The organism is Brucella tritici (assembly GCF_008932295.1).
Lineage (GTDB): Bacteria > Pseudomonadota > Alphaproteobacteria > Rhizobiales > Rhizobiaceae > Brucella > Brucella tritici.
This window is the reverse complement of sequence record NZ_WBWA01000027.1, coordinates 1-57,671: the sequence shown is the minus strand read 5'-3', so window position 1 is coordinate 57,671 and position 57,671 is coordinate 1. Positions and strand designations below refer to the sequence as shown.

The window sequence follows — 57,671 nt, the reverse complement described above, 5'->3', positions numbered from 1 at the left end:
TTCGCTGCTTGAGCCTGAGAGTGAGCTCTATAACACCGGGATCATCGACGTATCTCACCGCTACCCAAAAATGTATGTTGTTCGACCGCAATTCTTCATCCCAATCATTACGCTATTGCGCAATGCGGCAATGAGTTCGCTCAAGTACAAGACGGAACTGGCACTGGTGCGGGCGCAAAACATCGACATTACAAACTTTGAATCCCAGCTCGACGACTTCAAAGCTGCATTCGGGCGTAACTGGCGACTGGCTTCAGAAGGCTTCGAGGAAGCAGTCAGACGTATTGATGAGGCCATCAAGGATCTGGAAAAAACGAAAGATGCGCTTCACAAGTCGGCCAACAATCTGAGGCTGGCAAACGACAAGGCTGAGGACCTGACGGTCAAGCGACTTACGCGTGGGAATCCGACGATGGCTGCAAAATTCTCCGAAATCAGGCAGGAGATGTCTGATCCTGAATGAAACAGGTATCGTAAACGTCGTTTGTGAGAACCTGGCGTGCGGTAGCGGCGAACTGTTCATCGCAGATGTATCCCAAGCGGGAAGGCGGTTAACGCATGATATGCAGACGGTTTTGGGCTCGTTTGGCGATAACCGCGGGAGTTTTCGCAATCGTACACGCGCCGACGATGGCGCAACAACCGGATAATTTGGTTGCAAGTCTCCAGAAGACGGTTGATTCCTGTCTCATCTCTCCGCCAGGCGCAACGGGGAGAGTTGTCGTTTCAGCGACTTTCGGGCCGGATGGCTTACTTAAGGATAAGCCCAAGATTGTGCGGAAAGGCGAGGGGCCGCTTGAGGACACGTAGGCGAATACGGGGGGGCAGGGCGATCCCGAAATGCGCGCCGCAACTCGTCGGTTTTGGTCGTCAGGGAGAAGTCATCTTCAATTTTGATCCTTCCGGTCTGCTGCCAGCCCCGCGAGATAGCGCCTCTGTCGTTGATCTCAATAGCGAACAGCTGACATCAGAGGTCAACGGAAAACGGATAATCTCGGCAGCTACAAGTCGGCAACCATCCGACAATTGATCAAAGCAGCCGGTGCGCGGCTCTGGTTCCTGCCACCCTATTCGCCGGACCTTAATCCGATCGAACAGGCCTTCTCCAAGATTAAACACTGGATGAGAAATGCACAAAAGTGCACCATCGACGACATATGGCGTCATATCGGCAGGTTGGTCGAAGCCATTCAGCTCGCCGAATGCCAAAACTATCTCGAAAATGCCGGATATGGTTCCGTCAAAAGATGAAACACCTAGAACATGATTCCGAAAAGTGGGAACCGCCTTTCGGATAAAATCGTGCTCAAACAAAAACTTAGAGCGAGACGACGATAAAACTTATAAACATCCCGCTCTTGGAGCATATGGCTCGTGAGGTGACGAGATAATTACGCTGTTCGAATTTCCTGCAATTCCAGTTCTTCGATCATGACCTGCCGCATGACGAATTTCTGGATTTTGCCGGTTACGGTCATCGGAAACTGATCCACGAAGCGGATATGGGCCGGAACCTTGTAATGCGCGATGCGCTGCCGGCAATATTCAATCAGTTCTTCTTCGGAAAGCTCGCCATCCTTGTGCAGCTTGACCCAGGCACAGATGATTTCGCCGAACTTGCGGTCGGGAATACCGAATATCTGGACATCGCTGATCGCTGGATGGGTGAAGAGGAACTCTTCTATCTCGCGGGGATAGATGTTCTCGCCGCCGCGAATGATAAGATCCTTGATGCGCCCGACAATATTGCAATAGCCTTCGTCGTCGATCGTGGCGAGGTCTCCCGTGTGCATCCAGCCCGCATCGTCTATGGCGCCAGCGGAACTTTCCGCGTCGTTCCAGTAACCGCGCATGACGCTGTAGCCCCGCGTCAGCAATTCGCCCTTTTCGCCACGCGGCAAAAGCTTGCCATCCGCATCGACGATCTTCACCTCCAGATGCGGATGGATGCGCCCGACGGTGGAAACGCGTCGTTCCAGTGGATCGTTCGTCGAACTCTGAAAGCTGACCGGGCTGGTTTCCGTCATGCCATAGGCGATGGTGATTTCGCTCTGGTGCATCTCGCTCACCACACGCCGCATCACTTCGATGGGGCAGGGCGATCCGGCCATGATGCCGGTACGCAGGCTTGAGCGGTTGAAACGGCTGAATTCCGGGTGATCCAGCATCGCAATGAACATTGTCGGCACGCCATGGAGGCCGGTGCATTGCTCCTCCTCAACGGTCTGGAGCGTCAGGAGCGGATCGAAACTCTCGTTCGGGATCACCATGCAGGAACCATGGGTCACGCAGGCAAGATTGCCGAGCACCATGCCGAAGCAATGATAAAACGGCACCGGGATGCAGAGTCGGTCCTGTTCAGAAAGCTGCATCGCCTCGCCGACGAAAAACCCGTTATTGAGGATATTGTGATGCGAGAGCGTCGCACCCTTCGGGCTGCCGGTCGTGCCGCTGGTGAACTGGATATTGATGGGATCGTCAAATTGCAGTTCTTCGGCAAGCTGCGCCAGTTCTTGCCCGGTGACTTCATCGCCGGATTGGGTGACATCGTCGAAATTCAGCATGCCCGGCGTCTGTTCCGCACCGAGCCGGATTACGCACCTTAAATTGGGAAGCCGCTCGGACATCACATGGCCGGGGCGGGCTTCATCCAGTTCAGGCACGATGCTGCGCAGAATATCGATATAGTTGCTGGTTTTCAGTGACGGTGCGAGGATGAGTGCTGCGCATTCGACTTTCCCCAGCACATATTCCAGTTCATGCGCCCGATAGGCCGGGTTGATGTTGACGAGGATCAGACCCGCCTTTGCGCTCGCAAACTGGGTGAGAATCCATTCGTGATTGTTCGGCGACCATATGCCGAGACGTTCGCCGGGGCGAAGCCCGATGGCGAGGAAGCCTTCGGCAAGCTGGTCGGTCAGTTGTCTCAGTTCGGAATAGGTCAGCCGGATATTCTGGTGCCGGACGATGACGGCAGGACGGTCGGGATATTTTTCCGCGATCTGGTCGAGATGCCGACCGATGGTATTGCCTATGAGAAGCTTGTCGCTCGCTCCATGTACATAACTGGCCTGCTGCATTTCCGATCCTCCCAAACCGAAGATGACGCCCGAAGGCGATGCATCAAGTGTTGGGAGGATGCCATTCGTGAGGCTTCGTGAAAACCGCAGTTTTTATGTTCAGCTTCAGCGCTTGGTGCAACGCACCAGAGTAGCGGCGCCAGCATTGGTATATTTGCTCTGCATCGTATAGAGCCAGCCCTTGCATTCAGACATGCTGCTGAAGCACCGGACACGGTCGATCGAAACCAGTCCGTCGCCGCCTGTGATGAAGGGCGAGTCGTCCACGCCGCTGAACTGGCCGACGATGATGCCGCTGCCTCTTCTCGGCACGCTGCAACGCTGGCCCGCATATTCGCTGACATCCTTGCGTACCTGCGCTTCAGCCGACATCGGCAGCGCGACAAGGCCGGAAACCGCAAGCGATGCGGAAGTGAGGCAAACAGCAATGACCTGACGCAACATCGGTCTCTCCCTAAAAAGAATATCTATTGAACAATACTATAAGATCATAAGCGAAATAGCGCGTTTTTCCAGAGCATGTCTCCGGAAAGTGGGAACCGGTTTCGGGATCAAGAAATGCGAAAAATGAAGGAAGCATCGCATCCTAAAAACCGGACGCGATGCTTGTTTTCGAGGCTCAGAGCGTGTCGCCCGCCTTGCCTGTCACCTTGAGGGCGAAGGCATAGGTATAGGCGACTTCCTCCAGTCGCGAGAAGCGACCCGACGCCCCGGCATGGCCCGCATCCATATTGATACGGAACAGGACGGGATGGTTGTCGGTCTTGAGCTCACGCAGTCTGGCCACCCACTTCGCAGGCTCCCAATACGTGACGCGCGGATCGGTAAGACCTGCCACGGCCAGAACGGCCGGATAGGACTGACGGCTGACATTGTCGTAGGGCGAATAGCCGGCAATGATCCGGTAATCTGTTTGCGATGTGATCGGATTGCCCCATTCGGGCCATTCAGGCGGGGTCAGCGGAAGGGTGTCGTCCAGCATCGTGTTCAGCACATCAACGAATGGCACTTCAGCAATGATGCCGCCGAATGCGTCGGGGGCCATATTGGCAATCGCGCCCATCAGCATGCCGCCTGCCGAACCGCCATGCGCAACGATGCGGTCATGACTGGTGAAGCCTTCGGCAACGAGGTGCCTTGCGGCAGCGATGAAATCGGTGAACGTGTTCACCTTCTTGTTGCGCTTGCCGTTTTCATACCAGGCAAAACCCTTGTCCTTACCGCCGCGGATATGCGCGATGGCGTAGACGAAGCCCCGATCCACGAGCGAGAGCCGCGACGTGCTGAAGCTTGCCGGAATGGTGATGCCATAGGAGCCGTAGCCATAAAGCAGGCAGGGCGCGGAGCCGTCGAGCTTTGTATCCTTGTGATAGAGCAGGGACACCGGCACCAGTTCACCGTCCGACGCCTTGGCGAACACCCGGCGCGTGACATAGTCATGCGCATTGTGACCGGAAGGAACTTCCTGCGTCTTCAAAAGCTTCCGCTCGCGCGTCCGCATATTGTAGTCGAAGAGCTGTTCCGGCGTCGTCATGGACGAGTAGGAGAAGCGGATCACATCCGTATCATATTCGGCGCTGCCGTGAAGGCCGAGCGAATAGGCCTCCTCGTCGAAGGCGATGGCATGTTCCTCGCCGGTTTCGCGATCACGGATCACGATGCGCGGCAGGCCGTTATCGCGTTCCATCCAGACAAGATGATGCTTGTAGGCGGAGTGCGACAGGATCAGCCGCCCTGGCTTTTCTGCCACGACCTCGACCCAGTTTTCCGGCTGCGGTGTGGCAGCAGGCGCCTGGCATATCTTGAAATCCTTGGCGCCATCCGCATTGGTCAGGATGTAGAACACATCGCCACCCGGTGCGATGTCATATTCCGTACCGGTCTTGCGCTCCATGACGAGCTGCGGCTTTGCCGCCGGATCGCTGGCGGGAAGGAGCCAGCATTCCGATGTTTCATGGTCATGAATGTCGATAAAGATATAGTCGTCCAGCGCGGAGCCGCCGACACCGAGGAAGAAGCCTGGATCTTTCTCTTCATAGATCAGGTGGTCCTCAGACTGGTCCGTGCCCACCTTGTGATAGAAAACCTTGGACGGTCGGTGGTTCTCTTCGAGGCGCGTATAGAAAAAGCCCTTGCTCTCCGCATCCCACGCACCGCCGCCATTCGTGTCGGTGACGATGTCTTCAAGGTCTTTCATGGACGACAGGTCACGGACTTTCAGCTTGTAGAATTCCGAACCCTTGTCATCGTAACCCCAGATCAAAAGCTTGTGATCCGGCGCATGATCGGCTGATGCAAGGCGGAAATAAGCCTTGTCCTTGCCTTCGACGTCACCGTCGAGAAGGATGGTTTCCGCGCCACCATCGCGTGGCGTGCGAATGAAATAGGGCTGCTCGCCGCCGGTACGATAGGACACGCCATAGGCGAAAGGCCCATCCTTGGCGGGAACGGAAGAGTCGTCTTCCTTGATGCGCCCGCGCATTTCTGCGAACAGGCTTTTCTGTAGCGCTTCCGTGTCCTTCATCAGCGCTGCCTGATATGCATTCTCTGCTTCCAGATGCGTGCGAATTTCAGGGGACAGAACCGACGGGTCCTTGAATACTTCCTGCCAATTGTCTGCACGCAACCAAGCATAGTCGTCGGTACGTGTGATCCCGTGGCGGGTGTCATTGACCGGATGTTTGGCTGCATGCGGTGGTTGAAGTTGGGGGGAACTTTGAGACATCCACAATTCCGATGAAAACTGTTTCGATTTGCTGCGAGGCCGGTAAGGCGTGCCTTCTGGCGGGTGATACTGGTGGTTATATAGTTGGCCGAAAAGGCGAAAGCGAGTTGATTCCGTTGAAATATATTTGAGCAATGCCTTTTTGAGGCCCGATTCTGCGGCCAAAAGCTACGTAACGGAAACATGTTAGTCTTGCACGACGTACAAGAAAACTTGAGGGAGAAAACTATTGCTAACGCTGGCCGGGCAAATTAAAGGAAGCACGGCAGTGAACTACGGCTTCATCCATATCCTTCAATAAATGACAGGAGCGGCGACGCGAACACATCGCGATTCAAAGTTTCCCAATCTTAGTAAGGTTGAGTTCGAGTTTTTCTATTTGCCGATTCAAGAAGAAAGACTTGTCGGTAATGTAATGTGGTTTGACAATTCTATTGCAAATGACATTATCAACTGATATTCGCAATCGCGAACGGATGGGGCAGAGTTTTGGAATACGTAACGACGGTGGCAGGCGGGGATCTCCAGTTGTCGATTACGCAACAATAAAAAGTAAGAAGGAAATCTACCTTATGGAAAATCTGGACACGCACGACGAGAGCGCAGAACTGCTTCTAAGCCTTACTGCAGATGTCGTAGCCGCATATGTCGGCAATAATTCGATTCGCGCTGGCGAACTGCCGCTGCTGATCGCTGAAGTACATGCCGCTTTCAAGCGTCACGTCGAACGCGAAGAAGCGCCTGTCGTCGTTGAGAAGCCGAAGCCTGCCGTCAACCCGAAGAAGTCGGTTCATGACGACTACATCATCTGCCTCGAAGACGGCAAGAAGTTCAAGTCGCTGAAGCGTCACCTGATGACCCATTACAACATGACCCCGGAACAGTACCGCGAAAAGTGGGATCTCGATCCGAATTATCCGATGGTTGCTCCGAACTACGCTGCTGCTCGTTCGCGTCTGGCGAAGAAGATGGGCCTGGGCCGCAAGCCTAAGGACGCTTAATCGCTCCGATATTTCGAGCGAGCTGCGCTTTACCGCATCTGTTCTGAAAACTTTATAGAAATGGCCGTTATCGTTGAGCTTATGCTTTTCGATAGCGGCCATTTTGTTTTGGGCTAAGCATTTTCGGAAGCAAATGGTCTATTCATCCGATCCGGTCGAAAGCCTGTTTCAACGCAATGTGCCGGTTCAGGTCATAACTCCAGTGACCACACATGCCTTTCAAACGTTCCCTTTCCATAAGGCGCGTCAGCCGCCGTTTGGTGCGCTCTTTTTCTTCCTGCGGTACCGTGAGAACCTCATCAAGATCGATACCGGCGATGATCTGCAAGGCAATGCGCTGCATCGCGGTCAGTTGATTCTGTTTTTGCCGGGCAAAAAATAGTGTGCGGGCGTGTTTCAGATCCGCTTCCATGGCAATTATCCTCATTTCGTGATGCGAAAGAGCATGAGCCATGCAGAATTGTGTTGGATAATATTCCTAGATTTTGCCGGATTCTTCTGTAAAATAGTTATGGATCGCAATCGATCGAAGCAGTTTATGCCGCGATGACAAGGCCTTAGCTTATGTTAGAAGCGTCGAAACCAGCCAAAGACGGCAAATTATTCCACGAAACTTATCCACACTTGCATTTTCCTCCGTATAAGAAGGTATTCCTATTCTGGCGAGGAAAGATGAATGTCTTTGGAACTATCGGATGTCATTCATACGCGGGCGGAAGCTTTCGAAGCATTGAAGGTGCTTGCTGCGCGGCATGGGCGAAGCCTTAGCCTCGAAAAGGTGGAGGGTATCGCCGACCGTTCGCGGGAGCAGCAGAATGTTGTGCTCTGTGATGCCCTTATCGATTTGCTTGTGGCTATGTTCGGTGTTTCCGGCGCTGAATTGCGGTCGCCGCTGCGGTGCAGGCGTGAGGTGGCCCGTGTTCGGCAGATCGGCATGTATGTTGCGCATACGGCTTTCGGGCTGGCCATGCGCGAAGTGGCCGCCGGATTTGCGCGGGACCGGACAACAGTCATGCATGCCTGTCATCTGGTGGAAGACATGCGGGACGATACGGATTTCGATGCAATTGTCTCGACATTTGAACGGATTGCGCAAAGTGCCTTCACGGCCTGGAGGATGGCGGCGTGACCACTCAATTGTCGGCATCCGAAACGAGAATCATGCGGTTTTTGAAGAATGGCGACTGCGAGGTTCAGGATTCCGTTCGCGCTTCGCATGTTTTGCTTGCGACGGAACAGGGGACCATTGCCGCCTCACGCACCGAGCTGGAGGCCATGCAAAAAAGGGGATTACTGCATTGGGAGGAGGAGCGGCTTGTTCTATCGCAGCCCGCCAACCGGCCGTTGAAAGATGGCGGCAAGTCATTGCCCCGCCCGGCAAGAACCCTGCAGACTATCGACTACGAGCAGGGCGAAAGGGTTGAGATCAATCTTGAGGAATCGCCGCTTGCCATGCTCTACAGGCGCAAGAATGCGCATGGTTCGTCCTTCATTTCGGAAAGCGAGTTTCTGGCCGGTGAAAGACTGCGTGCTGACTATACACGCGGATCGCTGATGCCATCCGTCACCATGCGCTGGGACACCCGCGTCGGAGATGGGCGCAGCGGGCCGGGCGGCATGGCAGAGCTGACGGATATCGCGCTGGCCAGCCGCATCCGTGTCGAGCGGGCACTGGAGGCGGTCGGACCGGAGCTGAACGGTGTTCTTGTCGATGTCTGCTGCTTTCTGAAAGGGCTCGAAACCGTGGAACGAGAGCGGCAATGGCCGGTTCGTTCGGCCAAGATGCTGCTCAAGGTCGGTCTGGCCGCACTGCACCGGCACTATAATCCTCACCTCGAAAAGGAACGGGGAAGAGCGGTTGTCCTGCATTGGGGAACCGACGACTACCGGCCACAGATGCGACCGCAGACTATATGAGCTGACGAGGCGGCACCCTCATTGACAGCTATCGGAGGCAGGTCTATCGCCTCTTTCTCAAAGGGACTCTGTGCCCGTTGGGGAAGTGGGGAGAAATCACATGAATTCGGTACGGGATCGGCTGGAAAGCATCCTGACGCGACTGGAAGCGCGGGCAGCAAGCGAACACGTTTTCAGCAAGGTCTATGCACAACAGGCGCGGGCTGAGGCGGATGCCTCCGATGCGCGCCTTCGCGATAGGCGCCCCGTCAGCCCGCTCGATGGGCGTATTGTTTCGATCAAGGATCTCTTCGATGTTGCCGGAGAGCCGACACTTGCCGGCTCGGTTATTCGACGCGATGTGGCTCCGGCAACGCAGGATGCCACGATCGTCCGGCGTCTGCGCGATGCGGGTGCAGTCATTGTCGGCAAGACCCACATGACGGAGTTCGCTTTCACGCCGGTCGGTCTCAATCCGCATTACGGCGAGCCGGGCAATGCGATTGATCCGACGCGTGTTCCGGGCGGATCGTCGTCGGGTGCGGCCGTTTCGGTAGCGGAAGGCACCAGCGAAATCGCTATCGGTTCGGATACCGGCGGATCGGTGCGCATTCCGGCAGCGCTGAACGGCATTGTCGGCTTCAAGCCGACTGCGCTGCGCATTCCGCTGGACGGTGCATTTCCGCTGGCGCCGTCGCTCGATTCCGTTGGTCCGCTGACCAGGACAGTGGCCGATGCCATTATAACCGACGCGATTATGGCGGGCGAAGCGCCCGTCTTGCCGGACGGCCTGCCGCTCAAGGGGCTGCGCATCGCACTGCCGAAGGGCTATCTTCTGGCCGATATGGAGCCGGACGTCGCAAGACACTTCGAGGCAACCGTTGCGCTTCTTGAAAAGGCAGGAGCGATCATTGCCGATCTGGAAGTCGATGATCTGATCCAGCGTCTGCGCGAGGTAACCCGCGTCGGCTCCATCGCCGGGATCGAGGCAAGTCATATCCATGCATCGACCTGGCTTGGCGATCCTGATGCCAATGTCGATATTCGCGTGAAACGCCCGCTGGCCGTCCGCGTCAAGGTTCCGATGGAAACCTATCGCGGGATCATGGAAACGCGCGCTACGCTTGTTCGTGAAATGGACGCGCGTCTGAGCGGCTTCGATATGTTCGTAACGCCCGCCACGCCGATTGTTGCGCCGACGATTGCTTCGGTCAGCAATGATGAGGCTGAATATGACCGTGTGGAAGGGCTGCTGCTGCGTGATACGCAGGTCGGAAACCAGTTCGACCTGTGCAGCATCACTGTGCCGACGCCGGGCATGACGCTGCCGACCGGCTTCATGCTCAGCGCACGTGGCGGCACGGACAAAAGGCTGCTTGCCGCAGCCTTGTCGGTCGAGAAACTTTTAGAGCCTGAATCAAAAAGCGGCATGTGAGTGCGAAAATGTTAATTTTCGAGTACCGGAGCGCAATGTACTTTTAGGTACATGAGCACCGGAACGCAGGTAAATTGCCATTTGCAGCCGCACAGGGCGACGTTTGGAACGGGCTCCTAGGCTGATTCTTTCGCCAGCTCCGCTTCACGACGGATGCGCGCCACCATGGCGCGCAGTCCGTTGGAGCGCTGCGGCGTCAGATGTTCATCTAGGCCGAGCTTTTTCAGGATGGCTTCCGGGTCCGCGGCGAGAATGTCCGAAGCCTTTTGGCCCGAATAAAGCGCCAGCACGATGGCCACCAGACCGCGCACGATATGCGCATCGGAATCGCCCAGAAATTCGATAACCGGATCGTTGCCGTCTTGCGGCAGCGTCTTCAGCCAGACCTGGCTGACGCAGCCCTGAACCTTGTGCGCAGAATCGCGCGCATCGTCAGGATAAGGCGGCAGTTCCTTGCCGAGATCGATGACATAGCGATAGCGGTCTTCCCAATCGTCGAGAAATTCGAAATCGGACATGATGCTATCGATGGTCGTGGTCATGATACTCGCCTGAAAGAAGTTTCTTGCCGCTTATATAGTCATGAAACACCGCAAGGTCACGGAAAACTCGAGCGCATCCCGAAAAGTGTGAAACGGTTTTCGGACAAGATGTGCGTTTAAAAAACGCTCTAGCGTTGAATGGAACCAGTCGGGCGACGGTCCAGTGCGCGCAGGGCTTCGTCCCGCGAGGTCGGGATGGGAATGCCGATTGCGGTCTGCATAGGTGCGGTGGCAACCGGTTCCGCACTCGCGGGTGGTTGCGGCTTTGTGCCGAAACGATCACTCAGATATTCCAGGGCAGCGCGGCTTCCTTCCAGAAGGCCGCTTCCGGCGCTGGAAACAAGTGAGGTGCCGTTCTGGCAGAAGGAAGGGTTTTCGATGCACAGCTTGCCCAGTTCCACGGCGGTTTTGCCATTGGCGAGAAGCTGGTCGATTGAATCCGGCTCCCGCTTCGTCTCGGCAATGGCTGGCTTCTCCTGCGGCTTGCTTTGCTCATCCGCAGGAAAGAAGCGCGGCATCACGATGAATGCCAACGACAGCCAGAATACGGATTTGAGTAGAAAACGGATCATTGCCTTCTTGCGGTTGCGTGCTCTCGGTTTGCGTCAATGTCCGATGAATTGGAAAAGATTCCGTAACTGTTCGATTTATTGGAGCGCATCCCGAAAAGTGTGAAACGGTTTTCGGACAGGATGCGCGTCATGGTAAAGCATTTAAACGTCAAAATTGTGCCGTGGCTGTGGTTTCGCCACCTGATCGCTACTCTCTGTTTACCATAGGCAGAAAAGCAGACCCGAGGCGTCACTTATCCGCTTTGGGCGGTCTCGCTTTATCGTTTCTTTAAAGCCTCGGCTGCAATCTGTTGCTGGCTGGGAGAGCGTCGTCACGGCGAACGGTTTTCCGGTTTAGACCATGCAAGAGTATTGAGTGAGTACGGCACGTTGAACGCCATTCTTTTGAAAACAGCCGAGACCGTCCGCACGAATGTGCAGGCGATCAGCCGTTTTTACGAACGTTTCTGCCGCCGCTGGGTATCCAGTCCCGATGCGGCCTCCATACGTGTTATCGGTTCGGTCATCACCGCGCCGGTCCTGCTTTGTGCGGCCGTACTCGCCTCTGGCGTAACGCCGGGCTTTACGGAATTTGCGATTCTTGCAGCAAGTTTTGCAGGCATCGCCATGATCCTTTGCGCGCTGTCGCTGATGGGTGTCGCCGCACCTGTTCTGGTTGGCCTGAACTTCGCTGCCTATGGCGCGGGTCTGGCTGCCATTGGCGCTTTTTCTCATGGCAATGCGGTCCTGTGGTTGATGGTGGCGGGTCTGCCGCTTGAAGTCTGGTTTGCGACCCGCAAGCCTGCTGCCGCAGCAGCGGGCGCCGCATTGGCGGCCATGATTCTCGGCTATTTTGCGACGGCAAGCGGTGGTACCATTTCCGGCGGCAGCTATGTGTCCGTCGCTGTTCTCATGCTTTATGCAGCAAGCCTTGTTGCGCGCGGTTTCGCGAGCGCCGCCAGGCCCGCGCAGATCAGGATCAACGCGCCGCAAGCTGCTGTTGCCGCAGGCGACGTGCAATTCGGTCTTGATTCGGATGGCGTGGTATTCTCGGTCGATACGAATTCGGCAAAGCTTTTGGGCGTACAGCCCAAAATGCTGGAAGGCACGGCGCTTATCGACCGCGTTCATGTGGCTGACCGTGTGCAATATCTTTCGCTCCTGGCCGATCTTCGCGCCGGTTCCGCTTCCAGCAAGATTGATGTGCGTCTGCGTTCCATCGAAAACGGCGATACGATCTTCCGCACTTATCGTCTCGAAGGTGTCGCAAGCGCTCACGCCATCACGTTGATTGGCCGCTCGCTCGAAGGCGAACAGAAGCTTCTGGATGAAATTGCAACGCTGAAAGCCGAGCTGGAATCAGAGCGCATCGGAAAAGGCCGTCTGCTTGCAGCCGTCAGCCACGAGCTGCGCACGCCGCTCAATTCGATCATCGGCTTTTCCGATATGCTGTCGCACGAAATGGGTGGCAAGCTGGCCAATGAGAAGCAGCGCGAATATGCGGGCCTCATTCATCAGTCCGGCCATTATCTGCTGGAACTCGTGAATGCCGTTCTGGACAATTCGCGGCTGGAAACCGGTCATTACAGCATCGACCCGCAGAACTTTGCTTTCCGTGAAGCGGCTGAAATGTGCACCGCCGTCATGCTGCCGCAGGCTGAAAAGAAAGGCGTTGCCTTCTGCCATCGCGTTGGCACAGGCATTGGTGAACTGGTAGCGGATCGTCGCGCCGTCCAGCAAATTCTGCTCAATCTTGCCGGTAATGCGGTGAAGTTCACGCAAAGCGGCGGCTGCGTCACCATTGATGCAACCCGCATTATGGCCGAAGGTCGCCCGATGCTGGAAATCATCGTGTCGGATACGGGCATCGGCATCGAGCCGGAAGATATGCAGCGCATCGGCACGCCGTTCGTGCGCGCCGACAATAACTATACGCGCACGCAGGAGGGGAGTGGCCTCGGACTTTCGGTGGTCAAGGGGCTGGTGGAACTGCATCAGGGGAGCATGCAACTCAAGAGCTGCCCTGGCGAAGGCACGATCGTCACGATCCGCCTTCCAGTGGCAGGCCCGCAGTTTGTCATGGGGGACGATGAATATCAGGAACTTGGCACGGTGATCGACATGCACCGTCACCAGGGGGAAAGGCGTAATGACTGGCAGAACGACGAAGACAACAGCCAAATCCGGGAGCAGAAAGATGCGCAAACCCGCAAAACGGCGTAGTCTCGGCTCGCGACTCCTCCACTTCTTCTTCACATCGGCTTCCGCGCTAGCGATTGCCGCCGGAGATTTCATCGTGCGCAACCCCGTCCTGACCGGCGGGGCAACTGCGTTTCTGGTTGTGTTGAGTTTCGTCTCGGCCAATGCGCTCTGGTATCAGCCGGAAGCGCACAACGCCGTGTTCTTCCGCACCAGACCCGATTTCGTGTTCAAGCCGACGCCACGCGCAGTCCTGCCGGGCACGGCATCAGCAAGTGATAACGCCCCCAAACCGACCGCGACGGCCTCAGCCGAAGCTGCAAGCTCCGCAAACGCTGAGACCGCCCAGCCGCTGGAAGCAGCCAGCCTGTCAGCGGACCGGCTGAACATGAGCGCATCGGTTGACGACATGTTGCCGGCACTTGCGCCCAATGCCGATCTGGAAATCGCACGTTTGCAGCAGCGACTTTCGACACTTGGAATTTACAAGGGACCGGTGGACGGTTTCACCGGGCCGCAGACGCGTGAAGCGGTGGAACGCTGGCGCGCCTTGCAGCAGAAGCTCGGCGTGCAGGAAGCAAACATACCCGCGCAGTTGCAGGCCGATGCCCAAAACAGTACCCCGGCTCAGGACGATGTGGCAAAAGCCATCGAGGTAGCAGTTCCGACGCCGCGTCCCCAGCCCGCAGTCTTGAAGACGGAGGCGGATTCCAAGCCAAAACCCGCTCTCGTATCTTATGAAAAACCGGCACCGAAAAAGCAGATGGCAGCAACGCCCGCCGTGCAATCGGGGAAAGTCAGTTCGCAGGATATTATCCGCGTGCAGGCCGGGTTGAAGGCATTCGGCAACGACACCGTGCCGGTGAACGGACAATCCGGCAAGACGACCCAGGAAGCGGTGCGCGAATTTCAAAAGCTGTTCAGCATGCCGGTAACCGGCGAAATCGATGCAACGCTGATCGCCAAGATGCGCGAGATTGGCCTCATAAGCTGATGGATTCCCGATGCGCCTGACATCCGATTTCTGGGTTTCGGCATTGATCCGCAAGGTGCAGGGCGAGGGCGGCTTTGCCTATCTCGCCCGTCGCGGTTCACCGGAGGCGGGCGCAATTTTCATCAAGGTAAGCTCACGCTTCGGTACATGCGACCTGTATTCGCCTGCGCCACAAACCTCCTATGAAGAGGATAATGACGGAGAACGCATGTTTCTGCGCATTCTTCACGACGCTGATGACATGGCGGCAGGCGACCGTATGGCGCGAGAAACCCGCTTCGATCCCGACCTGTGGCTGGTCGAGCTGGAAGATGTTGCCGATGCATCGGCACTGTTCTCGATTTCGCAGGACGGAGAAGCGAAATAAGTTGGCGAGGATAGGAGCGGTTCCAGTAAAAACGGAATCAGTAGAGCCGCTCTATCCTTTTGTTTTACGCATTATCCTACGCAAAACCGCTTCGCACTTTTGCTGGAAATGCTCTATTTCACTGATCGCTGAAGCGACGGGTGATCAGAATTGGCAGCATCCACGAGCGGCGTGTCGTCTTCGGATTCAGCCATTTCACGCAGTTTTCCGCGCAGCATGGCAGACATGTCGTCCGCCTTCCAGCGCCGCACGAGCGCCATCGCTTTTTCGCGGTCGATGGAGCGATAAATATGCACAAACTCACGCAGGCTATCGCGGTTGGTGTCGATAGGACCCAGAATGGCCGTCATGACGAGATAGCATTCGGCAGGTGACAATCCGAGCGCCTTGAGTGCAATCGGCAGATGCGAATCCGGCCATTGCCCGATGATCGCGTCGGTCCGTTCAAACGACAGGTCGAGCGCATCGGCCAGCGCATTGCGGAAAAACTGGCTGTCGATCAGAAGCGCGGTGTCGATGAGATGCTGCGAGCCGGTGGTCGCGCCAGCCTCGAAGAAAGGCTGTTGCAGCGCGCGCGCCAGTCGTTCGGAGCTGTCTTCTTTCATCAGCGGCGCTCTGGCCGCAGAAAGATCGGGTACATCCGGCCTTTCGAGCGGTTCGGCCTCGATATTGGCGAGATTTTCCTGAAGCGTCAGCGTACGGTCGATGACCGGGTCGGCGAAACTGCGCAGCACGCCTTGCAGAAGGATGTCACCGGACTGGCGCCGTGCAATGGCGCGCGCATGGGCAAGACCGTTCTTGCCGATGATTTCGATGAGGTCGGAAGGGCGTAGAAGGGGAGAGCGCAGCAAAATAGGCGCGGAGATTTCTACGGGTTCGTCGGCCAGCGCCAGAATGAGACGACGCGGCGCGTCCTCCAATTGTGCCAGCGCATTGGCCGCATGGCGCTTGCCGCGGGTGGAAGCGCAATGGAGAAGCGGCATGGCAAGATCTTCAAGCTGCTGCATATCCTGCCGTCCGGGGCGCGTGATACCCGCAAACGCGGAAATCGCGGCCGCCAGCAGGTCGTCCGCCTTGCTGCTCCCCGCTTTTGAATTCGACGGGCTCCGGTGGCCTGAAATATCCTCCAGGGCGCGGAACTGTTCATTTGTCACGCAGAATACTCCGGTAGGCACACAACTCACCCGCCCCAAATTGCAGATCACGCATCCGGCAGCAGCCGGTTGATGCGCAAATGCACCCCGCATGGGTCGGTATTCCGGATAGTAGCGTTGAAGCCTTAGCAACTCATTAACCGTGCCATAAAGAAACAGCATTTGGGTCAGGCTGCTAGAGCCCTTCAAACGGCGTGCACTGCGCCTCCGCAAAGAAGCGCTGCACTTCCGTGTTCCACGTTGCATCAGGCACGAATACGCGAAGCACAGCGGCACCTTCGCCGATATTCTGCTCGATCAGGATCGAACGCGCATCGGCCTGCGAACCATCCGAGCGCAGACTTGCCATGCCGATGGGATCGGCAAGGATCAGGTCGAGCTTACGTTCGTTGGAAACGCTGTCGTTGAGGCTGTAGAGATTGTCCCCGTTGGGCGCATAGATCGAGAGCGACCAATAGGGCACATTCGCCCCGGTCGTAATATGCACAGGCCCGTCGGCAAGATCGAAGCGGCAGGTGGCTTGCTGCACCAGCGGGTCACTGTCGCTGACCGGACCGGTCTTTTCGTCCAGCCTGTGGAAACGATATGGCTCGCTCCCCGCTTCGATCCGCGACCATGCATTCTTGTCGGAATAGAAGGGGACGAGGAAGAGAACCGCGATATGAACAATCGCAGCACCCACGATGCCGAGGAGAACGAGGCGCAAAGTTCTAGCCACGGCACGCCCCCTTGCTTGCACCCGCGATATGGGCGAGGCTTGGCATCACCAGATCGGAGAGACCGGAAGATGATGCCGAAGGCGTGTCGTAAAGCGTCATGACGAGAACAAAATCGCCGCTTCCTTCCACTGGCAACCAATTGCCCGGCGCTGCATCGGGGCCGATGGTGATCGTGACGCTGCCGTCATCGTCGTACAGGACTTCGCGGGAATGCAGCGCTTCCTGCAATCCTTCACGCGGCCTGATCGGTTCCAGATCAGGCGTAGCGGGATAGACGGTCCAGAAGCGGGCAGGCGGTGTCATGCCGCTCAGGCGGTAAGTGCAGCCGCGCCGAAGGGTGCGCCCGCTATTGTCGCTGCGCGCATAGAACGGAAGACCTTCCGCCGTTCCAAGCGCCAGATAGGCTTTGCGGGCAGCGCGGGCCTTGGAATAGGGGTCGGCATCGGGCGTGCCAGCCGCCGGATAGGCGCTCCAGACCCCGACCTTGAGCTCACCGAAACCTTCAAACCGGTCGAGAACCTTGTCGACGCTCCAGATGCCGCCGCCCAGCGCCAGCACAAGCACAATCGCCGTGTTGAATATCCTCTTGAACATCGCCCCTCAGAGTACCGATATTTTCGTGCGCTCGGCGATCTTAGGCAGAGGCGGGGCCGCAAGGAAGCGGTCATGTAGCTCCTTGATAACTTTTGTCGATAGAGGAGACAGTACGCGCGGCGGCGCAGCCATGGTTTCTTCCGGCTTGGCATTCGCGACTTGTGGCTCGTTCTTCTTGGGCGGCGCGGGGAATGGCGGGGTCACACCCGGTATGGGCTTCAGTTCGATGTTCTGATGCGCATAGGCCATCATGCGCTGCCAGGCCATGGCAGGCAGAACGCCGCCGGTCATTTCCTTCATCGGGGTGAAATTGTCGTTGCCGAACCAGACCGCCGCCGTGAAATTTCCGGTAAAGCCGACGAACCACGCATCGCGATAATTCTGCGTTGTGCCGGTTTTGCCGCCCACCCGCGTCATCGGCAATGCCGCGCGGCGTCCAGTGCCGCGTTCAGGCACTTGCACCAGCATGGAATTCATTTCGAGTGCAGCTTTCTCCGACAGTGCCCTGTGCGGCTTCGGGGCATCGCGCCCGAAATCCCACAGCACCTTGCCTTCCGACGAAACGATCTGTGTGAAGGCGTGACGGTTGCCGGCCATGCCCGCATTTGGAAACACGTTGAAGCCGGTGGCCTGATCCATCACCGTCATTTCCGATGTGCCGAGCACCATGGTCTTGTGTGACGAGATCGGCGATTCCACGCCCATCGCCTTGGTCAGGGCAACAATTGGGGCTGTGGTCAGATAATCGCGCGCCAGTCGCACCGGTACGCTGTTCAACGAGCGGACAAGCGCCGTCGTCAGGTCCACGCGACCGGCAAAGCTGCGGCCATAATTGCGCGGTGACCAGTTGCCCCAGCTAATTGGAGCATCTGAAACGATGGTGCTCGGCGTCAGTCCCTTTTCCATCGCCGCTGCATAGACATAGGGCTTGAAGGAAGATCCGGCCTGCCGCAATGCCTTGGTGGCACGGTTGAACTGGCTTTCACCATAGTCCCGCCCGCCGACCAGTGCGCGGACGGATCCGTCATTGGCAATAACGACGGTTGCCGCTTCCGAGACATTATAGTCCTTGCCGAACTGGCGCAGATGATATTCGAGCGATTCCTCTGCCGCCTTTTGCAGGTTACGGTCGAGCGTCGTGCGCACGATCAATGTGTGCTGCGGAATATTGGCGGCGATCTTCTTCACCTCTTCAAAAGCCCAGTCGAGGAAGTAGTCGGGACTTTCGTTCTTGGCGCGGTCGATGACGCTCGCTGGATGACGGCGTGCAACGGCCACCTGTCCTTCGCTCAGGAAGCCGCTTTCTACCATATTGGACAGCACGACATTGGCGCGTGCACGGGCTGCGGGCAAATTGACATGCGGCGCGAACTTGGCGGGCGCCTTGAACAGACCGGCCAGCATCGCGGCTTCCGCCAGCGAGACATCCTTGACGTTCTTACCGAAATAGAATTCCGAAGCAGCCGCAATACCGAAAGTTCCGCCGCCCATATAGGCACGGTCGAGATAAAGCTGCAGGATTTCCTTCTTGCTGAGATTGCTTTCCAGCCAGAGCGCGAGGAAGGCTTCCTTGATCTTGCGTTCGATGGTGCGCTCGTTGGAGAGAAAAAGGTTCTTGGCGAGTTGCTGCGTGATGGTGGAGCCGCCCTGAACGACGCCATTGGCGCGCATGTTCTGGCTGAACGCGCGGGTCAGGCCCCAGAAGTCGATGCCGTAATGGTCGAAAAAGCGTCGGTCCTCGGTGCCGAGCACGGCCTTGATGACGTGATCCGGCAATTCATCAATCGGCACGGCCTGACGGTGGAGAATACCGCGCTGGCCGATTTCATTGCCATAGCGGTCGAGGAAGGTGACGGCATAATCGTCCTGTGCACGCCAGTCCTTCTTGGTTTCCTCGAAAGCCGGCAGGGCCAGGACGAGCATCAGAACTGCGCCGCCCACGCCCAGCGTAAATCCTTCGTCGAGAACCTCGACCACAAAACGCCGGAAACCGCGCACGCGAAAACGCCGTGAGAAAATGGTGATGTTTTCCCACCATTCGCCGAGATTGTAGCGCAGGCTGTAGAGGGTGGAATCGATCCACGCGTCGAGCCCAATCAGGCGCGAAACCCTGAACGGTTTGCGCTTTTCGCTTCCGGAATCTTTTTCTGCCGTTTTACGCATAAACACTAACTTCGGCATGGTTGGTTTCGGAGACAGGCGGAACTTGCCCATCCATCATAGCAGATTAATAAGCAACAGCTCATGTGAAATGGTTAAAACACAAGCAGCTTTTCGGGCATGGGAAAAAAGTCAATAGATAGGAAAATAATCCTTGACTGCGTAACGGTGCTTTGTTAGGCTTTATGTACAGTCGAAAAATTATAACTGTTCACGCGTACCTCCGTTGGAGGCCAGCATACATCACCCAGAAAAGCTCTAGAGGCTTTTCTGGGTGATGTCTTTTGAAGCCAAAAATTGTGGATCAGATTTTACCGCAAAAACGTAAAGAGGCATCGGGCACGTTGTGTGTTCTTCTCGTTGGGTTCGTTGGACAACGAAAAGATGATTTTGCGCCGCATGGTAAGTGCAGCACCATTCCCGATTAAATGCGTCGGGCGGAGTTTACTGTGGCAGTGCACTTGGGGCGTAGTTGTTCATAAACAGAGAAATATGGTGCGGTTGACATTCGATCATATTTGGGTCTGCAACACGAAAGGAAGTCATCATGGCCATCCTTATCCATACAATATTTACTTCGGAGGTTACGTGGATCTGGTTTGCCAAGATTGCCGGTGCGACGGCAGGCTCTTTCATGTCGCTCGCCTACATCCTTCCGCGAGGAAAGCGTGACGCGGCGGTCCGCTTCGCGGTTGGCGTGATCTGTGGCGTGGTTTTCGGTGGTGCGGCAAGCGTTAAGATTTCCGAAGTATTGGCTCTTGGCGGATTGCTTGGCCAGGCGGAATTGATGTTGATAGGTTCCGCGGTTGCAAGCTTGGCGGCGTGGTCAGCGATCGGGGTTTTTCAGCATTTGTCCGAGCGGCTGAAACACGCGCCTATACCCGGGCTACTTCCCGAAGAAAAACGGAGCGATGACAATTCCTGATTATGGATGAATTTTAAAAGGCCCTTATTGGTGTTCGACGGGGAGCCCGACAGCAGCTTCTCGGATATCGCGTGCCTGTCGCCTATGGGGTTTGCAATAAATGCGAACTACCCAAACGTCGATACTTATGAGCAAACGAAAAGACGGAACGATCTCGGCTATGGCTTTTCAATTTAGTTTGTTTGGATTGTTACAAGGAACGGACAGGTAGGCCCGTCGTCGACCGCATTCCGGCAATGACTAACTGAAAATGATTGGGTATTTGTAGAAATACATGATTGCAAGTTGAGCGTATGAACTAATCGATGTCGTTTCGGTTTTCTTTCATCCTGATGTGCTCTCGGTCCTGTAACAGGCTTGATCGATCAGGGTGTATTAACGGATGTTCTGCTGCAACTGGCGACTGCAATTGCCGGAATTGTTACAATAATTGGGCGTATCGGGGCAACTTCACGCATTTCATAATTTCACAAAGCGTGATAGTCAGAGGCGGAATTTTCCTTTGGGCCCGGAAGAAGAATGGTTGTTCATGCATCGTTCAGCTGTGGGGCGCTATATAAGGCGGCATGATGAAACAAAATTCTGCACTCAAAGTTTTCGCGCTTCTCGCGGTTAGTATTGGCTTGCTGCCGGTCGATGCCGGTGCCCTGCCGATAACTGCGCCGCAGAAGTCCAATCTCATCGTCGCTGCCGCCGGAGATTGCGCGGCGGTCGGCGAACAGGTGGCTGCCCAGCAGGGCGGCCAGCTCGCCAAGGCAACCGCTGCGACTCAGAACGGCCGCCCCGTGTGTGTGGTTGTGGTGCTTGTGCCGGGCCGCGATGGCGAGCGTCCGCGCCGCGTTGAAGTGGCCGTTCCCGCTCAATAACAACAGCTTTACCGCTGTTATACATGAATTGAGGGGAGAATGTCCGCTTGCGTATCCTGATAGTTGAAGACGACAAGGACCTGAACCGGCAGCTTTCCGAAGCGATGGCTGCTGCCGGTTATGTGGTCGACCGCGCCTATGACGGCGAAGAAGGGCATTATCTCGGCGATACCGAGCCTTATGATGCCGTGGTGCTCGACATCGGCCTGCCGAGCATGGACGGCATCAGTGTCGTTGAGCGCTGGCGGCGCAGCGGGCGTGCCATGCCCGTTCTCATGCTCACCGCCCGCGATCGCTGGAGCGACAAGGTAGCCGGTATCGACGCCGGTGCCGACGACTATGTGGCCAAACCTTTCCATATCGAGGAAGTGCTGGCGCGGCTACGCGCCCTTATCCGCCGTGCTGCGGGTCACGCTTCGTCGGAACTCGTCTGCGGGCCGCTCTATCTCGATACGAAAACGTCGAAGGCAAGTGTCAACGGCGTTGCCCTCAAGCTCACCTCACACGAATACCGGCTTCTGTCCTATCTGATGCACCATATGGACGAGGTGGTCTCGCGTACCGAACTGGTCGAGCATCTCTACGATCAGGATTTCGACCGCGATTCCAATACGATTGAAGTCTTTGTCGGCCGTCTTCGCAAAAAGATGGGTGTGGACCTGATCGAGACGGTGCGCGGCATGGGCTATCGCATCCGCTCCGGAGGGGAGATTGAGAGCGAAACGAAAGGCAACGACAGCTGAAGCTTCTTCGCGTCTTTCCTCCCTTGCGTTCGCTCGCGGTCCGCGTCGTCACGCTTTCGACGATCTGGGTCATCGTGGCGCTTGTGGTGGTGGCCACTTTCATCGGGTCACTGTATGGCGATGCGGCACGCAGCAATTTTGAACGCCTGTTGACTGCTCACCTGTTCAGTCTGGTCGGTGCGATCAGCACGTCGGGTCAAGGCGTGCTGCAGGGACGTCCGGAACTGGGAGAATTGCGCTATTCCAGCCCGCTCTCCGGCTGGTACTGGTCTGTCGATCCCGTCACGCCGAACCTGACCGGAAAGCTGCAATCGCCGTCGCTCATCGGGCGCATCGTGCCGGAAATGCCGATCACGCAGGCACCGTTCGACAGCTCCTTCATGCGCAGCTACACCTTGCCCGGCCTCAACGGCGAGGAGCTTTTTATCGTTGAGACCGAAGTGGTGCTGGATAATGCCAATCGCATTGCGCGTTTTCGTGTCATGGGCAATCTCAGCGAGGTCCTGAAGGAGATAACCGATTTCAGAACCAGCCTTACGACCTATCTGGCGATCTTCGGCATCGGCAGTATTCTCATCAATGCCGCTGTGATTCTGTTCGGCCTGCGTCCGCTCGACAAGGTGCGTCAGGCGCTGGCTGATATTCGAGAGGGGCGCTCGTCAAAGCTCGACGCGTCGCTGCCCGCCGAAATTGCGCCGCTCGCAACCGAAATGAACGCGCTCATCGAGAATAATCGGCGCATTGTAGAGCGTTCGCGAACACAGGTCGGCAATCTCGCACATTCTCTCAAAACCCCCCTTTCCGTGCTGGTCAATGAAGCACGAAACATGGGTGGCGAACACGGACGCATCGTGCAGGAACAGAGCGAGGCGATGCAGGTGCAGATACAGCACTATCTGCAGCGCGCGCGCATCGCCGCGCAGCGCGACAGTGTTGTGTTTCGCACGCCCGTGACGCCGGTTCTCGAGCGCATGCAGCGCGTGACGGCGAAACTCAATCCGGCTTTCAGCGTTACCTTCAGGAATGATCTGCCAAGCGCCGTTTTTGCCGGAGAGCAGGAAGATCTGGAAGAGATTGTTGGAAACCTGCTGGAGAACGCGGGCAAATGGGGCCGCAAACGCATCAATATTAAGCTTGCCCCTATTTCTGGGGAGCAACGACAATTCGAAGTCCTGATAGAAGATGACGGGCCGGGTCTGGCGCCCGACAAGATCGAAGCGGCGCTGAAGCGCGGCAGCCGCGTCGATGAAACGAAACCGGGAACCGGGCTCGGGCTGGCAATCGTGCAGGATACCGTTCGCGAATATGGCGGCAATCTGCATCTGGGCAAGAGTTCGTTCGGTGGATTGGGTGTCCGGGTCGTGTTGCCGCTGACGGAAGATTGACGGTTGTTTTTGGCCGAAAGCCAACTAGAAGATTAAATTGAAAAAGCCACATGCCGATATAGTGTGCATGCTAATTGTTTATGAAGGCCGGTTGTTATGATGATGGTATCCAGGTTTTCTCACCCAGTTTCAGTTGCTTCGACGATGCTTGCCGTGGCGCTCGCATTGTCAGCCTGCGGCACGACGAGCAAGGGCACAGGTCTCGGCTCGCTGGGCGGTAGTTCTACGGCGCAGAAGCCGGAAACAAGCCTGTTGACGCCGCTTGGCAACGGTCTGCTCGGCAACTCCGCAAATCAGTTGAATGCAGTCGACCGCAAGAAGGCGCTTGAGGCTGAATATCGCGCGCTTGAATATTCGCCGGCAGGCAAGGCCGTATCCTGGAGCGGCAGCGGATCGAACTCCGGCGATGTGACGGCGGCGCAGCCCTATCAGGTCGGCTCTCAGAATTGTCGCCAGTATTCGCATAGCTTCACCATTGGCGGGTCGCAGCAGACTGCGCGCGGAACGGCATGTCGCAATCCGGACGGTAGCTGGACGCCGCTGACCTAAACTCCAGCGTCCCACCTTTGCGGCGAATTGCCCTAGTCAGCAACTTACTGAAGGTAGTAGTTGGTTTTTCCCTTGGCTGCGCTTAAGTCGTAGCCATGGGATTCTGGCTTATTGCAGCACTATTGACATTAGCAGCCACTCTGGCTGTTTTGTTGCCTCTCGCGCGGCGCAAGCAGGCATTCTTGCCCGCTGAAAAGAATGACCTTGAGGTCTATCGGGATCAGTTGCGTGAGGTCGAAGCCGACGCTTCACGCGGCATGATCGACCCGCAGAGCGCCGAACAGGCGCGCATCGAAATTTCGCGTCGCATTTTGAATGCTGAAAAGTCAGGCAAGGAAGCTGCGGAAGCCGCAAGCCAGGCTGCACCAGGCCGATTGCTGGCTTTCATTGCGGTCCTTGCCGTGCCGCTGATCGCCTGGGGCATCTATCCGCTTTTCGGCAAGCCCGACATGCCGTCCATGCCGCTCGCCGAACGGCTTTCGGCCAGTGCGGATCGCAGCTCTGTCGATGAGCTTGTGGCGCGTGCCGAAGCGCATCTGGCGCAAAATCCGGGCGATGTGCGTGGATGGGATGTGCTGGCGCCGATCTATCTGCGGCTTGGTCGTGCCACTGATGCCGTCAATGCATATCGCAGTTCCATTCGTATTGCCGGTGAGAATTTCCCGCGTGTTCTGGGATTGGGTGAAGCACTGGCAACCGCTTCAGGTGGCACCGTGACCGCCGAGGCAGAAGGCTTTTTCAAGAAAGCTGCCGATCTCGAACCAAATGATGTGCGTCCGCAGTTCTATCTTGCACAGGGTGAGATGCAGGATGGCCGGATGGATATGGCCGCCAATCGCCTCCAGGCATTCCTCGACAAGGCACCCGCCGATGCGCCGTGGCGCAGTCAGATCGAACAGGCTATCGCCCGGCTTCGTAACCCTGCTTCCGGTAGCGACCAGCAACCGAAAGGACCGACAGCAGGCGATGTCGATGCCGCTTCGTCGCTCAGCCCGGAGGACCGGCAGGCGATGATCGAAGGCATGGTTCAACGTCTTGATGAAAGTCTTCGCCAGAATAGTGGGGATGTCGAAGGCTGGAAGCGTCTCGTGCGCTCCTATATGATCCTCAACCGTCGCGATGCAGCGCTGGACGCTCTCAATCGCGGCATGACAGCCCTTCAGGGTGAAAGCCGGACGAACTTGCAGAGTTTCGCAGCCGGTCTTGGACTGGAAACAGGGAACGCACAAAAATGAGCGCGACCGCAGACGACAATGCACGAGGTACCAAACCGGCGGGTAATTTTGCCCGGAACGTTAGCCAGAGAAAGCGCAAGCGTCTGTTCCTGATCGGTGGCGCACTGGCGGTTCTGGCCATAGCGGTCGGACTGATGCTGATGGCCTTCAGTCAGGACATTCGCTTCTTCCGTACGCCTGCCGACCTGACGGAACAGGATATGGCCTCCGGCTCGCGGTTCCGCCTTGGTGGTCTCGTTGAGGAAGGTTCCGTCAGCCGCGAGGGCAGCGAACTGCATTTCACGGTGACGGATACGATCAAGACTGTGAAAGTCGTGTTCGAAGGCATTCCGCCTGATCTCTTCCGCGAAGGGCAGGGCGTTGTCGCCGAAGGGCGTTTCGGAGACGATGGTGTTTTCCACGCCGACAATGTGCTGGCGAAGCACGACGAGAATTACATTCCCAAGGACCTTGCCGACAGCCTGAAGGAAAAGGGCGTCTGGGAAGGCAAATAGAAATTATGGCATTTCCAGCAAAAGTGTGAAGCGGTTTTGCGTTTGGAAATGCTTAAAGCGAATAGTTAGGGCATTCCGTATCGGACCCGTGGTCCGGCAGGGTGCTTGATGGAGATTGCAGATGAGTGTCGAAATCGGCCATTTTGCTCTGGTTCTGGCGCTGGCACTGTCGATTGTCCAATCGATCGTGCCGGTGGTCGGCGCGCATCGCCGGGATACGCAACTCATGGCCGTCGCCGTGCCGACGGCAATTGCAGTCTTTGCGCTGATCTGCCTTGCATCGGCCGTGCTTGTCCATGCCTATGTCGTGTCGGATTTCTCGGTTCTGAACGTGGTCGAGAACTCGCATTCCCAAAAGCCTCTCCTTTACAAGATCACCGGCGTCTGGGGCAATCACGAAGGTTCGATGCTGCTGTGGGTGTTCATTCTCACCTTCTTCAGTGCGCTGGTGGCTGCATTTTCCGGCAATCTGCCTGAAACGCTCCGCGCCAACGTTCTTGCCGTACAGGGCTGGATCGGCGTCGCATTTCTGGCGTTCATCATCTTCACCTCGAACCCGTTCACCCGTATTTTCCCGGCTCCAATGGAGGGCGGCGATCTCAATCCCATCCTTCAGGACATTGGCCTCGCGATCCATCCTCCGCTGCTCTATCTCGGCTATGTCGGCTTTTCGGTATGCTTCTCCTTTGCCGTGGCGGCACTGATCGAGGGGCGTCTTGATGCCGCGTGGGCGCGCTGGGTGCGTCCGTGGGCACTCGTGGCCTGGATGTTCCTGACTGGCGGTATCGCGATGGGTTCCTACTGGGCCTATTATGAGCTTGGCTGGGGCGGCTGGTGGTTCTGGGACCCGGTCGAGAACGCATCGTTCATGCCGTGGCTGGTTGGGACAGCCTTGCTCCATTCCGCTCTCGTGATGGAAAAGCGTTCTGCGCTGAAAATCTGGACTGTACTGCTGGCGATCCTTACCTTTTCGCTGTCGCTACTCGGCACATTCCTTGTCCGCTCCGGCGTTCTGACCTCGGTTCACAGCTTCGCCACCGATCCGGGACGCGGTCTTTTCATTCTGGCGATCCTTGCAATCTTCATTGGCGGATCGCTGTCGCTTTTCGCACTTCGTGTACAGAGCCTGACGGCGGGGGGCATCTTCCACCCGATCTCCCGCGAAGGCGCGCTCGTCTTCAACAATCTGTTCCTGACGACCGCTGCCGCGACCGTGCTGATCGGTACGCTTTATCCGCTGCTGCTCGAAGTGATGACCGGCGACAAGATTTCCGTTGGCGCACCGTTCTTCAACATGACGTTCGGCCCGCTGATGATCCCGCTTCTTTTTGCAGTTCCGTTCGGTCCGTTGCTCGCCTGGAAACGCGGTGATCTTTACGGCGTGTCGCAGCGGTTGATGACGGCTTTCGCGCTCTCGCTTCTGGCGGCGGGGATTGTCTTGTGGAGTACATCGGCGAAATCGGTTCTCGCCGCCTGCGGGATCGGACTTGCCGTGTGGCTGATTTTCGGCAGCCTGACGGACCTCGTTCTCAAGGCTGGTATTGGCAAGGTTTCCGCAAGCAAAGCATTTGCGCGCTTCAAGGGTTTGCCGCGCTCGGTCTTTGGTACGGCGCTCGCCCATATTGGGCTTGGCGTGACGCTGCTTGGTATTGTGAGCGTGACCACGTTCGGCACGGAGAATGTGCTGATCATGCGTCCGGGCGATACAGCCAAGGTGCAGGATTATACACTTCGCTTTGAGGGCCTCCGTCCGCTGACCGGCTCGAACTTCACCGAAAATCGAGGCACTTTCACCCTGCTCGATTCCAGCGCACGCACTCTCGGACAGATTGAACCGTCCAAGCGCTTCTTCCCGGCACGCCAGATGCCAACCACGGAATCAGGCATCAGGACGCTGTGGTTCAGCCAGGTCTATGTTGCGCTTGGCGATGAGCCGGGTGACGGATCAGTTGTGGTTCGTATCTGGTGGAAGCCTGACGTAACGCTCATCTGGTATGGCGCCCTTGTCATGATGGTGGGTGCACTGTTTTCCCTGGCAGATCGTCGTCTGCGGGTCGGCGCGCCGTCACGCAGTCGCAAATCCGCGTCGAAAGAAGCGGAGGCCGCAGCATGAGAAAGCGGTCGGCATTCGCCGCACTCCTGCTTGGCGCTGCGCTGGCGATACAAGGAACGGCGGCCCTCGCGGTCAATCCCGATGAAGTCCTGTCCGATCCGGCGCTTGAAAAGCGCGCCCGCACGATTTCCGGCGAATTGCGCTGCATGGTCTGCCAGAACGAATCTATCGACGATTCCAATGCCGAACTTGCCCGTGATCTTCGCATTCTCGTGCGTGACCGCCTGAAGGAAGGCGATAGCGACCAACAGGTGATGGACTTCATCGTTGACCGTTATGGCGAGTTCGTTCTTTTGAAGCCGCGCCTCAATGCGCGTACCGTGCTTCTGTGGGGCTTTCCAGTCGTCGTCCTTTTAATCGGTGCGGTTGCGCTGATTTTAGCCTTTCGCGGGCGCAGGCAGGCGGGCGAGGCGCCCAAACCACTTACCGACAGCGAAAAAGCCGAACTCTCGCGTCTGCTGGACGGCAAATAACTGACATCTGCTTGCGAATCTTATTCGCAACCTTACGAAACTTTCATGTTGTGGAAACGGAGCGGTAAGGTAGCCCTGACTATCTTACGCTCTATAAAGGTTTCACAGGCCTGCGTTTCCTGAAAGATCAGGGCAGCGGCCGGATTACTGCTCGTAAGGAGAAATAAATGTCCAGAGCCAGGATTTCCAACTATCGCAAGGGCGTTGCCGCGATTGCACTATCGGCTGCTCTCGCCGGTGGTTTTCTCGCTACCGGCCCGCTTGGTGCGCTCAATGATGCGCGTGCTGACGCAGTCCAGGTAACGCCACCGCCGCAGGCTGCGGGTTTTGCCGATCTTGTTGAGAAGGTTCGTCCGGCTGTTGTCAGCGTCCGCGTGAAGAAGGACGTGCAGCAAACTGCTGATCGCGGCGACGGCGGCCAGTTCTCGGGCCCTCCCGGATTTGATCAGCTTCCGGACGATCATCCGCTGAAGCGCTTCTTCCGTGATTTCGGCATGGATCCGCGTGGCGACGCTCGTCCCGATGCCCGCCCGGATCGCCGTGGCCCCGGCAAGCGCGGTCCGCGCCCCGGTCATGAACGTCCGGTCGCCCAGGGTTCCGGCTTCTTCATTTCCGAAGACGGCTATGTCGTAACCAACAATCACGTGGTTTCTGATGGCGATGCCTACAGCGTTGTCATGGATGACGGTACGGAACTTGACGCAAAGCTGATCGGAACCGATCCGCGTACCGATCTGGCCGTGCTGAAGGTCAACGATCCGAAGAAGAAGTTCACCTATGTTGCATTCGGCGACGACAACAAGATTCGCGTCGGTGACTGGGTTGTGGCTGTCGGCAATCCGTTCGGTCTCGGCGGTACGGTGACATCCGGTATCGTGTCGGCTCGCGGCCGTGATATCGGCGCCGGTCCTTACGACGACTTCATCCAGATCGACGCGGCTGTGAACAAGGGCAACTCTGGTGGTCCGGCCTTCAACCTGTCCGGTCAGGTCATCGGCATCAACACCGCAATCTTCTCGCCTTCGGGCGGTAGCGTGGGTATTGCCTTTGCAATTCCGGCCTCTACCGCAAAGCAGGTCGTTGACCAGCTCATCAAGAAGGGTTCGGTCGAACGTGGCTGGATCGGTGTCCAGATTCAGCCGGTGACCAAGGATATTGCTGCTTCGCTCGGCCTTGCTGAAGAGAAGGGCGCAATCGTCGCTTCGCCGCAGAAGGACGGCCCTGCTGCCAAGGCTGGCATCCAGTCCGGTGATGTGATCACTGCCGTCAACGGCGAACCCGTTCAGGATCCGCGCGATCTGGCACGCAAGGTTGCTGGCATTGTTCCAGGCGAAAAGGCGGCACTCACCGTCTGGCGCAAGAACAAGGCCGAGGAAATCGACATCACCATCGAGGCGATGCCTGGCGATCTCGGCAAGTCGGCCAGCACTTCGGGTGACAATGGCGGCGGCAGCCAGAGCGAGACGCTCGACTCCTATGGCTTGACCGTGACCCCATCCGAAGATGGCAACGGCGTGGTGGTAACCGACGTTGATCCCGATAGCGATGCCTCTGACCGTGGTGTCCGTTCCGGCGATATCATCATGAGCGTCAACAACCAGACGGTGAAGAGCGCCAAGGACATCAACAACGCCATCAGCGAAGCCGCCAAGTCGGGTCGCAAGGCAGTGCTGCTGCAATTGCAGAGCAACGATCAGAGCCGCTTCGTGGCCCTGCCGATCGATCAGGGATGATGACCGGTAGCCCTTAAGGCTCTGAGCAATTCGATGCCAGGCGGTTCTCCGCCTGGCATCGCCTTATCATCAAACGGTATTATAAGTAGCGCCATGAAGATTCTCGTTATTGAAGATGACCGCGAAGCGGCCCGCTATCTGGAGAAGGCCTTCACCGAGGCCGGACATTCCGCCGATATCGCCGGTGACGGCGAGACCGGCTATACGCTGGCCGAGAATGGAAGCTACGATGTCCTCGTAGTCGACCGCATGCTGCCGAAGCGTGATGGCTTGTCCGTCGTGGCTGGTTTGCGTGCCAAGGGCATGGAAACCCCGGTCCTGATCCTTTCCGCACTCGGCGAAGTGGATGACCGCGTCACAGGACTGCGAGCCGGTGGTGACGACTACCTTACCAAGCCTTATGCATTCTCCGAGCTGCTGGCTCGCGTCGAGGTTTTGCAACGTCGTTCCAGTCCCCGCGAAGCAGATACGATCTACCGCGTCGGCGATCTGGAGCTTGACCGGCTTGCGCATACAGCGCGCCGTCAGGATGTGGAAATTACGCTCCAGCCTCGCGAATTCCGACTTCTCGAATATCTGATGCGTCATGCCGGACAGGTTGTCACGCGCACGATGCTGCTCGAAAACGTATGGGATTATCACTTCGATCCGCAGACCAATGTGATTGACGTGCATATCTCGCGTTTGCGTTCCAAGATCGAGAAGGGCTTCGACGTTCCTCTGCTTCATACGGTGCGTGGCGCCGGCTACATGCTGAAGGCCGGACGTGCAAAACAATCCGCAGTCGCCAAGGTGGATTGATGAGCCGCTTTTCAGCGCTCATGCGCACAACCGCCGTTCGACTATCAACGCTCTATCTGCTGCTGTTCATCGTCGGCGCGGTAGCGCTGGTCTTCTACATGACCAATCTGTCTGCTTCCATGCTGGCCGCGCAGACCCAGCAATCGCTGGGTGAGGAGATCGGCAGCATTGGCAAGAGCTATGCGCGGGGCGGCATACCGCAGCTCGTGCGGACAATCGATTATCGCTCGCGCCAGCCGGGCGCTTATCTCTATCTGGTCGCTGATCCGACAGGCCGCATCCTTGCGGGTAATGTGGAGAGCGTGGAGCCCGGTGTTCTGGATACCGATGGCATTATTGAGCGCGGGTTCAAATATCGGCGCTATGGCGAGCAGGGCACGGAGACGGAGCACCGCGCCATTGCGGTCGTGATCGCATTGCCGAACGGCATGCGGCTTCTGGTCGGTCGCGATCTGGGTGAACCGGAGCGGTTCCGTGATGTTGTTCGCCGGTCGCTGATGCTGGCGTTAGGTATCATGGGCGTTGGAGCGCTCTTGATCTGGCTGTTTGTGGGACGCCGCGCCCTGAAGCGCATCGATGACGTGTCCAAGGCTTCACAGCGCATCATGGATGGGGATTTGACGGGCAGGCTTCCGGTCAACGGCTCGGGTGATGAATTCGACCGCCTGTCGGGCAATCTCAACGTCATGCTTGGCAAAATTCTGGAATTGAACGAGGGGCTGAAGCAGGTCTCCGACAATATCGCGCACGATCTCAAGACGCCGCTGACGCGCCTGCGCAATCGAGCGGAAGAAGCTCTTTCCGGCAAGAAGGCCGGACCTGAATATCGTGAGGCGCTTGAAGATATCATCGGCGAGTCGGATCAATTGATCCGGACCTTCAACGCGATCCTGATGATTTCGCGTCTTGAAGCAGGCTATTCATCGGAGAATCTCGAAAACATGCCGGTAGCGCCGATCCTTCGCGACGTGGCCGAAATGTATGAGCCCGTTGCCGAGGATGCGGGTGTGAACCTGACACTTGGTGATCTCGATGAAGTTGCGCTTCATATCAATCGCGAACTGGTCGGGCAGACGATTTCCAATCTCGTCGACAATGCAATTAAGTATGCGGGCGGCGATGAGCGGATTGCGACAGTGAGCCTTTCTATGGAGCGTGATCCGAACTGGGTCCGCATCATCGTTGCCGATAATGGTCCCGGCATTCCTGAAGAAAAACGCGAACAGGCGACAGAACGGTTTGTTCGCCTTGAGGAAAGCCGCACGCAGCCCGGTTCGGGACTCGGTTTAAGTCTTGCCAAGGCGGTGATGAAATTGCACGGTGGCGCACTTCGTCTTGAAGGCAATGATCCGGGCCTGCGCGCTGTGCTGGAGTTTCCATTGCCATCGGGCAAGGTCGAATAATGGCGTGACATAAGAGGGGATCATGGCGGCAGAAAACGCAACGGCACTATTCTTGGAGAGAGAGATTCGTGCTTTGACGCCGCTTGATCCCGCAAGGGCGGAGACCTTCCTGGCCGACCTTGCGGCGCGTGCCGGAGAAGAGGAACTTACAGACGTCGTAGCCTTGCTGAAAAAGGCAGAAGCCGCGCCGTTCTTCTCGGCCGTTCTCGATCTTTCTCCATTCATTCGCGAAGCACTGACCCGTCATCCGCGTATTCTGGATCGCATCGTCGACAAATCGCCGGAGGCTGCACTAGAGAATATTCTGGCGGATATCTCGGCCAGTGCTGCAAGTGCAGACGTGACGGAAGCCTCCCTCATGACCAGCCTGCGTGTTCTGAAACGTGAGGCGCATGTCCTTATCGCGCTTTGCGATCTCGCTGGCATTTTCAATACGGAAGCAACGACGGGCTGGCTCACTGATCTGGCCGAGGCCTGCACTGGCGCAGCCGTCCGGTTTCTGCTGTTTGATGCGGATAGTGCGGGCAAGATTAAACTTCCTGACCGAAACCAGCCCGACAAGGACAGTGGCTGGATTGTTCTCGGCATGGGCAAGTTCGGTGCGCGTGAACTCAATTATTCGTCCGATATTGATCTCATCGTCTTCATCGATGAAACCAGACCGGCCATCGGCGATCCGTATGAATGCGTCGAAACTTTTTCACGGCTGACACGCCGCCTTGTCCGCATCCTGCAGGACCGCACCGGCGATGGCTATGTCTTCCGCGTCGATCTTCGCCTGCGTCCGGACCCCGGTTCCACGCCGCTGGCCATTCCTGTCGGCGCGGCACTTCATTATTACGAAGGGCGCGGCCAGAACTGGGAACGCGCGGCGATGATCAAGGCGCGGCCCGTTGCAGGGGACCGCGAATCCGGGAAGCAGGTGCTGGCGGAGCTTTCCCCCTATGTCTGGCGCAAATATCTCGACTATGCGGCCATTGCCGACGTGCACTCGATCAAGCGGCAGATCCACGCCCATAAGGGGCACGGCGATATCGCTGTGCGCGGCCACAATGTGAAACTGGGACGTGGCGGCATCCGCGAAATCGAATTCTTCGTTCAGACGCAGCAGCTCATCGCTGGAGGGCGCTTTCCCGAATTGCGTGGCAACCAGACAGTGCCGATGCTGGCAAGACTGGCGGAGCGGGGCTGGATCACCGAGAAGGCTCGCGATGCCTTGGCGAAGGAATATTATTTCCTCCGCGACGTAGAGCACCGCATCCAGATGATCGCCGACGAGCAGACGCATATTCTGCCCGAAGACGATGAAGGCTTTGCGCGTGTTGCCCATATGATGGGTTACGCCGATCCGTCGGCCTTTTCAGATGTTTTTCTCGATGCGCTCAAGGTCGTCGAAAAGCACTATGCGGCCCTGTTCGAGCAGGCTCCCGAACTTGGAAGCTCATCTGGAAATCTGGTCTTCACTGGCGATGTGGATGATCCGGGCACGCTGGAGACGCTAGCGGCCATGGGCTATGAGCGCCCGAGCGATATATGCCGCGTGATCCGCACGTGGCACTTCGGGCGTTATCGCGCCACGCAATCTGCTGAAGCGCGTGAGCGCCTGACCGAACTTACGCCCGCTCTGCTCAAGGCCTTTGCCGAGACCAAGCGTGCGGATGAAGCGCTCTTGCGTTTCGACGGTTTTTTGAAGGGCTTGCCTGCGGGCATCCAGCTTTTCAGCCTATTGCAATCAAATCCCCGTCTCCTGAACCTTCTCGTGATGATTATGAGCGCCGCCCCCCGGCTTGCCGAAATCATCACGCGCAACCCGCATGTTTTTGACGGTCTGCTCGATCCGGCGATTTTCTCGGAGATGCCGACACGCGCCTATCTGGAAGAACGCCTTCGCGTGTTTCTGGGACCTGCGACCGATTATGAGGAAGTGCTTGACCGGTTGCGCATCTTCGCTGCCGAACATCGCTTTCTGATCGGTATTCGCCTGCTCACAAGCGCCATTGATGGCGTGCGCGCTGGTCGCGCATTTTCCGATCTGGCTGAACTGATGATCGGCAAGGCATTCGAAGTCGTGGCCGCTGAACTGGAGCGACGCCACGGCAAGGTTAAGGGTGCGAGAGTGGCGCTTCTGGCCATGGGCAAGCTTGGCAGTCGCGAACTCACCGCCGGTTCGGATGTCGATCTGATCCTGCTTTACGATCACGACAAGGAGACGGATGAATCAGACGGCGAAAAGCCGCTAGCTCCCTCGCAATATTATATCCGCCTTACCCAGCGGCTCATTGCAGCACTTTCTGCGCCAACTGCGGAAGGCGTGCTCTACGAAGTCGATATGCGGCTGCGCCCTTCCGGCAATAAGGGACCGGTTGCCACCCACATCGAATCCTTCGGCAAGTATCAACGCAGCGAAGCATGGACATGGGAACATATGGCCTTGACCCGTGCGCGCCCGATTCATGGCGACGAGGCGTTTATGGATCACATCAGAAGCGAGATCGACAAGGTTCTTGTCTCTCCCCGTGACGTGAAGAAGATCGCCCAGGATGTGCGCGAGATGCGCGACCTCATCTATCAGGAAAAGCCACCTGCCGATGATTGGGATTTCAAGCTGAAGCCCGGCGGCATTGTCGATCTGGAATTCATCGCCCAGTTTGCCGTGCTGGCCAACAAGCTCGACCGGAAGCCGCGTCCCTTGGGTACAGAAGAAATCCTTTCGGCCCTGGACCCGTCTTTTGCTGATCCGGCGCTTGCCGATAGCCTTGTCGGCGCCCATCGCCTCTATACCAATCTGAGCCAGACGATCCGTCTGTGTCTTGGAAGCGATGCCAAACGTGAAGAATTCATACCCGGCATGATCGACCTGCTATGCCGTGCGGCCGACATGCCAGACATAAAGCGCGTCGAGCATCATCTGGCGGAAGTCGCCGTTGACGTGCGGACAAGTTTTGAGAAGCTTTTGACCATCTAATCAGGCCGCGTGGATTTCCGCACCATGTCCAACCTGACCGCGCTTGCGATCAGGGATGCAGACCGAAACCACGGTGCCAACGCCTTCGGTTGAGCGAATGCGAAGCCAGCCGCCGTGAAGCTCGGCCAGTGAACGGGTGATGGCAAGTCCGAGGCCGGAACCGGTATGAGTCTTGGTGAACTGGTTTTCCACCTGTTCGAAGGGCTGGCCGATCTTCTTGATTGCCGATTTTGGAATGCCGACACCGGTATCCTGAATAGTCATGAAGAGGGCTGAGCCGGTCTTTCGCGCCCGTACCGTGATCTGCCCGCCGTAGGATGTGAACTTCACCGCATTGGAGAGAAGGTTGATGAGCACCTGCTTGATCGCGCGCCGGTCGGCATAGAGCTGCATTGCCTCTTCGATGCGCGTATTGACCGCAATATTCTTCTCATCCGCCTGCAGCGAAATCATGCGTACCGTTTCATTGATAAGCGGGCAGAGATCGATCTGCTCACGGTCGAGCGAGAATTGCCCGGCCTCGATCTTCGACATGTCGAGAATGTCATTGATGACATTAAGCAGGAAGTTGCCGCTTGTATGGATGTCGTTGATGTATTCCTCGTAACGGTCGGAGCCGAGCGGGCCGAACGTGCCTGCCTGGATCATTTCCGAGAAGCCGATGATCGCATTGAGCGGCGTGCGCAGCTCGTGAGACATATTGGCGAGGAATTCGGACTTGGCGCGGTTCGCGGCTTCCGCGCGTTCCTTTTCCTGACCGTATTTGCGGGCAAGTTCGGAGAGTTCACGCACGCGATCCCGCTCGCCTTTGCGTGCAATCGACAGGTCGTGAATCGTCGCCATTAGGCGGCGTTCGCTGTCGACCAGACGTTCCTGATGCAGCTTGAGCTGGGTAATGTCTGTGCCAATGGATACAAGGCCGCCGTCCTGCGTGCGACGTTCGTTGACCTGGAGCCAGCGGCCATCGCTGAGCTGGCGTTCAAAGGTCTGACCACCAGCGCGGTTATGTTCATTGGCCATGCGGCGTTCGAAAGTGAACGGGCGTGTATGGGCATCAACTTCGTTGCGCGGCACACCGGGTTTCAGGGTCCAGACCGGAAGGCCAGCATATTCACTGAACTTGGAATTCGCCATGACGAGGCGGTTGTTGGAATCCCACAGGATGAAGGCTTCCGAAATATTCTCGATGGCTTCGCGGATGCGCATGTCGGCTTCCGCCGTCGCTTGCGCAAAGCGGTGCTGTTCGCTGACGTCGAAGGCGATGCCGACCAGATGAAGATCGCCTTCGCTGGCGATTTCCGCGCGAACACGCATCCAGACCCACGAACCATCGGCGTGGCGCATGCGGAAGACGCGGTCGACATGCGAAATATCGCCTGCCGCTGCCTGTTCGGCGATCGAATAAAGATCACCATCTTCCGTATTGATGATTGCAGCCACATCACCGAATGGCAGCACCGCATCCTGCGCTTCGTAGCCCAGCATCTCATACATGGAACGCGACCAATAGATGCGACCGCGTGCCATGTCCCAATCCCACAGGCCGCATCGACCGCGGCCCAGCGCCAGATCAATACGGCGCTGGATTTGGTTGGAGAGATCGTCGGCCTCGCGGGCTCGCGCTGCCTGGCTGAAATAGGCGTAAAGGATGGCGAACATGACGCCCGTCGTACCCGCAAAGAGCGTCACATTGAGCGACACGGCGCGGCGCCATTCTGCGAAGATGGCGCTTTCCGGTTCGACGGCGATAACGGAATAGGGCAGGGTCATAGGCTTCGACAAGGCACCGAAAGCCGGCTCACCCTGAAGTGTGACTTTCAGCACGCCTGCACGTTCTGCAAACAGGAACAGCGGCTGTGCTTCCGAAAGGATCGTATCGACCGACTTGCCGGATAGATCGGACATCGGGCCTGAAATTGCCACCACGGAGGATTGTGGGTCAATGACGGCGAGCGTCATGCCGGACGACGACAGCCCGCGCGAACGAAACTCGGCTATCGTGTCTTGAATGTCCTTCGCGGCGATCTGCGCTCCGACGTCGGTGCCATTGGCAACACGCTCGATCATCTGTGCGAGATTGGCGGTCGCAGCCGACAGAAATGCCTTATGCTGCTGCTCGATATCCTCGCGCCACGCCAGCATCGAGAAGACGCGCGCTACGCCGAGAATAATCAGGAAAATAATGATGAGCGCAGGAACGAGGCGTCGCAGGATAGGCTCGATTGAGACGAACTTGCCATAGGCCGGACCAGCAAGAAGACTGACATGGCCCGAAAGCTTGCCTTTCCTTCTTTTCCGACCGGATTCGCAATGCGTCCCCGCCGGCGCGCCATACGCGTCGGTGCTCGCCATATATTGGTCCCTCGTGAATTCCCTGCGAGTGAAGTGATTCGGAATACGCCACCTCCGAATATGATCAATGAATCAAAAGTGATTCGCGCTGTCCAGCGAATTCGTTAACGAGGTGTAAAAATCAGGGTTTTGTCAGCCAATTTATTCATGAATCTCAAGCTCTTAAGTGGAATCAGCATCGCATTTGATTCGGCTAAAGGCATGAAAAGACTCATGAAAGCTGACTGCCCGCCGCCTTTGCGTTCATCAGCATGAAATGGCTCGTTCCGATTGCTGGTTAAGCAGCCGGAACGAGCGAATCACCATAACGATCAGGATAGGTCGCGAATCAGGCGAGAGTGCGGTCCACGATATCGCGCAGGTCGGTAGATAGTTTGCCTGCGCCTGAAATACGCGCCAGCGCTGCCCTTGCATGCTCGCGGCGGGTATGTTCAAGCGAACGCCAGGAGCGAAGCGCAGTCAGAAGCCGCGCTGCAAGCTGTGGATTTTCTGGATCGATGGACAGGATCGTATCTGCAAAGAACTCGTAGGCCGCACCATCCTTGCGATTGAAGCCGGTCGGATTGGATGCGGAGAATGAGCCGATCACGGAGCGGACGCGGTTCGGATTGTCGAGCGAGAAGAGGGCGTGTTTCGTAAGATCGCGCACAGCCTGCAAGGCTTCGTCGCCGGGACGGCTCGCCTGCACGCTGAACCACTTGTCCATCACAAGACCATCCTTGCCGAACCGGTGCTCGAAACTTGCCAGTGCGTCCTTTGCCTCGTCCGTATCGCCAAAGCGGTGCACCAGCACGGCCAGCGCCGCGAAGCGGTCAGTCATATTATCCGAATTGACGAACTGGCTGGCGGCGCGTTTCTGGCTTTTGTCGTGGCGGCTCAGATAATCGAGCAGCACGTTTCGCAAGGCACGTTTGCCTGCTGCGTCTGCATCCGGCGAGAAAGCGCCATCCTGTTTCAGGCCATCATAGAGCTTTGCGAAGTCGTCGGCATATCGGGTGGCAATAGCGTCCACGAAATGGTTTCGGCTGGCGAGGATCGCATCCGGATCGACATTGCTGCCCATCTCGCGTGCGATGTCGCTTTCGCTCGGCAGCGTGAGGCAAAGCGCACGAAAGGCCGGATCAAGCGTCCCGTCCGAAGCGATATTTCCGGCAAGTTCGATGACCTTATCATCAATCGCCGGTGCATGACCGCCGCGAACACGCTTGGCGCCTTCAAGCAGGGCCTGGTTGAAAATTCCGGTTAATGCCTGCCAGCGGGCAACCGGATCGCTGTCGTTGAGGGCCAGGAATGCGCGATCATCATCCGATAGAGGTGCTGATAGATTTACGGGAGCCGAGAACCCGCGCAACAGCGACGGCACAGGGCGTTCCTTGATGCCGTGGAAGATGATCTTTTCGGAAGAACGATGCAGATGGATTACGTCGCCGCGCACGTCTCCACCTTCAACGGATGTTGGCATCATATCCTTGCCGTCAGAACCGAGAAGGCCGAAGGCAATCGGGATATGCATCGGCTTCTTGACGGTTTGTCCGGGCGTCGCTCCCAGCGACTGCACCAGTTCAATCGTGAAGGTTTCCTTCGCAGCATCGTAGGCGAAAGCGGCTTCCACCTTTGGTGTTCCAGCCTGATCGTACCAGAGCGCGAACTGTGAAAAGTCCTGGCTGGAAACATCGGCGAAAACCTTGACGAAATCTTCGATAGTCGCCGCTTCTCCGTCATGGCGCTCGAAATAGAGGTCCATACCCTTGCGGAAGAGCTCAGACCCGATGATCGTGTGGATCATGCGCACGACTTCCGAACCTTTTTCATAGACGGTGGCCGTGTAGAAATTGTTGATCTCACGATATTCGCGCGGGCGCACAGGATGAGCGAGCGGCCCGGCGTCTTCCGGAAACTGCTGCGCTTTGAGAATCTTCACTTCTGCGATGCGCTTCACCGGGCCCGAGCGCTCATCGGCGGAAAATTCGTGGTCGCGATAGACCGTCAGGCCTTCCTTGAGGCAGAGCTGGAACCAGTCGCGGCAGGTGATGCGGTTGCCGGTCCAGTTATGGAAATATTCGTGTGCGATCACCGCTTCGATGCCCGCATAGTCGACGTCGGTTGCGGTTTCGGGATCGGCCAGCACATATTTGTCGTTGAAGACGTTGAGACCCTTGTTCTCCATCGCGCCCATGTTGAAATCGGAAACGGCAACGATGTTGAAGACGTCGAGATCATATTCGCGCCCGAACTTCTCCTCGTCCCAGCGCATGGATCGCTTCAGTGCATCCATCGCATAGAGTGCCCGGCTTTCCTTGCCATGTTCGACATAGATTGCCAGATCGACAGGCCGTCCGGACTGCGTGGTGAAGTGATCCTTCACGACGCCAAGCGATCCGGCAACGAGTGCAAAGAGATAGGACGGTTTTGGGTGTGGATCGTGCCAGATTGCGAAGTGCCGGTCCGAGTTGCCTTCGACCGATCCGCTGTCAACGGGGTTGCCATTGGACAGGAGAATGGGGGCAGCTTGCTTGTCGGCGTCAACTCGCACCGTATAAACTGACAGCACATCCGGGCGGTCATAATAATAGGTAATGCGGCGGAAGCCTTCTGCCTCGCACTGCGTGCAATAAACGCCACTGGAGCGATAAAGGCCGGATAGCTGGCGGTTGGTGGTCGGGTTGATTTCTGTCACGATTTCAAGCGTGAAGCGCTTGCCTTCCGGCAGATCGCTGATTTCAAGCTGGTCGGGCGTTGCGACATAGCTGTTGTCGGCAAGCGCCTTGCCGTCAATGGCGATGCTGACAAGCTTCAGTTCGTCACCATCGAGAACCAACGGTGTGCCAGCCGGGGTGTCATCCCGGCGTTCAATCGTCAGCGTAGCACGGACGAGCGTTTTTTCCGGTTCCAGTGAGAAGCCCAGTTTCGTCTCGGGTATGGCGTATGGGGTCGGACGATAATCTTCGAGACGGAATGTCTGGCCGGTTTCAGTACGCATAGCGAAACTCTCTCCCTGAACTCACATTGAACTCACAATGCTGGATTCGTACCCGGAATTGCAGCCAAGGGAAACTCAATTCCAGAACAACCAACCGGCCTTTTGTGACCGGAGCATTTCCAGCAAAAGTGCGAAGCGGCTTTGCGTCGGATAATGCGACAAAACAAACGACAGACACTTTGCCAAATAATTTTCAGCGGAACCTTTGTGCTACTGGTGCTGTCTCACAAACAGGAATAAGAAAACAGGCGCTCGAATATTTTGGGCGAACCTGCGCTTTGTGTTTTTAAGGAATTGCGTTGTGAACGCTCATGCGAGCGCGCCTGTCGAGGCTGCCCATCTTGAAACCAACCCGATGCTCGGCATCGGTCTCAAAATCGCTTCCGTTGCCGTTTTTGTCGCCATGTCCACCTTGCTGAAGGCGGCTGAAGGCGTGCCTGTCGGACAGTTGATCTTTTTCCGGTCGTTCTTCGCAATCTTCGCGATACTGGTCTATCTGGGGTGGCGCGGGCAGCTTTCCGGCGTGTTCCGCACCCAGAACGGTTTCAGCCATTTCTGGCGTGGGCTGGTGGGCGTCTGTTCCATGTCGATGAGCTTTTTCGCTCTCACCAAGCTGCCGCTGCCCGAAGCAATCGCGATCAACTACGCTTCACCGCTGATTACCGTCATTCTTGGCGCGGTCATCCTGCATGAAGTCGTGCGATTTTATCGCTGGAGCGCGGTTCTCATCGGGCTTGGTGGTGTGATGGTCATCATCTGGCCGCGGCTGACGGTGTTTTCCGGCGGCAGCATGGGGCATGACGAGGCCATGGGTGCGTTTGCCGCTCTTGGCGCGGCTATTCTGTCTGCGGTGGCCATGATGCTTGTGCGTCGCCTCGTGCAGACGGAGCGCACCTCGACCATTGTGATCTATTTTTCCCTATCCGCGAGCGTCATTTCCCTGGCAAGCCTTCCATTCGGCTGGATCGTACCGAACTGGTCACAGCTTGCCATGCTGGTCGGTGCTGGCTTTGCGGGTGGTGTTGGTCAGATCCTTCTGACCGAGTGTTATCGCCATGCGCCGATGTCGACGATTGCTCCCTTCGAATACACTTCGATGCTGCTGGGACTTGCCATCGGATTTTTGCTGTTCGGCGATATCCCGACTTTCGAAATGCTGGCCGGTAGCGCCATCGTTATGGCGGCGGGCGGTTTCATCATCTACCGCGAGCACAAGCTTTCCATTGCGCCCCACAAGGTGAACGCACCTCAGACACAATGAATTCAGCTTTGACCGGGTGCGCCCTCTGCACGAGGATCAAGCTGCATGGTTTCCGGCGTGGACTGGCCGTCCGGCGTATGGAACTTGTATTCGGTCTTCTGGTCGCTGATGGCCGGGCGTTCGAAGCGACGGATGCGCCAGAAGGCATGCAGGCCGTATAAGCCGTAGGCAATGGCCATGGTTACGAAGAAGCCCGATGCACCGATCAGATCCATCAACGGGCCGGAAAGAGCAGGCCCGATGACGCTGCCCACGCCGTAAATAATCAGCAATCCGCCGGAAACCTTCACGAATTCGCTGGCGTCCGCATAGTCGTTGGCGTGAGCGACGTTGAGGCTGTAGATCGGATAAATAACCGAGCCGAACAGAAACATCATGATGTAGAGCGCATAGGGCGAAGTGGGATGGAACAGCACCATCACCATCGACAACGCAAAGCCGATAATACCGGCGATCACCATGACATAGCGACGATCGACAAAGTCAGATCCCCGTCCGAGCGGATACTGGAAGATCGCGCCGCCGACCATGGCACAGGCAAGCATTGTTGCGATGCCGAAGGTCGAAAGACCGTTCATCTCGCCGTAAATGGCAGCGAGGAAGTTCCAGGTGCCTGCAACTATACCAGCAATCAGCGAGCCGACGGCTGCAGCAGGCGACCGTCGGTAAAGCCCTTTCAGATCGAGCGAAACCTGCGTCAGCGGGTTGGGCGACTGTGCACTTGAGAGGGCGGTTGGAAGCAGTGCGCTTGCATAGATGATGGCGCAAATGATGAAGAGCGTCTGCGTTCCCGCATCGCCGAACGGCAGGATGTATTGTCCGCACAACAGTCCGAGCATGGTGATAATCATATAGATCGAGAAGATGCGGCCGCGCGATTCATTGGTCACACGCTCATTCAGCCAGCTTTCGATAATCATGTAGCTGCCTGCGAGCGAAAAACCTGCAATGCCACGGAAGATCATCCATGCGACGGGATTGACGACCAGTGCATGGAACAATAGCGCCATCGAAAGCAGCGTCGCCAGAGAGGAGAAGACGCGCACATGCCCAACGCGCCGCACCAGATGCGGCACCACGATGCAGCCGATCGTGAAGGCGAGAGAATAGCTCGTACCCATCCAGCCGATGGTCGTGGTCGACCAGCCTTCCATGCCGCCACGCAGGGGCAGAAGAATACCCGCAAGGCCACCGGCAAGCAGCATCAGAAAGGTGCTTGCAAGCAAAGCGGCTATGGGCAGGAGCTGGCCAGCCATGAAAAACTCCACAGTGAAATCCCATGGGGAATCTGAATTTAGGGCTACTTGTCGCCGAAAGGCGGTTTGGCAAGCGGCGAAATAGAACAAGTTTGCGGCATGTTGGTGACAATACCGCCTACGCCGCCTGCCGATGCCACTGAACTACGGAGATTTCAACTAATCAATTCGGCCAATTTCAGCTTCACAGCCAGAAAATCGCGCCATGCAAACCGCTTTTGCGCTGGCGTTCGCAGAAGGTAGGCTGGGTGCAGGGTCGGCATGACGGGAATTTCGAGGCCGTTGGGCGTACGATGAATCTTCCAGTTGCCGCGTAGCCGAAGGATACCTTCCGTCGCGCCGGTGAGTGCCTTGCCCGCAGGTCCGCCAAGTGCAACCAGAACTTTCGGCGCGGCAAGCTCGATCTGTCGTTCTATGAATGGCCGACAGAGTTCCGTTTCAAGCGGCGTCGGCGTGCGGTTGCCGGGCGGACGCCACGGGATCGTGTTGGCGATATAAACGCTTTCTCGCTTCAGGCCGATAGATTCGATCATGCGATTGAGAAGCTGTCCGGATTTTCCGACAAACGGCAATCCTTCCATATCCTCATCCCGTCCGGGCGCTTCACCGATGAACATGATGTCGGATGACGGATCGCCATCGGCGAAACAAAGGTTCTTCGCCGTGAATTTCAAGTTGCAGCCGTCGAATGCAGCGAGCTTCTCCCGCAATTCCTCCAGTGTCGAAGCCTGTGCCGCCGCCTCGCGTGCGAGCGCAATCTGCGCTGTGTCGGGAAGGTCGGCTGCGGCTTGAACAGGCCTGCTGGTGGGGGCAGGTGTCGGGGCCGGACGTGGTTGCTGCTGCCGGGCGCGCTCCGGCGAATTCGACATTTGCGCCGTTGGTTGCGAAGGAACAGGGCGCTGAGGCTCCGCAAACCGGTCTAACGGCGTTTCGGAAAGCGGCATGTCAACGCCTGCTTCCGCATAGAAGCGGAGCAAACCTTCAATATCCAGCGTTTCGCGATTATCAGCCATTATCTACCTCACCTCTGAGGTGGCGAATTTTGCGGGTGAATGCAAGAGCCCGGTTGGGATTTAGGGCTTGTTTCGACGGTTAGTGACAATTCATATCCGATTTCACACCGGCATATCCCAGCCAGAGCCAGCTACGGCTCTCTTATGCTCATGACATGCTGTGAAGTCGTACTTCTTCCATCACCAAGAACAAATCCTCATCGCAGCTTCTTGAAGGGAATAGATTTGACGTTTACGTTAAAGTAAATGAATATGTGGACGTAGGACGCCTGTTTTGGACAATTGGACGCATTTGCGACAGTCTCCAACTCTGCGACAGGGTAAGGCAGATTACGGGGAAACGGCAGGTCTTTCCATACCATCAGTGCTGACAGGCAGTCGGTTCATGGGTATTCGCGATTAGATCATGCACAAAAACAATTGGATGCGTCGTCTGGGCTACCTTAGTAAGAAGACGATGTTACACCGGACGGAGGGATGAATGTCTGAAGCCCCAGAATATGCGAACCAGGAGCTTCCCGAACGCGAGAGCATGGAATTCGACGTTGTTGTCGTCGGCGCGGGTCCTGCTGGCCTTGCTGCGGCAATCCGCTTGAAACAGGCGAATCCCGAACTTTCCGTCGTCGTCCTCGAAAAGGGTGGGGAAGTCGGAGCGCATATTCTTTCTGGCGCTGTCGTTGATCCGGTGGGCATCGACCAGCTTCTGCCGGGCTGGCGCGAGGAAGAGGGGCACCCCTTCAAGACGCCCGTGACAGCCGATCATTTCCTCGTGCTGGGGCCTGCAGGTTCCGTGCGCCTGCCGAATTTCGCGATGCCGCCTTTGATGAGCAATCATGGCAATTACATCGTGTCCCTGGGCAATGTCTGCCGCTGGCTCGGCACCAAGGCCGAAGAACTTGGCGTGGAAATCTATCCGGGCTTTGCAGCAACCGAAGTGCTCTACAATGACGAGGGCGCAGTCATCGGCGTCGCCACTGGCGATATGGGTGTCGAGCGTGACGGAACACATGGTCCGAACTATACACGCGGCATGGCGCTGCTCGGCAAGTATACGCTGGTCAGCGAAGGCGCGCGCGGTTCGCTTGCCAAGCAGCTGATCTCGAAATTCAAGCTCGACGAGGGCCGCGAACCGGCGAAATACGGTATTGGGCTCAAGGAATTGTGGCAGGTCGATCCTTCCAGGCACAAGCCGGGGCTGGTTCAGCACTCCTTCGGCTGGCCGCTCGACATGAAGACCGGCGGCGGCTCGTTCCTCTATCATCTCGAGGACAATATGGTTGCGGTCGGCTTTGTGCTGCACCTTAATTACAAGAACCCGTATCTGTCGCCGTTTGAAGAATTCCAGCGTTTCAAGACGCATCCGGCCATCAAGGATGTCTTCGAGGGTGGCAAGCGTCTTTCCTATGGCGCACGTGCAATTACCGAAGGCGGTTTCCAGTCGGTGCCGAAGCTTTCGTTTCCGGGCGGAGCACTCATCGGTTGCTCGGCTGGTCTGGTCAACGTGCCGCGCATCAAGGGCAGCCACAATGCGGTTCTTTCCGGCATTCTCGCTGCTGACAAGATCGCCGAGGCAATTGCCGCAGGACGCGCCAATGACGAGCCGGTCGAGATCGAGAACAATTGGCGTTCGAGCCTGATTGGCAAGGATCTCAAGCGCGTGCGTAACGTCAAGCCGCTGTGGTCGAAGTTCGGCACGATTGCTGGCGTGGCGCTCGGCGGCCTCGATATGTGGACCAACCAGCTTTTCGGCTTCTCCATCTTCGGAACGCTGAAGCACGGCAAGACTGATGCGCAGTCACTTGAGCCGGCTGCGAAACACGCGAAGATCGACTATCCGAAGCCGGATGGCGTTCTGACGTTCGACCGCCTGTCGTCGGTGTTCCTGTCGAACACGAACCATGACGAGAATGAGCCTGTGCATCTTCAGGTCCGTGACATGAAATTGCAGCAGACGTCTGAACACGACATCTTTGCCGGTCCGTCGACACGTTACTGCCCTGCGGGTGTTTATGAATGGGTGGATGCCGACGGCAACTCTGCTGCCGATCCGCAGGCAAAGGACGTGCGGTTTGTCATCAACGCGCAGAACTGCGTGCACTGCAAGACTTGCGATATCAAGGACCCGAACCAGAACATCAACTGGGTGCCGCCGCAAGGCGGTGAGGGGCCTGTTTACGTAAACATGTAATGTTTGCGGAAAACAGTGTCCGTCTCGACCGCCATCCGAGCATTTCCAGCAAAAGTGGCGCCGGTTTTGCGTTCCGGAAATGCGGCTAAAAGAGAGTTGGCGAGGGACCTGTTTACGTGAGCATGTAAAAGAAAAAGGCGGTCTGGGACCGCCTTTTTTATTGAAGCATGACGGACTGGGTTTCCGGTTCTTCTTCATCTGGCCGAACGGGCGGCGGAACGGAAAAATCGAGCCGAACCGGCAGATGATCGGAGCCAGCATCTTCACGCGCCGAAACCTTCGCCCCTCCGATTTCGGGGCTTACGAGTATCTGATCAATCGGCAGGCCGATATAGGGCGCCAGCGTAACAGGCAGCAGGTGCGTCATCCACGTGCCGCCGATGCCGGTCATATGACGGGTGCCGGAGGCATATTCGACACGACGAACGGCATTGCTCCACGGTGCCGCATTGAAATCACCGGCGACGACCAGAGGACCTTTCAGCTTCTGTAGTTCCGGTTCGATGTAGCGGAGTTGATAAGGCTGCCAGCGTGGCCATGGCCATGAAAAGTGCAGTGCTGCGACATGCACGGTCGTTCCGCCGAAATTGATTGGCGCAATTGCGAGCAAACCATCGCCGACGCAGGCCGTCTGTGCATCTTCGCTGAAAGGCCGCTTCGACAGGATGCCCACGCCCCATGTGTTGGGATCGTCAGCACAATTGAGGTGGTAGGGATAGGAACCCTGGAGAATGGTGAGCCATTTTGTCCATTGCTCACTCGCTTCCTCATAGGTGATGACGTCCGGCTTTTCCCGCGCAATCATCTGGAGAATGCGTTTTGGTTCGGGATTGTCTTCGCGCAAATTGATCTGGACGAGGCTGTAGCGTGCCCCACCTTGTTCCTGCGCCTGTGCACCTGTAGAGCCGCTCAGGAAATCGCGTGCAGCACCGACAGTTGTACTGAGAGCCATAACGGCAAAAAGCAGAAGCATCGCTGCCTCGCGCCGCATTTTGGTGAAAAGCAAGGGAACGGTCAGCACTGCCAGCAAGACGGCGAGGTGGGCTCGAAAATGCGAAAAGGAATCCAGTGCGGGATGTACCGCCCCAAGAAATCCGAGCACGAGCGGAACCGACAGCGCGACAGCAGCCAGCAACAACAGGAATGAAAGGTTTTCACGGCTTTTCGACATGAAATGCCTCTAGCTATTGAATACGGCGCGATAATGGAAATGAAGGCAGTAGGGGAATAAGGGAATAAGGGAATAAGGGAATAAGGGAATAAGGGAGTAGGATCCAAGCTGCTCTGTTTCCAGCACAGCTCCAACATACTGCCTTACTCCCTTTTTCCCCTACTCCCTTAACGTCACTGGAAAGCCGTTTCGTAGAAGCTGCGGAGCTTGCGGGAATGCAGCCGCTCGTCCGGCATGGCGGCGATCTTTTCCATTGCGCGGATGCCGATGCGCAGATGCTGCGCCACCTGTCGCTTGTAGAATTCGGTCGCCATGCCCGGAAGTTTCAGTTCACCGTGCAGCGGCTTGTCGGAAACACACAGAAGCGTGCCGTAAGGCACACGGAAACGGAAACCATTGGCCGCAATTGTCGCGGATTCCATATCAAGCGCGACAGCGCGTGCCTGTGAGAGGCGTTGCACCGGGCCACGCTGGTCGCGCAGTTCCCAGTTACGGTTGTCGATGGTTGCGACCGTGCCGGTACGCATGATCTGTTTCAGATCGTAACCTTCCAGACCGGTGATTTCCTCGACGGCCTCTTCCAGCGCAACCTGAATTTCAGCAAGTGCTGGCAACGGCACCCAGACAGGCAGATCGTCGTCGAGAACATGGTCTTCACGCATATAGGCGTGTGCCAGGACATAATCGCCAAGCTGCTGGCTGTTGCGAAGGCCAGCGCAGTGACCGAGCATCAGCCATGCGTGAGGGCGAAGCACCGCGATATGGTCGGTTATGGTCTTGGCATTGGACGGGCCTACGCCAATATTGACCATCGTGATGCCCGAATGGTCGCCCCGTTGCAGGTGGTAGGCTGGCATCTGGGGCAGGCGAGGTAGAGGGCTGCCACTGCTTGGTTCGGTTTCGCCCGCGCGCGTAATCAGATTGCCTGGTTCAACGAACTGTTCATAACCGCCGCCGCCTTCTGCCATCAATTCGCGGGCATAGGCGCAGAACTCGTCCATATAGAACTGGTAGTTGGTGAACAGTACGAAGTTCTGGAAATGCGCCGGGCTTGTCGCCGTGTAGTGCGCCAACCGATGCAGTGAATAATCGACGCGCTGGGCAGTGAATGGCGCAAGCGGCATCGGTTCGCCGGGGGCGGGCTCGAAATCGGCATTGACGATCTTGTCGTCGGTTGCCGCCAGATCGGGCACGTCGAAGAGATCACGCAGCGGGTGCGTGAAGGCATTGGCGACAGATGCCTCTACATAAGTGCCTTCCTTGAAGGCGAAATGGATCGGGATCGGCGTTGAGGACTCTTTCACCGTCACGGTCACACCGTGATTGCGCATCAGGAGACGAATCTGCTCGGTGAGATAATGGTCGAACAGATCGGGCCGTGTGATGTTTGCGGAATAATCGCCCGGCGTCGAGACATGGCCATAAGCCAGCCGAGAATCCACATGCGCGAAGCTCGATGTAGACAGGCAGATTTCGGGATAATAAGCGCGATAGCGCTGCGGCGAAACCTCGCCGCGCGCAACCTTCTCGAACGCATCGCGCAGGAAAGCCGTGTTGCGATCATATAGCTTTTGCAGGGCGGCAACCGCCGCACCGGCGTCGTTGAAAACCTCCGGGTCAACGGTCGGAGGTGTTTTGATCTCGGTCAGAAATGGATGTTCGATTCGCTGTGTCATGACCTAGTATAGCAGAGTCCATGACTGGTATATGACCCAGTTTATGCGACGCGTTGCAGGCTCACATAAAGTACGAGGCCGATGCCGCTCATCTGGGAATGCTGGCCAATCTGCGTGTAGGCGAAGGTTGCTGCCGGACCGGTGAAAATGGCTGTGAAAAGGAAAACCCGAAGGGCGACTGCGGCTATGATCCGGGTTCTTTTCATGGCCGTTCTCCAGCAGGCTTTTGGGTGAAGGCGGCTACAGGCCCGATCACCGGCTGATCCCGGTAGACGTTATATCTCTGGTCAACGAAAATGCTGGCGACTGCGGCAAAGCCAGCGATCATCAGGCAGACAATTGTTAAACGACGAAGCATACTGGTTGACCCCCAAAGCCGTTCTGATTTCTGTTCTCCCTATTCAATCTAGCGATAGCGCCTGAACCGTCCCTGAGAGCGTCGTTCATGCAGTGTTCAAAAATATTGATGTTCCGTTTATTGCCACAAGTGGCTCTTGTGCCTGCCCGAAAGGGTCTTATGTTTCCCATCATTGGAATGCGGGAACACGTCCCGCGCAATTTCAGGATCAGCGGGAGAGAACCCATGGCCGAACAGACCAAGCCCATCGAATTGTATTATTGGCCCACGCCGAATGGCTTTAAGATCAGCATCATGCTGGAAGAACTGGGCGTTCCCTACGAGGTCAAATATATCAATATCGGCAAGGGCGATCAGTTTCAGCCGGACTTTTTGAAGATTGCTCCAAACAACCGTATGCCCGCGATCATCGATCCGGAAGGGCCGGGCGGCGAACCGATCTCAGTGTTCGAATCTGGTGCGATCCTGCAATATCTCGGCCGAAAGTTCGGTAAGTTCTACCCGACCGAGGAACGCAAGCGTGTCGCCGTTGACGAATGGCTGATGTGGCAGATGGGTGGACTAGGCCCGATGTCTGGGCAGGCCGGGCATTTCCGTATCTATGCTCAGGAAAAAGTCCAATACGGCATCGACCGCTATACCAATGAGGTCAACCGTCTCTACGGCGTCCTGAACATGCAACTTGAAGGCAAGGAATATATCGCTGGCGAATACTCCATTGCCGACATGGCCTCCATTGGCTGGATTAATGCCTACAAGAATTATGACCAGAACCTGGATGACTTCCCGAACCTGAAGCGCTGGCATCAGACGATGAATGCGCGCCCTGCGGTGCAGCGCGGTCTCGTGGTCGGCAAAGAAGAACGTGAACGTGCAAATGCGTCCGTGAACAAGGAAGAGGAACACAAGATTCTCTTCGGTCAGAAGGCACGCTGAACAAGCGATGAAAGAAAGGGCGGCCTGGAGCCGCCCTTTTTGATTCCGCAGCGCTGGATATTACTGGCGCGCCAGGCTTTCGCTCTTGCAGATCAGGCCGCCCATCACGCAGCCGGAGAGTGAAAGCGTATTGCCCTTGACACTGGCCTTGCCAGTATAGGTTTTGCCTTCGTCAAGCTTGTTGACCTCACCCTTATAGCTGCCCCCGGTGCCCGACATCGTGCCGATGGACTTGCCCTTGTATTCGCCGGTCTGCACCGTACCGCAGAACTTGTTAGCGCCGCATGCTGCATAGCTGATGATCGTGCCGTTCGGACGCTTCCACGTGCCGACGATCCCTTCCTCGGCGAGGGCGGGTGCGGCAAAGGTGGCTGCAAGCGTCATTCCAAGAATAAGTGTGCGGATCATTCTTTCCTCCCAAATCGCCGCCAGTCCCGGCTTTGCCGGTCGCAACGATGAAACCGCTGTGATGCGTTCTGAAGTTTAAGACGGAAGCCTCCTCGACCATCCGTCAAGCTTACGCAAACGTAAACGTAAACCAGTTTCTGGCGAAGCGGAAGAGGGATATTTATGTCGTGCTCGGCATATGAAACACTGCCCTTTGTACACACACGCCCGCGTTCGAATGTTGTCTATAGTTAGCAACTGGTTTCGTTCAATCATGCGGATTTGAATCGAATTTTTACGAAAATCCAGCAATCGGCAGCACTTGCATGTTTAACAAAATCCCAAGTTTACCCCTTGTTCGGATTTTGTTGGTTGCTCGTTAAGCATCTGGTTTAACGCGCATTTCAATCCTTTCCCGTAGATTTGAGAGCATGAACGGAACGACAGAGGCGGCAGTTTCGAAGCAACGAAATCAGGCTTTGAAATAAAGACCGGACGGTTCTCGGGATTTAACAGGGACAAAGAAAATGGCACAGTTTCAGAGCTTTACGAATAAGAACAACGCAATCGCGCAGGATCGCATTCTTCTGGAAATGGGCATGAAATTTGCCATCGGTCGCGATTGCGAGATCGACGTGGTGCAGGCCCACAAATGGCTGAACATTGCCGCCATCCGCGGCAGCGAGAAGGCCGCCCGTATGCGTAATCAGGTGGCTGCCACGATGAGCAAGGGCGAACTGGCAGCGGCGTTGCGCGACGCACGCGAGTGGATGACCGCCCACTGAGCGACAAACAGTCGTGTGTGAGAAAAGCCGTCTTCGAAGGCGGCTTTTTGTTTTCTCAGCTTATACCGAGATACCGGCCCGGTTTGTGATTGATTGCAATGATAAGATTCATGGCAATCGCGCCGATGAGGGAAAGTGCCATATTTTCCCACGGGATAAAGAACAGCGAGACCAGCATAATCAGGATATCGAGGCCGAGCTGAAACCAGCCGGCCCTTATCCCATAGGCATCTTGCAGATAGAGCGCCAATATATTGACGCCGCCGACACCGGAACGATGCCGGAAGAGTGCGAGTACACCCATACCCATCAAGGTACCGCCCATGAGTGCGGCGAAAAGCGGATTGACGCTTGAGAAGTCGACACTCAAGGGCATCAGTCGCGCAAAGCCCGACATCATGGCCACTGCGACGAATGTTCTGATCGTAAAAGCCCACCCCATTCGACGCACGGCAAAATAGTAGAATGGCAGATTGATCAGGAAATAGAGCAACCCGAATTCAGTGCCTGTTGCATACTGGATGAGAAGGGCGATACCGGCGGTGCTGCCAGTCATTAGCATCGCCTGGCTGTAAAGCGTAATGCCAAGTGCAATGAAGGATGTGCCGATCAGCATCGCCATAGCATCTTCATAGAGGCGGTGACGGTCGAATGCGGCAGATTTCGGCGCATCAATAAGGGCAGCGGCGTTATCAGTGATATCGGCCACGTGGAAACTCCAGAACAGCGAGAAGCCGGCAATCCGGCAAAAAGATTACGGTGCCGGAACGAGTTCCGGCATGTCATGCATTCGCGCTGTGCAGATGATTGGGCCATAGCACGCAGCGTAAAGTCTTGGGAGACGATTAAATATAACAGCCCTTGCGATGCAGCGCACGGCTTGAAAAATTGTTATTTCACGGTCTTCTTTGTGGATTTATCGCAATCGGGAAGGCCGATTGTTTTATTTTATTTCGCGCGCCATCTGCGCGAGAAAGCGTTTCACATCATACGGACTGCGCAAATGGTGCTTGGAAAGATGTTGAGGCGCCTTCTCTAGAAAGGCCAGCGCACGAATACGGCCGTTCTGGCGATAGCCAGCCACCCATTTCAGAAAATCCCAGTCGAAACGCTCCACACAACCTTCCGCCATATCCGGGCGCGAGCGTCCGTAGTGGATTACTGTTCTTTTCAGTACACGCCACAGGCGACGCATGGTCGATATATCGAGAAAATAAGCATATCTGCCCGCAAGGCTCGGTAATTCATAGTTTCGCTATGATTGCCCTCGAATATCCATCTGTCCTGATCTGCCGCTTCCTTGGTGAGGCGACCGATTTCGTCACGTGATCGCATCGTCCAACCGGGCTGCCAGTAGAGGGTATCGATATGAACGACCGGTAAGCCGGTAACCTCGCCTAGCGCACGCGCGAGGCTTGATTTTCCTGAACCGGCGCCGCCAATGATCATGATCCGCTATGTCATCTGCACCGCCCCAGGATTTTAACTCTGTTCGAATAAAAATCGGACATGAGGTGGGAAGTACTATAATTTTACTTCATGGCACCTGCATGACCATAACTAGCAAAGAAAGCCCGTTAGAAAATTTGTATTGGAGCTGAGGGTAATATTGACCAAATGATTGACAGTCAACTTTGCGAAGCGCAAGGTTGACGTATAAGCGGAACGGGTCAGAGCAACGATGACATCTACCGTTCCTCTATATTAGTAAGATCGCAAGGCGTAAAAGGTACCGAGTGATCGAAAGAGCTGCATTCGATAGGGAGTGACAAGATGTCAATTCGAACCATCACCGCCATGGCCGGCACAGCCATCATCATGAGTGCTGCGGCATTTGCCTTTTCATCGCCCGCCAACGCCCTGACGATGAAAGAATGTAGCGCAAAATATCAGTCTGCCAAAGATGCTGGCACGCTTGGCGACATGAAATGGAACGATTTCCGCAAGGCGCAATGTGGAGACGACGCAGATGCCGCCGCAGTACCGGCAGCTCCAGCTAAAAAGGCAACCAAGAGTGCAGCCGCCCCTGCCGCAGACGACAGTGCCAAGGGCCTGACAATGAAGGAATGCAGCGCGAAATATCAAGCTGCCAAAGATGCTGGCACGCTTGGCGGCATGAAATGGAACGATTTCCGCAAGGCGCAATGCGGTGCAAATGCCGCCGCAGCTCCTGCACCTGCTTCTCCGGCTAAGAAAACGGCAAAAAGCACTGCTCCTGATGACAGCGCCAAGGGCTTAACGATGAAGCAGTGCAGCGCCAAGTATCAGGCGGCAAAAGACGCTGGTGTTGACAACGTTGCAAAATGGAACGATTTCCGCAAGGCTGAATGCGGACCGGGTGCAGATCCAGTTGCCTTCAGCACCGACGGTACCAGTGAACCAGCTGCCCCAACGGTTGCGGCGCCCAGAGGCGTCAAATTTCCAACGGCAGTTTCTGCAAAGTTTTCGAATGAATCAGCTGGCAAGGCTCGTATGCACACCTGCCTCGAGCAGTATTATAGGCTGAAAGATGCCAATGCATTGGGTGGTTTGAAGTGGATACAAAAAGGCGGCGGTTACTACAGCCTCTGCAATGCACGCCTGAAAGGCAATTCCTGATCAGATCAGGACTATTCGAAAAAGAAGGGGCCTTTCGGCCCCTTTTTATTTGGTTCTTGAAAACCAGCCGGTAATCGCGACGGCTAGCCAACCGAGAATCATCAATGATCCGCCAGTCGGTGCAGCCATCGGAAAGAGCCGATCACCCGTCATGTCACGCATGAAGAGATCGCCGCAGAACAAAGTGAGGCCGATGACAAGTAATATCCCGCCGAGATAAGCGGTGCGGCTGGCAGGCACGATCAGCGATAACACCAGAAACGCGGGCGCATGGCCGAGAAGAAGCGGAGCAATATTGCCCAGATGGTTCTCCCCACCATGGGCCGCTCCCGCGTAAGCAGCGATTGCAAGCGCACCGCACAGCCCGGCCAGCGTGCTGAAAAGAATTTTCTGGGGCCGACTATCGGATTGAATCTGCATCTAAAGCTCCACCGTTCAGGCAGTTTCGCGAATATCTGTGTGTTTCCGGGCATCCTCTAGAGCTGCAGGTAGGGCAGCTTCAAAAAGATCGAGCTGTTCATCGATACCGACGCTCACGCGAATACAGCGGTCGAGAACCGGGGCACCGGGTTTGCGCACGAAGATGTCACGCGCTATCAGGCCGTTGAGAACTGCCGTGGCGAATGCTCCGTCCTTGCCGCAATCGATGGCGACAAAATTCGTGGCAGAGGGGACGGTTGCAAGGCCGTTTGCCCTGGCGATTGTGACGATGCGATCTCGCCCGGCTATTATTTTAGCTACCACGTCGCGCAGGTAAGCCTGATCTTTGAGGGCAGCGATAGCCGCTGCCTGCGCAAGACGGTTCACTGCAAAATGATCGCGAATCTTGTCGAACGATTTGATGGCTTCGGCGCTGCCGACAACATAACCACACCGGATTCCTGCCAGACCGTAGGCCTTGGAGAAAGTGCGCATCCGCAAAATGTTCGGACGGTCGGTTTCAAAAGGCGGGAAGGCGGAGGCAGGCCCTGTTTCGCAATAGGCCTCATCCAGAATGAGCATGGTGGTTTCCGGAACCTGCTCGATGAAGGACTGGATATCCGAACCCTCATGACAGGTTCCCATCGGATTATCCGGATTGGCGAGATATAGAATTACGGCATCTTGCTTGCGCGCCGCATCGAGCAGACCATCGAGGTCTGATCTGTCGTTGATATAAGGAACAGTAGACAGTTTCCCGCCATAACCGGCAACGTGATAGTTGAAGGTCGGGTAGCCGCCCAGCGAGTTGATGACCCTGTCACCTTCCTGGACATATTGCCTGACTACCAATCCGAGCAAGGCATCGACACCCGCTCCGGGCATGATGTTTTCAGGTTTCACGCTGTGATGTGCGGCAATGGCGTGGCGCAATTCGTAGTTTTCAGGGTCGCCATACTTCCATATCTCGCTTGCTTCCGTCCGAATGGCTTCGAGGACAGATGGTGCTGGACCAAAACTGCTCTCATTGGCACCGATTCGCGCCTTGAAAGGTCTTCCCCGCTGTAACTCCAGCGTTTCAGGACCGGTAAAAGGAACAGTGGATGGTAAGCTTACGATGAGCGGTGTAAGGCGGGGCGATCCCATGGTGTTTTCCAGTCGATTCTCAGTCCTGCACAAAGTGATGAGGACAAATCGAAGGGCTGGAGAATGCCGTCAGTCACCAACGCCTGTCCTGCTGGGAAAAGGCATAGCAACTTGTATTCGCCGGTGCCATCACAATGATTCCGCGTCGGCTGAATAATGCGAGCAAATGATCGCGCTTGCTGTCGTCAAAAGCTAAGTAATAAGGCTAGGTAACGTGAAACTATCCGGGCCTGAACCCGAATATCGATAAACATCATGACCTCAGCCACGCCTCCAAGGGGCTGGCTATAAAGTCCTGCACATGGACGTGCTGAAGTCGCGTAGAGGGCATCTCGATCTGACTGGACCGATCGACGCTCTGACTATGTGTGCCAACTCGACCTTATCCGAAAACCTGATTACAATTTTCGAGCTACCTTGCAGAGTATTTCCTGCAACACAAAACAGCTTCTACGCAGGGAAATCAGCTCGCTGAACTGATTTCTTATCCCGCTACGACGCATCGGATAAGACTTGCCAACAAAGAGATAGAGCAGCTCACGATTCCATTCTAACTGGAGCCACTCTAGTGGACTTCAAGCACTTTCACGCATGAATCGAGGTCATGTGTAGCAAGATGAGCATAGCGCATGGTCATCTGCAGGGTCTGGTGTCCCAGCCACATCTGAACACGACGAATATCGATGCCACCGCGAACCAGTCGAGATGCACAGGTATGACGCAGAATGTGCGGAACGACCTGATCGTCCGTGCCAAGGCCGACTTCCATCTTTGCCTCATTCCAGATCTGGCGGAACCGGACCTGATTGAGCATGGAGAAGGGGCCTTTGAGCTTTTCATGCGGAATATGTGCTGCTTTGCGGGCACGGCGGGTGAGGGGCACAGTACGGCTGCGATTTGATTTGGTGAGCCAGAACGTAACCCGTTGATCCTGAATATCGTTCCAGGTAACGCCGATGGCTTCGCCGAGGCGGCAGCCCGTGTCGACAAGAAACAAGGAAAGCCGGTAACTATCTTCACAGCGCGACTTGATCGCGGCGAATAGGCGCTTTTCTTCCTCGTATTCAAGGAATCGAATACGTCCTACACGCTCCTTCTGCCGGACGAATTCCGGTAGATTGAAGATATCTCCCATCTTGTGCGCCTTTCGCAGCAGCTTGCTCAGCGCAGCCATCTTTCTATTGATGGTTGCATTGCTATTGCCGCGCTCACGGAGCGAACCGACGACGGAGTCAAGCATTTCCTGATCGAAACCTGAAAAGCGTTCGCCCTTCAAAATCTCGTCAATTTCGCCGAGAAACGACTTCACATTATACTTGTGTGACCCATCATCCCACAGGATGTTGATATATTTCCCCGTCAGTTCCGCCACCGAAAATTGTTCAACAAGCCGGTGGTTTGGACTTTTGCTGGATGTGTACTTTAAGTTGTAGTCGACTATCGGCGTAAACTTTTCGCCCATGTCGATCTTCGTTTCCCCAACGACGATAATTGCGCGCCCCCCTTTGATATATGAGACGCACAACTAATGAAATAATTCTCAGAACACAAGATAAGTGAGCTAATTTTATGCGGAGACATGATTGGACCTTTCTAAAAGACCATGTTTGCCCCCAGCTTTCTGTCGTCCCCGTTACTCCTCCCGGTTTTCGATCCTTTTCGAAATCCCCATCTCTGAAGGATCAAAATTCACGCATTCGTGAGCTATGTTTCAAATGGATGTGCGCCAACGGTTTCCCGTTGGCGCATTTCGCTTAAGCGTCGATCTGATTAGAACGAGCGCTGGAAGCGGATCATGCCCTGGAAAGCATCCTGGCCATCAAGAACGGAACGCTTGTCGTCCCACTTGGTGTACGAAACTTCCGGGGTGATCGTGAAACCAGGAACCAGTTCGTAAGCAACGTTTGCGGTTGCTGCGAAGGTCTTGGTGTCGTCGTAAGCGAGCTGCAGGTTGAAGGTAGCCTTTTCGGTTGCCTTGAATGCAGCGCCACCCCAGACAGCCCAGTCGCCGCCCCACGTGCCGTAGAACGAGTCGATTACGC

52 protein-coding genes and 2 pseudogenes (1 of these 54 running past the window's edge) are annotated in these 57,671 nt (G+C 56.4%); 28 read left to right on the top strand and 26 right to left on the bottom strand.

Annotated features, from left to right (window positions below; translation table 11 throughout):
• Both F9K91_RS21040 and F9K91_RS21035 read left to right on the top strand, forming a co-directional pair.
• Window positions 1–463, top strand: partial view of a DUF2130 domain-containing protein gene (locus F9K91_RS21040; RefSeq protein WP_151556500.1) — the final stretch only. The gene continues 944 nt to the left of window position 1, outside the view; the window shows 463 of its 1,407 coding nt (coding positions 945–1,407); the start codon falls outside the window, past its left edge; it ends in the stop codon at window positions 461–463.
• Window positions 464–987: 524 nt separating this feature from the next.
• Window positions 988–1,251 (top strand): annotated as a pseudogene (locus F9K91_RS21035) (transposase); the annotation flags it as partial.
• A 140-nt stretch (window positions 1,252–1,391) separates the two neighbouring features.
• On the opposite strand, the gene F9K91_RS21030 reads toward F9K91_RS21035, so the two are convergent.
• From F9K91_RS21030 to F9K91_RS21020, 3 genes are all read right to left on the bottom strand, one after another.
• A complete protein-coding gene (locus tag F9K91_RS21030; protein ID WP_151663388.1) occupies window positions 1,392–3,080 on the bottom strand; it encodes an AMP-binding protein in 1,689 nt (562 codons plus the stop codon).
• A gap of 105 nt (window positions 3,081–3,185) precedes the next feature.
• Window positions 3,186–3,524 (bottom strand): hypothetical protein, encoded by a 339-nt coding sequence (locus F9K91_RS21025; RefSeq protein ID WP_151556498.1) that lies wholly within the window; start codon window positions 3,522–3,524, stop codon window positions 3,186–3,188.
• Between the two features lie 175 nt (window positions 3,525–3,699).
• Window positions 3,700–5,805 carry a S9 family peptidase gene (locus tag F9K91_RS21020; RefSeq protein WP_151678634.1) on the bottom strand — a complete coding sequence of 702 codons (2,106 nt, stop codon included), beginning with the start codon at window positions 5,803–5,805 and terminating at the stop codon, window positions 3,700–3,702.
• A 572-nt stretch (window positions 5,806–6,377) separates the two neighbouring features.
• Between F9K91_RS21020 and F9K91_RS21015 the strand changes: the two genes are divergently transcribed.
• Window positions 6,378–6,806 carry a Ros/MucR family transcriptional regulator gene (locus F9K91_RS21015; RefSeq protein WP_010661576.1) on the top strand — a complete coding sequence of 143 codons (429 nt, stop codon included), beginning with the start codon at window positions 6,378–6,380 and terminating at the stop codon, window positions 6,804–6,806.
• Window positions 6,807–6,948: 142 nt separating this feature from the next.
• On the opposite strand, the gene F9K91_RS21010 is transcribed toward F9K91_RS21015, so the two are convergent.
• Window positions 6,949–7,218: a cytoplasmic protein gene (locus F9K91_RS21010; RefSeq protein ID WP_109988025.1), complete on the bottom strand. Its 270-nt coding sequence runs from the start codon at window positions 7,216–7,218 to the stop codon at window positions 6,949–6,951.
• 270 nt (window positions 7,219–7,488) lie between these two features.
• On the opposite strand from F9K91_RS21010, the gene F9K91_RS21005 reads away from it, so the two are divergent.
• The 3 genes from F9K91_RS21005 to F9K91_RS20995 all read left to right on the top strand — a co-directional run bounded on the left by F9K91_RS21005 (window position 7,489) and on the right by F9K91_RS20995 (window position 10,137).
• Complete coding sequence (locus F9K91_RS21005; RefSeq protein ID WP_109988026.1) at window positions 7,489–7,935, top strand: helix-turn-helix domain-containing protein; 447 nt, start codon at window positions 7,489–7,491, stop codon at window positions 7,933–7,935.
• Window positions 7,932–8,723, top strand: coding sequence for a DUF6456 domain-containing protein (locus tag F9K91_RS21000; protein WP_109987917.1), 792 nt, complete (start codon window positions 7,932–7,934; stop codon window positions 8,721–8,723). The genes F9K91_RS21005 and F9K91_RS21000 overlap by 4 nt, the downstream gene beginning before the upstream one ends.
• A gap of 100 nt (window positions 8,724–8,823) precedes the next feature.
• Window positions 8,824–10,137, top strand: a complete 1,314-nt coding sequence (locus F9K91_RS20995) for an amidase (RefSeq protein ID WP_109987918.1) — start codon at window positions 8,824–8,826, stop codon at window positions 10,135–10,137.
• A gap of 116 nt (window positions 10,138–10,253) precedes the next feature.
• On the opposite strand, the gene F9K91_RS20990 is transcribed toward F9K91_RS20995, so the two are convergent.
• A complete protein-coding gene (locus tag F9K91_RS20990) occupies window positions 10,254–10,679 on the bottom strand; it encodes a SufE family protein (RefSeq protein ID WP_109987919.1) in 426 nt (141 codons plus the stop codon).
• A 128-nt stretch (window positions 10,680–10,807) separates the two neighbouring features.
• Window positions 10,808–11,251, bottom strand: a complete 444-nt coding sequence (locus F9K91_RS20985) for a hypothetical protein (protein WP_109987920.1) — start codon at window positions 11,249–11,251, stop codon at window positions 10,808–10,810.
• Between the two features lie 369 nt (window positions 11,252–11,620).
• Here F9K91_RS20985 and F9K91_RS20980 point away from each other — a divergent pair, with 369 nt between their 5' ends.
• From F9K91_RS20980 to F9K91_RS20970, 3 genes are read left to right on the top strand one after another with little or no spacing between them, the layout of a single operon-like run.
• Complete coding sequence (locus tag F9K91_RS20980; protein ID WP_109987921.1) at window positions 11,621–13,453, top strand: ATP-binding protein; 1,833 nt, start codon at window positions 11,621–11,623, stop codon at window positions 13,451–13,453.
• Window positions 13,428–14,423, top strand: a complete 996-nt coding sequence (locus F9K91_RS20975) for a peptidoglycan-binding domain-containing protein (protein ID WP_151556494.1) — start codon at window positions 13,428–13,430, stop codon at window positions 14,421–14,423. The genes F9K91_RS20980 and F9K91_RS20975 overlap by 26 nt, the downstream gene beginning before the upstream one ends.
• Before the next feature lie 10 nt (window positions 14,424–14,433).
• Window positions 14,434–14,790: a DUF1491 family protein gene (locus F9K91_RS20970; RefSeq protein WP_109987923.1), complete on the top strand. Its 357-nt coding sequence runs from the start codon at window positions 14,434–14,436 to the stop codon at window positions 14,788–14,790.
• 113 nt (window positions 14,791–14,903) lie between these two features.
• Here F9K91_RS20970 and F9K91_RS20965 read toward each other — a convergent pair whose 3' ends face one another.
• The 4 genes from F9K91_RS20965 to F9K91_RS20950 all read right to left on the bottom strand — a co-directional run bounded on the left by F9K91_RS20965 (window position 14,904) and on the right by F9K91_RS20950 (window position 19,438).
• Window positions 14,904–15,944, bottom strand: a complete 1,041-nt coding sequence (locus F9K91_RS20965; protein ID WP_109987924.1) for a DUF2336 domain-containing protein — start codon at window positions 15,942–15,944, stop codon at window positions 14,904–14,906.
• 175 nt (window positions 15,945–16,119) lie between these two features.
• Window positions 16,120–16,662, bottom strand: coding sequence for a DUF1254 domain-containing protein (locus F9K91_RS20960; RefSeq protein ID WP_109987925.1), 543 nt, complete (start codon window positions 16,660–16,662; stop codon window positions 16,120–16,122).
• Window positions 16,655–17,257: a DUF1214 domain-containing protein gene (locus F9K91_RS20955; protein ID WP_151557845.1), complete on the bottom strand. Its 603-nt coding sequence runs from the start codon at window positions 17,255–17,257 to the stop codon at window positions 16,655–16,657. Before F9K91_RS20955 ends, F9K91_RS20960 begins: the two co-directional genes overlap by 8 nt.
• 6 nt (window positions 17,258–17,263) lie before the next feature.
• Window positions 17,264–19,438: a penicillin-binding protein 1A gene (locus F9K91_RS20950; RefSeq protein WP_109988027.1), complete on the bottom strand. Its 2,175-nt coding sequence runs from the start codon at window positions 19,436–19,438 to the stop codon at window positions 17,264–17,266.
• A 526-nt stretch (window positions 19,439–19,964) separates the two neighbouring features.
• Between F9K91_RS20950 and F9K91_RS20945 the strand changes: the two genes are divergently transcribed.
• The 13 genes from F9K91_RS20945 (at window position 19,965) to F9K91_RS20885 (ending at window position 35,102) form a co-directional block, all read left to right on the top strand.
• Entirely contained in the window at window positions 19,965–20,342 is a 378-nt protein-coding gene (locus F9K91_RS20945) for a DUF6107 family protein (RefSeq protein ID WP_151557847.1), read from the top strand.
• A 569-nt stretch (window positions 20,343–20,911) separates the two neighbouring features.
• Entirely contained in the window at window positions 20,912–21,208 is a 297-nt protein-coding gene (locus tag F9K91_RS20940) for a hypothetical protein (RefSeq protein WP_061347242.1), read from the top strand.
• Between the two features lie 47 nt (window positions 21,209–21,255).
• Complete coding sequence (locus tag F9K91_RS20935) at window positions 21,256–21,951, top strand: response regulator transcription factor (protein WP_151678633.1); 696 nt, start codon at window positions 21,256–21,258, stop codon at window positions 21,949–21,951.
• Window positions 21,952–22,025: 74 nt separating this feature from the next.
• A complete protein-coding gene (locus F9K91_RS20930; protein ID WP_109988028.1) occupies window positions 22,026–23,336 on the top strand; it encodes an ATP-binding protein in 1,311 nt (436 codons plus the stop codon).
• 96 nt (window positions 23,337–23,432) lie between these two features.
• Entirely contained in the window at window positions 23,433–23,885 is a 453-nt protein-coding gene (locus tag F9K91_RS20925; protein WP_109987929.1) for a hypothetical protein, read from the top strand.
• 95 nt (window positions 23,886–23,980) lie between these two features.
• Window positions 23,981–25,120: a c-type cytochrome biogenesis protein CcmI gene (ccmI, locus tag F9K91_RS20920; protein WP_109987930.1), complete on the top strand. Its 1,140-nt coding sequence runs from the start codon at window positions 23,981–23,983 to the stop codon at window positions 25,118–25,120.
• Window positions 25,117–25,614 (top strand): cytochrome c maturation protein CcmE, encoded by a 498-nt coding sequence (gene ccmE, locus F9K91_RS20915; protein ID WP_109987931.1) that lies wholly within the window; start codon window positions 25,117–25,119, stop codon window positions 25,612–25,614. Before ccmI ends, ccmE begins: the two co-directional genes overlap by 4 nt.
• Window positions 25,615–25,735: 121 nt before the next feature.
• Window positions 25,736–27,727, top strand: coding sequence for a heme lyase CcmF/NrfE family subunit (locus tag F9K91_RS20910; protein ID WP_151557854.1), 1,992 nt, complete (start codon window positions 25,736–25,738; stop codon window positions 27,725–27,727).
• A complete protein-coding gene (locus tag F9K91_RS20905; RefSeq protein ID WP_151557856.1) occupies window positions 27,724–28,200 on the top strand; it encodes a cytochrome c-type biogenesis protein in 477 nt (158 codons plus the stop codon). The genes F9K91_RS20910 and F9K91_RS20905 overlap by 4 nt, the downstream gene beginning before the upstream one ends.
• 167 nt (window positions 28,201–28,367) lie before the next feature.
• The gene (locus F9K91_RS20900; RefSeq protein ID WP_151652639.1) at window positions 28,368–29,933 is read left to right on the top strand and encodes a Do family serine endopeptidase; all 1,566 of its coding nucleotides are present in this window, start codon (window positions 28,368–28,370) and stop codon (window positions 29,931–29,933) included.
• 93 nt (window positions 29,934–30,026) lie between these two features.
• Window positions 30,027–30,734, top strand: a complete 708-nt coding sequence (locus F9K91_RS20895) for a response regulator transcription factor (protein ID WP_151678632.1) — start codon at window positions 30,027–30,029, stop codon at window positions 30,732–30,734.
• Window positions 30,731–32,137, top strand: coding sequence for a sensor histidine kinase (locus tag F9K91_RS20890; protein WP_176037526.1), 1,407 nt, complete (start codon window positions 30,731–30,733; stop codon window positions 32,135–32,137). Before F9K91_RS20895 ends, F9K91_RS20890 begins: the two co-directional genes overlap by 4 nt.
• Window positions 32,138–32,159: 22 nt before the next feature.
• Window positions 32,160–35,102 carry a bifunctional [glutamine synthetase] adenylyltransferase/[glutamine synthetase]-adenylyl-L-tyrosine phosphorylase gene (locus F9K91_RS20885; protein ID WP_151678631.1) on the top strand — a complete coding sequence of 981 codons (2,943 nt, stop codon included), beginning with the start codon at window positions 32,160–32,162 and terminating at the stop codon, window positions 35,100–35,102.
• Here F9K91_RS20885 and F9K91_RS20880 read toward each other — a convergent pair whose 3' ends face one another.
• Together F9K91_RS20880 and pepN are read right to left on the bottom strand one after the other, a co-directional pair.
• Window positions 35,103–37,454, bottom strand: a complete 2,352-nt coding sequence (locus F9K91_RS20880; protein WP_151678630.1) for a PAS domain-containing sensor histidine kinase — start codon at window positions 37,452–37,454, stop codon at window positions 35,103–35,105.
• 328 nt (window positions 37,455–37,782) lie between these two features.
• Window positions 37,783–40,434, bottom strand: a complete 2,652-nt coding sequence (gene pepN / locus F9K91_RS20875; RefSeq protein WP_151678629.1) for an aminopeptidase N — start codon at window positions 40,432–40,434, stop codon at window positions 37,783–37,785.
• A 355-nt stretch (window positions 40,435–40,789) separates the two neighbouring features.
• On the opposite strand from pepN, the gene F9K91_RS20870 reads away from it, so the two are divergent.
• A complete protein-coding gene (locus tag F9K91_RS20870) occupies window positions 40,790–41,695 on the top strand; it encodes a DMT family transporter (RefSeq protein ID WP_282188496.1) in 906 nt (301 codons plus the stop codon).
• A gap of 2 nt (window positions 41,696–41,697) precedes the next feature.
• Here F9K91_RS20870 and F9K91_RS20865 read toward each other — a convergent pair whose 3' ends face one another.
• A complete protein-coding gene (locus F9K91_RS20865; RefSeq protein ID WP_151557872.1) occupies window positions 41,698–42,951 on the bottom strand; it encodes an MFS transporter in 1,254 nt (417 codons plus the stop codon).
• Between the two features lie 155 nt (window positions 42,952–43,106).
• Complete coding sequence (locus F9K91_RS20860) at window positions 43,107–43,964, bottom strand: uracil-DNA glycosylase (RefSeq protein ID WP_151557874.1); 858 nt, start codon at window positions 43,962–43,964, stop codon at window positions 43,107–43,109.
• Window positions 43,965–44,445: 481 nt separating this feature from the next.
• On the opposite strand from F9K91_RS20860, the gene F9K91_RS20855 reads away from it, so the two are divergent.
• Window positions 44,446–46,152: an electron transfer flavoprotein-ubiquinone oxidoreductase gene (locus tag F9K91_RS20855; protein ID WP_151678628.1), complete on the top strand. Its 1,707-nt coding sequence runs from the start codon at window positions 44,446–44,448 to the stop codon at window positions 46,150–46,152.
• Between the two features lie 157 nt (window positions 46,153–46,309).
• Here F9K91_RS20855 and F9K91_RS20850 read toward each other — a convergent pair whose 3' ends face one another.
• The 4 genes from F9K91_RS20850 to F9K91_RS26045 all read right to left on the bottom strand — a co-directional run bounded on the left by F9K91_RS20850 (window position 46,310) and on the right by F9K91_RS26045 (window position 49,357).
• The gene (locus F9K91_RS20850; protein ID WP_151678627.1) at window positions 46,310–47,323 is read right to left on the bottom strand and encodes an endonuclease/exonuclease/phosphatase family protein; all 1,014 of its coding nucleotides are present in this window, start codon (window positions 47,321–47,323) and stop codon (window positions 46,310–46,312) included.
• Window positions 47,324–47,496: 173 nt separating this feature from the next.
• Entirely contained in the window at window positions 47,497–48,999 is a 1,503-nt protein-coding gene (locus F9K91_RS20845) for an AMP nucleosidase (protein ID WP_109987944.1), read from the bottom strand.
• A 41-nt stretch (window positions 49,000–49,040) separates the two neighbouring features.
• Complete coding sequence (locus F9K91_RS26050; RefSeq protein WP_167522243.1) at window positions 49,041–49,205, bottom strand: hypothetical protein; 165 nt, start codon at window positions 49,203–49,205, stop codon at window positions 49,041–49,043.
• Window positions 49,202–49,357 (bottom strand): hypothetical protein, encoded by a 156-nt coding sequence (locus F9K91_RS26045; protein WP_167522242.1) that lies wholly within the window; start codon window positions 49,355–49,357, stop codon window positions 49,202–49,204. Before F9K91_RS26045 ends, F9K91_RS26050 begins: the two co-directional genes overlap by 4 nt.
• Window positions 49,358–49,582: 225 nt before the next feature.
• Between F9K91_RS26045 and F9K91_RS20840 the strand changes: the two genes are divergently transcribed.
• Window positions 49,583–50,293, top strand: coding sequence for a glutathione binding-like protein (locus F9K91_RS20840; RefSeq protein ID WP_151678626.1), 711 nt, complete (start codon window positions 49,583–49,585; stop codon window positions 50,291–50,293).
• Between the two features lie 60 nt (window positions 50,294–50,353).
• Here F9K91_RS20840 and F9K91_RS20835 read toward each other — a convergent pair whose 3' ends face one another.
• A complete protein-coding gene (locus F9K91_RS20835) occupies window positions 50,354–50,701 on the bottom strand; it encodes a DUF2147 domain-containing protein (RefSeq protein WP_061347263.1) in 348 nt (115 codons plus the stop codon).
• A gap of 506 nt (window positions 50,702–51,207) precedes the next feature.
• On the opposite strand from F9K91_RS20835, the gene F9K91_RS20830 reads away from it, so the two are divergent.
• Window positions 51,208–51,465 (top strand): sel1 repeat family protein, encoded by a 258-nt coding sequence (locus F9K91_RS20830; protein ID WP_061347264.1) that lies wholly within the window; start codon window positions 51,208–51,210, stop codon window positions 51,463–51,465.
• Between the two features lie 55 nt (window positions 51,466–51,520).
• Here the strand turns inward: F9K91_RS20830 and F9K91_RS20825 are convergent, their stop codons facing one another.
• The 3 genes from F9K91_RS20825 to F9K91_RS26400 form a co-directional block, all read right to left on the bottom strand.
• Window positions 51,521–52,174: a YitT family protein gene (locus F9K91_RS20825; protein ID WP_151557882.1), complete on the bottom strand. Its 654-nt coding sequence runs from the start codon at window positions 52,172–52,174 to the stop codon at window positions 51,521–51,523.
• Between the two features lie 234 nt (window positions 52,175–52,408).
• Window positions 52,409–52,582: a P-loop NTPase family protein gene (locus F9K91_RS26405; protein ID WP_235913326.1), complete on the bottom strand. Its 174-nt coding sequence runs from the start codon at window positions 52,580–52,582 to the stop codon at window positions 52,409–52,411.
• A gap of 53 nt (window positions 52,583–52,635) precedes the next feature.
• A complete protein-coding gene (locus tag F9K91_RS26400) occupies window positions 52,636–52,914 on the bottom strand; it encodes a P-loop NTPase family protein (protein WP_235913324.1) in 279 nt (92 codons plus the stop codon).
• A 324-nt stretch (window positions 52,915–53,238) separates the two neighbouring features.
• Here F9K91_RS26400 and F9K91_RS20815 point away from each other — a divergent pair, with 324 nt between their 5' ends.
• Complete coding sequence (locus tag F9K91_RS20815; RefSeq protein ID WP_151557884.1) at window positions 53,239–54,063, top strand: antifreeze protein; 825 nt, start codon at window positions 53,239–53,241, stop codon at window positions 54,061–54,063.
• 45 nt (window positions 54,064–54,108) lie between these two features.
• On the opposite strand, the gene F9K91_RS20810 is transcribed toward F9K91_RS20815, so the two are convergent.
• The 4 genes and pseudogenes from F9K91_RS20810 to F9K91_RS20795 form a co-directional block, all read right to left on the bottom strand.
• Window positions 54,109–54,483 carry a DUF423 domain-containing protein gene (locus F9K91_RS20810; protein WP_151557886.1) on the bottom strand — a complete coding sequence of 125 codons (375 nt, stop codon included), beginning with the start codon at window positions 54,481–54,483 and terminating at the stop codon, window positions 54,109–54,111.
• Window positions 54,484–54,498: 15 nt separating this feature from the next.
• Complete coding sequence (locus F9K91_RS20805; protein WP_151652648.1) at window positions 54,499–55,629, bottom strand: pyridoxal phosphate-dependent aminotransferase; 1,131 nt, start codon at window positions 55,627–55,629, stop codon at window positions 54,499–54,501.
• Between the two features lie 565 nt (window positions 55,630–56,194).
• A complete protein-coding gene (locus tag F9K91_RS20800) occupies window positions 56,195–57,121 on the bottom strand; it encodes a tyrosine-type recombinase/integrase (protein ID WP_151652650.1) in 927 nt (308 codons plus the stop codon).
• Between the two features lie 278 nt (window positions 57,122–57,399).
• Window positions 57,400–57,594, bottom strand: a pseudogene (locus tag F9K91_RS20795) (porin); the annotation flags it as partial.
• On the opposite strand from F9K91_RS20795, the gene F9K91_RS26800 reads away from it, so the two are divergent.
• Window positions 57,574–57,671 (top strand): hypothetical protein (locus F9K91_RS26800; protein WP_459562244.1); only part of this gene is annotated, 98 nt, incomplete at its 3' end. The pseudogene F9K91_RS20795 and the gene F9K91_RS26800 overlap by 21 nt on opposite strands.

What these genes read in the sequence shown, in the direction of transcription:
- F9K91_RS21030 (WP_151663388.1), bottom strand. Translation starts at nt 3,080, where the DNA reads ATGCAGCAGGCCAGTTATGTACATGGAGCGAGCGACAAGCTTCTCATA.
- F9K91_RS21025 (WP_151556498.1), bottom strand. Translation starts at nt 3,524, where the DNA reads ATGTTGCGTCAGGTCATTGCTGTTTGCCTCACTTCCGCATCGCTTGCG.
- F9K91_RS21020 (WP_151678634.1), bottom strand. Translation starts at nt 5,805, where the DNA reads ATGTCTCAAAGTTCCCCCCAACTTCAACCACCGCATGCAGCCAAACAT.
- F9K91_RS21015 (WP_010661576.1), top strand. Translation starts at nt 6,378, where the DNA reads ATGGAAAATCTGGACACGCACGACGAGAGCGCAGAACTGCTTCTAAGC.
- F9K91_RS21010 (WP_109988025.1), bottom strand. Translation starts at nt 7,218, where the DNA reads ATGGAAGCGGATCTGAAACACGCCCGCACACTATTTTTTGCCCGGCAA.
- F9K91_RS20995 (WP_109987918.1), top strand. Translation starts at nt 8,824, where the DNA reads ATGAATTCGGTACGGGATCGGCTGGAAAGCATCCTGACGCGACTGGAA.
- F9K91_RS20990 (WP_109987919.1), bottom strand. Translation starts at nt 10,679, where the DNA reads ATGACCACGACCATCGATAGCATCATGTCCGATTTCGAATTTCTCGAC.
- F9K91_RS20985 (WP_109987920.1), bottom strand. Translation starts at nt 11,251, where the DNA reads ATGATCCGTTTTCTACTCAAATCCGTATTCTGGCTGTCGTTGGCATTC.
- F9K91_RS20975 (WP_151556494.1), top strand. Translation starts at nt 13,428, where the DNA reads ATGCGCAAACCCGCAAAACGGCGTAGTCTCGGCTCGCGACTCCTCCAC.
- F9K91_RS20970 (WP_109987923.1), top strand. Translation starts at nt 14,434, where the DNA reads ATGCGCCTGACATCCGATTTCTGGGTTTCGGCATTGATCCGCAAGGTG.
- F9K91_RS20955 (WP_151557845.1), bottom strand. Translation starts at nt 17,257, where the DNA reads ATGTTCAAGAGGATATTCAACACGGCGATTGTGCTTGTGCTGGCGCTG.
- F9K91_RS20950 (WP_109988027.1), bottom strand. Translation starts at nt 19,438, where the DNA reads ATGCCGAAGTTAGTGTTTATGCGTAAAACGGCAGAAAAAGATTCCGGA.
- F9K91_RS20945 (WP_151557847.1), top strand. Translation starts at nt 19,965, where the DNA reads ATGGCCATCCTTATCCATACAATATTTACTTCGGAGGTTACGTGGATC.
- F9K91_RS20940 (WP_061347242.1), top strand. Translation starts at nt 20,912, where the DNA reads ATGAAACAAAATTCTGCACTCAAAGTTTTCGCGCTTCTCGCGGTTAGT.
- F9K91_RS20925 (WP_109987929.1), top strand. Translation starts at nt 23,433, where the DNA reads ATGATGATGGTATCCAGGTTTTCTCACCCAGTTTCAGTTGCTTCGACG.
- ccmI (WP_109987930.1), top strand. Translation starts at nt 23,981, where the DNA reads ATGGGATTCTGGCTTATTGCAGCACTATTGACATTAGCAGCCACTCTG.
- ccmE (WP_109987931.1), top strand. Translation starts at nt 25,117, where the DNA reads ATGAGCGCGACCGCAGACGACAATGCACGAGGTACCAAACCGGCGGGT.
- F9K91_RS20910 (WP_151557854.1), top strand. Translation starts at nt 25,736, where the DNA reads ATGAGTGTCGAAATCGGCCATTTTGCTCTGGTTCTGGCGCTGGCACTG.
- F9K91_RS20905 (WP_151557856.1), top strand. Translation starts at nt 27,724, where the DNA reads ATGAGAAAGCGGTCGGCATTCGCCGCACTCCTGCTTGGCGCTGCGCTG.
- F9K91_RS20900 (WP_151652639.1), top strand. Translation starts at nt 28,368, where the DNA reads ATGTCCAGAGCCAGGATTTCCAACTATCGCAAGGGCGTTGCCGCGATT.
- F9K91_RS20895 (WP_151678632.1), top strand. Translation starts at nt 30,027, where the DNA reads ATGAAGATTCTCGTTATTGAAGATGACCGCGAAGCGGCCCGCTATCTG.
- F9K91_RS20885 (WP_151678631.1), top strand. Translation starts at nt 32,160, where the DNA reads ATGGCGGCAGAAAACGCAACGGCACTATTCTTGGAGAGAGAGATTCGT.
- F9K91_RS20880 (WP_151678630.1), bottom strand. Translation starts at nt 37,454, where the DNA reads ATGGCGAGCACCGACGCGTATGGCGCGCCGGCGGGGACGCATTGCGAA.
- pepN (WP_151678629.1), bottom strand. Translation starts at nt 40,434, where the DNA reads ATGCGTACTGAAACCGGCCAGACATTCCGTCTCGAAGATTATCGTCCG.
- F9K91_RS20870 (WP_282188496.1), top strand. Translation starts at nt 40,790, where the DNA reads ATGCTCGGCATCGGTCTCAAAATCGCTTCCGTTGCCGTTTTTGTCGCC.
- F9K91_RS20865 (WP_151557872.1), bottom strand. Translation starts at nt 42,951, where the DNA reads ATGGCTGGCCAGCTCCTGCCCATAGCCGCTTTGCTTGCAAGCACCTTT.
- F9K91_RS20860 (WP_151557874.1), bottom strand. Translation starts at nt 43,964, where the DNA reads ATGGCTGATAATCGCGAAACGCTGGATATTGAAGGTTTGCTCCGCTTC.
- F9K91_RS20855 (WP_151678628.1), top strand. Translation starts at nt 44,446, where the DNA reads ATGTCTGAAGCCCCAGAATATGCGAACCAGGAGCTTCCCGAACGCGAG.
- F9K91_RS20850 (WP_151678627.1), bottom strand. Translation starts at nt 47,323, where the DNA reads ATGTCGAAAAGCCGTGAAAACCTTTCATTCCTGTTGTTGCTGGCTGCT.
- F9K91_RS20845 (WP_109987944.1), bottom strand. Translation starts at nt 48,999, where the DNA reads ATGACACAGCGAATCGAACATCCATTTCTGACCGAGATCAAAACACCT.
- F9K91_RS26050 (WP_167522243.1), bottom strand. Translation starts at nt 49,205, where the DNA reads ATGAAAAGAACCCGGATCATAGCCGCAGTCGCCCTTCGGGTTTTCCTT.
- F9K91_RS26045 (WP_167522242.1), bottom strand. Translation starts at nt 49,357, where the DNA reads ATGCTTCGTCGTTTAACAATTGTCTGCCTGATGATCGCTGGCTTTGCC.
- F9K91_RS20840 (WP_151678626.1), top strand. Translation starts at nt 49,583, where the DNA reads ATGGCCGAACAGACCAAGCCCATCGAATTGTATTATTGGCCCACGCCG.
- F9K91_RS20835 (WP_061347263.1), bottom strand. Translation starts at nt 50,701, where the DNA reads ATGATCCGCACACTTATTCTTGGAATGACGCTTGCAGCCACCTTTGCC.
- F9K91_RS20830 (WP_061347264.1), top strand. Translation starts at nt 51,208, where the DNA reads ATGGCACAGTTTCAGAGCTTTACGAATAAGAACAACGCAATCGCGCAG.
- F9K91_RS26400 (WP_235913324.1), bottom strand. Translation starts at nt 52,914, where the DNA reads ATGATCATTGGCGGCGCCGGTTCAGGAAAATCAAGCCTCGCGCGTGCG.
- F9K91_RS20815 (WP_151557884.1), top strand. Translation starts at nt 53,239, where the DNA reads ATGTCAATTCGAACCATCACCGCCATGGCCGGCACAGCCATCATCATG.
- F9K91_RS20810 (WP_151557886.1), bottom strand. Translation starts at nt 54,483, where the DNA reads ATGCAGATTCAATCCGATAGTCGGCCCCAGAAAATTCTTTTCAGCACG.
- F9K91_RS20805 (WP_151652648.1), bottom strand. Translation starts at nt 55,629, where the DNA reads ATGGGATCGCCCCGCCTTACACCGCTCATCGTAAGCTTACCATCCACT.